This is a genomic window from Gordonia amicalis NBRC 100051 = JCM 11271 (genome assembly GCF_000332995.1).
In the GTDB taxonomy this organism is placed as follows: domain Bacteria; phylum Actinomycetota; class Actinomycetes; order Mycobacteriales; family Mycobacteriaceae; genus Gordonia; species Gordonia amicalis.
The window spans coordinates 1-57,671 of the sequence record NZ_BANS01000038.1 but is presented as its reverse complement, the minus strand read 5'-3'; the positions used below and the strand labels follow the sequence as shown (position 1 = coordinate 57,671).

Genomic DNA, 57,671 nt, shown 5'->3' with positions numbered 1-57,671 from the left:
CGACTTCCGCCATGGCGGAACGTATCTGGAGGTCCAGCGGCGCGAAGGCGGGACCTGGAAGACGGTCGCCGACGACAACGACTGGTCCACCGAGTTCCGCTGGGCACGTCCGGCCGGCAGCACCGACACCTCGCGCATCACCATCACGTGGCGACCGGCCGCCGGGACATCGGGAACGTACCGGATCAAGTACAACGGCAACAGCCGTGACGGGGGCGGACGCGTCCGGGAGATCAGCGGTACATCGCGGACGTTCGACGTCGGCTGAGCATCGGTCAGCGGATGCGCGCCCGCATCAGTGCGACGTTGTAGTCGGTCCAGGTCGACATGGTGAAGTACAGATCCTCACCGCTCGACCACGGGTGCATGAAGCCGCCGTAGAGCTGGTCGTACTTCGACGAGTGGACCAGTTCTGAAGGCTCGGACCAGAGTCCTTGTGGCTCACGGGCCTTGCGCAACACGATCGCCCCGCGGAAGGCATCGAGGTAGGTCAGCTGCCAGCGCCGCGACTTCTCGTCGTACCGGGCCGAACCTCGCCCGCAGGGCCGGCGAAGATCACCGAGGCGACATTGCCGTCCCGGGCCGGAACCCATCTTCCGTCGCGCCAGTACTGGTAGGCGGTCTTGTTCAGCACGTGATCGCGGTGGACCCGCGCCAGGCCCACGGAGCCGATCCGCGAGTTGGGCGTACCGAACATGTACACGTACTCGCCCTGCGGAACCATCGACGAGACCTGGAACTCGCTGACGCCGAAGATGTTGTCCCATCGGGCGTACGGGTCCTTCGTCCACGTCGACCCGCCGTCGTCGGAGTAGGCGAGCCCACCGTGGTTGGTGAGCCACATCCCCGGGATCTCGCCCCACGTCCGCACCGACATGTAAGTCATGAACTGCCGGTCACCGACCGCGAAACCGGACGTCGGGATGACGGTCATCTCGTAGCGGTCGATGCGCCGTGCGCTGAGGAGTTCCGCGGCGTGGCATCGGCTGTCCTGGATCATCGTGTCGATGCTCATCCCGTCGGACAGCTTCTTGTCGCTCGAGAACCCGAGCACGTTGGAGCGCCAGTCCCGACCGTTGGCTCCCGGCGGACGGAATCCCTTGCCGAAGGTGTCACCGAAGACGACGGCGACCTTGCCCGGCGTCGACTCCCACATGATCCCGAGGTCGGTGCCGTGGATCTGCCAGCGCTTGTCGGTGCGGCTCGTCGAACCCTTGCCGGTGAGCGTGCTGACGAGATCGACGTCGGACACGCGCGGACGCGTCGGTCTGGGTGCCACTGTCCCGGCGTCGACGCCAGGATCGACGGCCGCGGGTGGCGGCGGAACCGGCGGCGGAGTCGGATTGGGCACCGGGACCGGGATGTTCTTGGGTGCCGGATCGAAGGTGACCTTGGGGAATTCGATGCTGAGGGCCGGCCCGCCCGCGTCGGGCTTCGGACGAGGTGGGTCGGTGATGTCCGGGCACGGATCCGAGCACGGGTCCTTCGGCGGCTTCTCCGACGGGATGCGCACCACCGGCTTCTCCGGCGCCGGTTCGGGGACCGGCAGAATCCGCGGATACGGCAGCGGGATGCTGAACCGGTCGGGCAGACGCGGGATGAGGTCCCGCGGGTTCAGCGGGCCCTTCTCGGGTTTCGGTGGCAGGTCCGCCTCACACCCCGAGCTCGGCAACACGATCGACGGTGCTGCGTGAACCACCGCAACCGAACCCCCGAGCGCGGTGCCGGCAACCACCACCGCACAGGCCGGGACGATCCACCGGAGCCCTCCGCTCCTCAGCAAGCCCATGCGAGATCCCGGCCAGCGGGCCCCGGACAGACGAGTCATGGATCAGGAGTCGTCCGCGTTGCCCTTGCGCCACTCCGACCACGGGATGTTCCAGTCACCGAGCCCGTCGGTGCCCGAGAGGGTGCCGCCCGTGGTGTTCTTGACGACCACCGGGTCGCCGCGCAGCGTGTTGTTCATGACCCACAGCGCGTTCTCCGGGCTGAGGTTGAGGCAGCCGTGGCTGGTGTTGGTGTTGCCCTGGGCCCACACCGACCACGGGGCCGAGTGGAAGAAGATACCGCTGTAGGACATCCGCGTCGCGTAGTCGACCGGCGTGCGATAGCCGTTGGAGGAGTTGATCGGGACACCGTAGGTCGACGAGTCCATGATGATGTGATCGTGCTTGTCGGCGATCAGGTAGACGCCGTTGTCGGTCTCGTCACCCGGCTTGCCCATCGACGTCGGCATGCTCTTGATGACCTTGCCGTCACGCTCGAAGACGACCTGCTTGGTGTTGTCGTCGGCGGTGATCACCATCCTGCGGCCCACCGTGAAGTTGGTGCGCACGTTCTCCTGGCCGTACAGGCCGTCGCCGAGGTCGATACCGTAGGTGTTGACGGCGACCCGCACCTTGGTACCGGGCTTCCAGTACTCCTTGGGACGCCACCGGACCTCGCTGTCGCTGATCCAGTAGAACGCGCCCTCGACCGGCGGATCGGTGGTGACCCTGATGGCTTTCTGCGCGGCGCGACGGTTCGGGATCGGCTCGTCGAACTTCACCGCGATCGGCTGACCGACGCCGACGGTCTCCCCCGGGTTGGGGGTCAGGTAGGCCTGCGTCAGGTTGTTGGGGCTGCTGGTCGTGAAGGTGACCTTCTTGGTGACCGCGCCGCCGATGCCGACCGCGTCGGTCTCCAGCGTGTAGGTGCGGTTGTAGCCGAGCGCCTCGTTGCTGACCCAGACGGTGTCGTTGTCGCTGAAGGTGCCCTTGAGCGGGGTCCCGTCCGACTTGGTGATGAGAACGCGACTGAGAGTGCCCTCGCTCGTGGTGACCTTGATCGGGGCACCCGGCTGCACGCCGACCGTGTTGTCACTCAGCGGCTGATTGTTCAGTTCGGTGATGTCGACAGCAGGCTTGAGCATGTCGTCGAAGAGGCTCGAGCTGGTCACGTTGTCGGAGTAGGACGCCTCCTGTGAGCACGACGTCACGAGCGCGATGATCGCGAGCAGCACACCACTGATGATCAGCGGCATCCGTCGAGAAGAACGACCGATCCCCATCTCTCTCCCAACTGTCTCGACCGACTCGGATGACTGGTCGGCCGAATGCCTCCCCGAATCTCGCACCAGTGTACGAGAACCCGGCCTGCAGAGCTTCGTCTGTGTCGTCCGTTCGGCGGCGTGTCCTACACGGTCCGGGCGACGATGCCCGGGAAATCCTCGGCACGCCAGAGACCCCGACGTCCCGAGATACCACAAAACGCCCCGCAGTTTCTGCGAGGCGTCTTGTGAGACTGTGCGCCATCAGGGACTCGAACCCCGAACCCGCTGATTAAGAGTCAGCTGCTCTGCCAATTGAGCTAATGGCGCTTGCCGGTTTCGCCTCCGGTTTGCCTCCCGGCGGCGAGAAGGAACATTACATGACACCGTCGCCAGTTGTGAAATCGCCTGGTCGGAACGGGTTTGTGCGAGTCGGCGAGACTATGTTCCCGGCGGGCCGGCAGCGGCGTGGATCAGCTCGCGATCCTGCGGACCACGAGAACGAGCACGAGCGCGCCCACACCGGCGATCGAGTACATGACCGCGGGCTTCTGCAGCGTCGCCAGCGCTTTGGATTTGGCGTCGTCGGCGAGGCGCTGCGGGTTGGCACGTTCGGCGAGCGCGTCGAGCGTGTTGGCAAGGTCCTCACGGGCCCTGGCGATGTCCTGCTCGATACGTTCGGTGTCTCCGGCCACGTTGCATCCTTCCGGCGCTTCTCGCTCTGTCACGCGTCGTCACTGCTCGCGCGTTGTCATTGACTTCCAGATCGCCGCCAGACGGCGGCGATTCGATGCTACGACATCCCCACCTCGCGACATGTGACCATGCACTAGCCTGGCTCTCATGGCAGAGGTCACTCCCCCCGCGGAGGCACAGCGTTTGTCCGTCGGTGATCGCGCTCCCGCGTTCACCCTGCCCGATGCGAACGGGAATCCGGTGTCGTTGTCCGATTACGCCGGCCAGAAGGTCATCGTCTACTTCTACCCGGCGGCGTCGACGCCCGGTTGCACCAAGCAGGCGTGCGATTTTCGCGACAACCTCGCCGAGCTCGACGATGCGGGCCTCACGGTGCTCGGCATCTCCCCCGACAAGCCGGCCAAGCTGGCCAAGTTCGTCGAGGCGGAGGGACTCACCTTCCCGCTGCTGAGCGACCCCGAGAAAAAGGTGCTGACCGAGTGGGGCGCCTTCGGCGAGAAGAAGATGTACGGCAAGACCGTCACCGGTGTCATCCGTTCCACGTTCCTCGTCGACACCGACGGGACCATCGCCCTCGCTCAGTACAACGTCCGGGCCACCGGGCACGTCGCCAAGCTGCGCCGCGACCTGTCCGTGTGAGACACCGCGATGACCGAGTCCGCCCAGCCTCTGGTGCCGCGTAAGCGGCCCACCCAGGAACGCAGCAAGCGCAAGTTCCAGGCGATGCTCGAGGCGGCCCGCGAACTGCTGATCGACGTCGGATTCGAATCCCTGACCTGCGAGGAGATCGCGACCCGCGCCGAGGTCCCGATCGGCACGCTGTACCAGTACTTCGCGAACAAATACGTCATCGTCTGCGAGCTCGACCGGCAGGACACCGGCGACGTGCGCGAGGAGCTGACCGCGTTCGCCAGCGAGGTGCCCTCTCTCGAGTGGCCCAGTCTTCTCGAGAAGTTCCTCGACCACCTCGCGGCGCTGTGGCGCACCGATCCGTCGCGGCGTGCGGTGTGGCTGGCGGTCCAGTCGACCCCGGCCACCCGCGCGACGGCGTCGGAGAACGAACGCGTCCTCGCCGAGCAGGTCGCACGAATAATCGCGCCGCTCACGCCTTCTCAGCGTGAACGGCGCGAGATGATGTCGCAGGTGCTGGTGCACACGGCGTACTCGTTGCTCAGTTTCTCGGTGCAGGACGGCCACGACCACGCCGAGACCGTCGCCGAGCTCAAGCGCATGCTCGCCGGCTATCTACTGCTCGAGGAGTCGACGGCGGTCTGAACGCCCGGTCGTCGCGACCTGCCGGGCGCTATCGGCCCTCGAGGATCGCAACCGCCGCAGCCGTGTCCCCGTCGTGGGTCAACGACACGTGGACGACGGTGTCGCGCAGATGATTACCGATCTCACCGGACAACCGGATCGCCGGCCGGCCCCAGGTGTCGGTGACCACCTCGATGTCGCTGTGCCGGATCAGCGGCAACAGCGGGGAACGCGAGAACCGGCTCACCGACCATGCCTTCACCACGGCCTCCTTGGCCGCCCAGCGCGCGGCGAGATGCCGTGCATCGTCGCCGGTTCCGGCAGCCGAGTCCCGACGCTCGCCGACCGTGAACCGGTCGGCGAACGTCGTACCCGGCTGCCGGAGCTGCTCGGCGAACTCCGGGATCGACACGATGTCGATGCCCACTCCGAGAACGCTCATCTCCCCCGGCTTCGCCTCACTTCCCGAATCCGCTGCGGTCAACGGTTTTCCGGCACCCGACCGGAACCGTACACATCCGCCTCGTCGAGACGCACCGACGGATCGAGCAGCATGCCCGCCTCGGCGTCGTGCTCGTCGACCGACTCGTCGAAACGGCGGTTCGGCGGACGCTGGTAGGCAGGCTCGCCCCCGCAGATCGACTGCAGGAAGCGCTGGCTGCCCAGACGTGCACGCTCGTCGGCGCGCTGCCGGTAGGTCTCCCGCTCCTCGGGTGCCAGGGAGGCGATGAACGCCTCCGGATGGACGACCGCGATGAGCCCGGACACGTGCCCGAAGCCGAGGCTGGTCAGGAGACCGGCCTTGAGCGGGAACCGCTCGCCCAGCTGCAGGGTCTCGCGCGGCCAGACCAGGTGCGGGTACTCCTTCATCTTCTCGTCGACGCAGTCCAGGCTGCGGTTCGGCGGGATGATGCCGTCACGGAGCATCTGGCACAGACCGATCAGCTGGAAGGCGGCGGCGCCACCCTTGGCGTGACCGGTGAGCGACTTCTGGGACACCACGAACAGCGGGGCGCCCGTACCGCGTCCGATCGCCTCGGCGAGCCGTTCGTGCAGCTCGGACTCGTTGGGATCGTTGGCCTTCGTCGACGTGTCGTGCTTGGAGACCAGCGCGACGTCATCGGCGCTGACCCCGAGCACGCTCAGGGCGTTGGCCAGCGGCGAGGACAGTGCGCCGCGGGCGGCGCCCAGCGCACCGAGTCCCGGAGCCGGGATCGAGGTGTGCACGCCGTCGCCGAAGCTCTGCGCCCACGCCACCACACCGAGGACCGGCAGACCCATCTGCGCCGCGACATCGCCGCGGGCGAGCAGGATCGTGCCGCCACCGGCCGACTCGACGAACCCGCCGCGTCGACGGTCGTTGGCTCGCGAGAACCGGCGGTCGTCGATGCCGCGTGCGGTCATCTTCGCCGAATCGGCGGTCGCCGACATCGCGCCGAAGCCGACGATGCCCTCGATGCCGAGATCGTCGAATCCGCCGGCCACCGCGAAGAGCGCCTTGCCGAGGCGGATCTTGTCGACGCCCTCCTCGACCGACACCGCCGCCGTGGCGCACGCCGCGACCGGGTGGATCATCGCGCCGTAGCTGCCCACGTAGGACTGGACGACGTGTGCCGCAACGATGTTCGGCAGCGCCTCCTGCAGGATGTCGTTGGCGTTCGCCTCACCGAGCAGGGTGTTGACGTACAGGTCTCGCATCGACGCCATGCCGCCCATACCGGTGCCCTGGGTGTTGGCCACGAGGCCGGGGTGCACCCACCGCATCAGTTCACTCGGGGTGAAGCCGGACGACAGGAACGCGTCGACGGTGGCGACCAGGTTCCACAACGCGACCCGGTCGATCGCCTCGACCATGTCGGGGCTGACACCCCAGCGGGTCGGGTCGAAACCGGTCGGGATCTGTCCGCCGACGGTACGGGTCAGCGAGAACTTGCGCGGCACACGGATCTCCGTGCCGGCCAGGCGGGTGACCTGCCAGTCGCCGTCGGGGTTCTGCGTCACCCGGGTCTTCTCGGGGTCGGCACTGGCGAACGCACGGGCCTCGGCCTCCGAGTTGACGGTGAAGGTCAGGTCCTCGTCGAGGAACACCGAGGTCAGCAGCGGCGAGGTGTTGTCGACCATCGCGCCGTCGTCGGCGTAGCGGCGGATGCCGCACCGCGAGACGACTTCGTCGTGGTAGCGCTCGGCGATCTCGCTCTCCGGCACCGGATCACCGGACTCGGTGTCGTACCAGCCCGGCTTCGGAGCCGAATCCCAGTGGATCAGACCGGTGTTCCAGGCCAGCTCGAGAACACCTGCCGCCGAGAGCTTCTCGTCGACCTCCATCTCGAAGCGGGTACGTGCCGAACCGTACGGTCCGAGCTCGCCGGCACCCACGATGACCACCAGGTCCTCGGGGCGCGCGTCGATCGACGGCCATTCCGGACGCATGCCGCGCGGGGCGCGGGCAGGCGCCGGGAGCGCGGCGACGGTGGTCGACGCCGGTGCCTCGTCGGCGTCATCGGCAGCCTCGGCAGCGGCTGCAGCGGTGGCCGCGAGCGCCTTGAGGTCGGTCGAGGCGTCGAGCCCGCCGGTGAAGTCGGCCAGGACGGGCGCGTCGACCGCGGACGCACGCTGCTCGGGCGTGCACAACGTCAGCAGGTTGGCGGCCATCTCCTCGGTGCTCCAGGTGCGGACACCGGCGACCTCGACCGCGTCGACCATGCCGTCGTTGTGGCCCATCAGCCCGGTGCCGCGCACCCAGCCGATGAGAGCGTGGGCCAGGGTGGTCTTCGACCCCCACGACTCCTCCGCCGACCAGCGCGTCACGAGCGCGTCGAGGGCGGCCTTGCTCTCGCCGTAGGCGCCGTCGCCGCCGAACATGCCGCGGTTCGGGGAACCGGGCAGGACCACGTGGAGGCGGGCCGCGATGTCGTGGTCGGAGTGGACCTCCGCCAGACCGGCGATGAGCCGCTCGACCGACCAGAGCAGGACCTTCATCTCGAGCTCGGCGCGAGCACCGGCGTCGGTGAGATCTCCGGCCACCCGCGGGGCGGCGAACGGGAACAGCATCGTCGGCTTCATGGCCGGCTTCACCACCGCGGTCGTGCCGCCGAGGTTCTCGGTCTGTTCCGTTGCGACCCACTCGACCAGGTCGTCGACGTCGTTGTACGACGCCATGTTCGCCGGGGCGATCCACAGCGCGGCACCGGTGCGGGCGTTCTCGCGGTAGAGCTTCTTGTAGAAGGCCAGACGCTCGGAGTTCAGTCGCGAGGTCGTCGCGATGACGGTCGCGCCACCGGCGAGGAGGCCGGCCACCACACCCGCGGCGATCGATCCCTTGCTGGCGCCGGTGACGACGGCGATCTCGCGGCTGTAGATGCCCTTCTCCGGGTTCTCGGCAGCGTGCGCGATCGCCCCGAAGACGCGGCCGTGCACGGCGTTTCCGTTCGCGAGGGCCTTGCCCTGCCACCAGGTGGCGTGTTCGGCGACGGTGTCCCCGGCTCCGACGAACCCGCCGACGACCTTCTCGAAGTCGGCGTCGAGCTCGTGCTCGTCGGTGAGCCAGAGACGGACGAGATCCTCACGGGCGGTCGCCCATCGGTCGTCGATCAAGACGATCTTGGCGTCGTCGAACGCCGGTGCGACGGTGCGCGCCCAGTCCGATCCGAGTTCGGCACTGACGAGTTCGGCGAGCTCGGCGTTGGGGTCGGCCGCGGCCTCGGCGAGGTCGGCGATCTCGGCGAGGTCGGCGATCTCGGCGAGTCCCAGCTTCTCCAGCACCGTGTAGGCCGCCGAGGCGAGCGCTCCCGAGCGACCGGTGATCTGCTCGGTGAACTCACCGAGAGCGGCCGCGTCGACCGTTGCGCCGCCGCCGGATTCGCCGGCGGGCTTGCTCACCGCGATGCCCTTTTCGGCACCCACGGCGGTGACCGCCTTGTCGATCAGCACGTCGAGCGCGTCGGCGTTCGCGACCGGGCCGTCGAGCAGGTTACCCAGTGCCTCGCCGCGGACCGAGGCACCGTCCCGGGTACCCAGGGCGAGCGCCACGGTCGTGTGCAGGCCCCAGCCGGGTCCGAGCTGCCACACGTTGGCGACCCGGTCGGTGATGTAGTTCTGGCGCTTGCCCACTGGGCCGAGGACCTTGCGGATCTGGTCGCTGACGGCGTCGGTCAGGACCGGACCCAGCGGCCGGTAGCCGCGCGCCAGGGTCTCCACGGTCGATGCCAGTGCGACCATGTCGGCCTCGGCCGCTCCGTCGATCGCGCCGAGTCCGAGCTCGCCGCCGATGTCGAGCAGGAGCTGGTTGCGACGTGAGGACACACCGTCACACAGCGCCTCGATGGTGTCGGCCGCACCGATCTGGTCGACGCGCATCTTGGTCCACAGCGCGATCACGGACTTCACCGCATCCGTTGGGGTGAAGGCGATGTCGTCGGGACGCGGGCCGCCGGCGGGGGCAGCCGGAGCTGCCGCCGGAGCCGGTGCCGCCGCGGCGGGAGCCGCCTCCGCCGGAGCGTCGGCCGACGCCGCGGGAGCGTCGATCTCGTCCTCGTCCGGCTCGTGGCCGGCGTCCTTGGCCAGGATCACGTCGGAGTCGCGTTCGACGTTCACGACCTCGGTGGCCGAGGTGTAGTCGTCGAGCTTGAGGGTGTTGTTCGCCAGACCGGTCAGGGTGGGGGCACCCTTCAAACCGATCTCGACGAAGCGCTGCACGCCGAGACCGTTGCGCTCCGGACCGCTGAACAGCAGGTCCTGGGTCTCGATCCAGCGCACCGGGCTCGCGAACTGCCAGGCGAGCAGCTCGATCAGGAGCACACGGGCCAGCTCGGCGGGCTTCGCGGTCCAGGAGTCCCAGTCGGCGAGAACGGCGTTCAACGGATCGGACGGCACGAGTGCCGCGATCTCCTCGACGAAGTCGCGTCCGAGGTTGAACAGGCGCGGCACCAGGTTCGGGATGTAGCGACCGATCAGGATGTCGATGTCGATGTCGGTGGGCAGCAGTTCCTCGAGCTTGCCGCGGAACTCCGGCACACCCGCGCGCAGCACGCTGGAGTGGAACGGGACGTCGATACCCGGGATGACGATGAAGGCCCGCTTGCCGCCGAACTCCGCACGGCGACGGTCGATCTCGGCCTCGAGGTGTTCCAGGCCGCGGACCGTTCCGGCGATCGCGTACTGCGAACCGAGCAGGTTGAGGTTGACGACCTCGAGGAACTCCCCGATCTCCTCGCCGAGGCCGGCCACGAAGCCGGTCACGTCGGCGTCGGCGAGTCCGAACTGGCTCGGCCGGATCGCGGCCATGCGGTAGTCGCTGCGACCCTGCTCATCTCGGGGAACGAGATGGTGCATGGCCTCGCCGCGCTGGAACACGACCTCGAGGACGGCCTCGAGCGGCAGGACACCGGCGCAGGCCGCGAGTGCGTTGTACTCACCGACCGAGTGACCACAGGTGATGGCGCCCTCGACGAACCCGCCGGCTTCCTTGAGCTCGGCGATCTGCGCGACACCGAGGGTCGCCATGGCGACCTGGGTGAACTGCGTCAGGTACAGCACGCCGTCGGGGTGGTTGTAGGTGGTGCCGTTGGCGACCAGGGTCGTCGGGTTGTCCCGCACGACGGCCAGGATCGAGAAGCCGAGTGCCTGGCGGGTGTGCTTGTCGGCGCGGTCCCAGATCTTGCGGGCGGCCTTCGAGCGCGACCGTGCGTCGAGGCCCATGCCCTTGCTCTGGATGCCCTGGCCCGGGAACGCGTAGACGGTGCGCGGGGCGGCCAGCAGGCCGGTGGCGCTCATGACCAGGTTGTCGCCGACCTTGGCGCTGACCTCGACGACCTCGCGGCCGTTGTCGAGGCCGACGCGGTCGACGCGCACGGTGATGGTGTCGCCGAGGCGCACCATGCCCAGATAACGTGCCGTCCAGCCGATCAGCGGACGCGGCGACGGCGTCGGGTTCTTCGAGTCGGTGGCGGTGACGACCTGCTGAGCGGCGGCCGACAGCCACATGCCGTGCACGATCGGCTCACCGAGTCCGGCCAGCCTGGCGGCCGAGGCGTCGGTGTGGATCGGGTTGCGGTCACCGGAGACGACGGCGAAACCGTGCATCCTGTTCGGCGCGGTGATGGTGGCCGAGCGGAGCAGTTTGCGGGTGGCCGACTGCTCGGCCGTCGGTGCACCGCCCGCCCGGAGGGGGTCGGTGAGCTCGGCCGCACCGAGGCGTCCGCGGATCGCGAACCGCTCCTCGAGGGTGGCGATCGGTCCGGCCGGTCCGGCGATCTCGACCGAGACCTCGACGACACGGCCCACCTCGGAGTCGCGCACCGCCCCGGTACGCGCGGTGATCGTCAGTTCGGCGGTCTCCGTGGGGATCTCACCTGTGAGGGCGATCGCATGGTCGAGATGGACCAGGTCGAGGAGTCCCTCGACGACCGGTGCGCCGGTCTCCGTGCGGGCCGCACCGATGACGCTGAACACGCTCGGCCAGCAGGCGCCGACCAGGGTGTCGGGGACGGCGAAGCCGAAGGGTTCCGTCGGCGTGGTCGGGCGCCTGTTCGCGGGCAGGGAGAAGCCGGTCACCGACGCGTGGTCGGCCACCGAGTCCGGCTGCCAGGTGATGGAGGTGGTCGCGGTGCCGTCGGTCACCTCGGCGAGGTCGCCGCCCGCGGCGACGGTGAGGATCTCGGTCATCGCGCCGGCCGCCTCGTCGAGTCCGATGACGGGCGAGCCGCCGTCCCGCACACCGAGGCCGGCGAGCAGCGGGATACGCACGGCCGCACCGGCGATCGGGACCACGAGATCGAAGCGGGTCACGCCGCTCTCCGAACCGACCTGCTCGATCACGGCACCGGTGGGCTCGTGCTCGGCACGTTCGGGGGCGACCACCGACCAGGCGTCGCGGTCACCGAGGAGCGCGACCGGACTCGGGACGATCCGCCCCGCCCAGCTCACGTCATCGGACTCCAGGACCGCGGTCAGGACACCGGCGTCGGGGACCAGTCCCGCGCGATGTCGCGAGGCGACCTGCGCCGAACGCACCCCTGCGGTCAGCAGATCGGTGACGACCCGGGCCTCGAAGCGGTCCAGCAGTTCGCCGACCGGCTCGTCGACGCGGGTGATGCCGGCGACGGCGACCGGACCCGGGATGACGCAGACGGCGTCGGCGCCGTAGCGCGCGTCGTGGGCCTGCCACAACGAGTCGCTACGCCACCAGCGGCGCACGTCCTTGTCGATGACCGGCACGAAGTTGACCGGCTTGCCCGGGGTGCGGCAGAGCTCCAGGAAGAACGCGACGTCGGCGGGATGCAGGATGTCGGTGTCGATCTCGCGGTAGACGCTGCCCAGCGCGTCGATCGCGGCGTGCGGATCGTCGGTGGCGGACAGGTCGGCGAACATCGTCGGGATCGGACCCGAGTCCTGCGGGTGCATGCGGGCCTCGGTGCGCTGCAGCATCTCGACGAAACGCTGCTGCCAGGTGATGTCGGCCCACGGATGCTGATCGCCGTGCGCATCGCCGACCGCGAGAGTGGCGTAGCGGTCGAGCCATTCGCGGTAGGTCATCGTGGCGACGTCGCCGAAGTACGGCTTGGCGGTGTCCGCCATCGCCGCGATGATCTCGTCGCGGCGGGCGGCGACGGCCTCGGCGTCACCGGCGACCTCGTCGAGCAGACGGCCGCAACGCGAGGCGGTGTTGTCGACCTCGTGGATGTCGGCGCCGAGCTGCGAACGGCCGGAGGCCATTCCGGCGGTGGCGTGGCCCGCACCGATCCACTCGTCGATACCGGCGGTCTCGACCAGCAGCTGCTTGACCTCGGGCGTGGTGGTGGCCTCCTTGGTGGCCATCGCCGCGGTGCCGACGAGGATGCCGTCGAGCGGCATCAACGGGTAGCCGTAACCGGTCGACCAGACGCCGGTCAGGTATTCGCTGGCCCGCTCCGGGGTGCCGATGCCACCGCCGACGCAGATGACGACGTTGGGCCGGGCGCGGAGTTCGCCGTAGGTGGCCAGCAGCAGGTCGTCGAGGTCCTCCCACGAGTGGTGGCCACCGGCGCGGCCGCCCTCGATCTGGACGATGATCGGGTGGTGCGGGACCTCCGCGGCGATCCGGACGACCGAGCGGATCTGCTCCACGGTGCCCGGCTTGAAGGCGACGAAGCGGAGTCCGGCCTCGACGAATTCATCGACCAGGGCGACCGCATCCTCGAGCTCGGGGATGCCGGCCGAGACGATGACGCCGTCGAGCGGTGCGCCCTGGGCGCGGGCCTTCTGCACCAGGCGCTTGCCGCCGAGCTGCAGCTTCCACAGGTAGGGGTCGAGGAACAGCGCGTTGAACTGTGCCTCCCGGCCCGGCTCGAGCAGATCGGTGAGGGTGGCGATGTTGCGGGCGAAGATGTCCTCGGTGACCTGCCCACCGCCGGCGAGCTCGGCCCAGTGGCCGGCGTTGGCGGCGGCGGCGACGATCGCCGGGTCGACGGTGGTCGGGGTCATGCCCGCGAGCAGCATCGGCGAACGCCCGGTGAGACGCGTGAACGCGGTCTCGACGACGGTGCGACCGTCGGGCAGCTCGACGAGGGTGGGGGTGAACTGCGACCACGGTGCGGCGACCTCGGGAACGCCGCCCGGGCTGAAGAGGTTGCGCTGCCCGACGCGCAACGCCGCGGGGACGAGGCCGACCCCCTGACCGCGGACGAGCGAGGACGTGAGTCGGGTCGCGATGTCGGCGGGACCGAAGTCGAGGATCCACTTGGCGCCACCGGCGACGACCTCGTCGACGGACGAGACCCAGTCGACGTGCGCGACGAGGATGTCGTGGGCGTGGCGGGTGGCGAGCTCGCGGTCGATGCCGCAGCGGTCGGCCCACTCACCGACGAGTTCGACGGCCTCGGCCATGTTGGGGTGATGGAAGGCGACCGACACCTGCAGGTGGTCGAACTTCGGGGCGAACGGCGCGCCGCCGGTCAGCTTGCGCTTGCGCTCGTCTGCCTCGGCGGCGGCGATGCGCTCGCAGAGGGCGACGAAGCCGGCGAGGTGACGGGGGGCACCGGAGAGCACGAGTGCGTTGCGGCTGTTCTTGATCGACACCACGGGCGCCGTGGCCAGGTCGCTCTCGGCCAGACCGGCGCGGTACTGGTCGAGGATCTCGTCGACGCGCACCGGGGTGACGTTGGTGACCGCGAGCATCGGCGCGCCGTCGGTGGTGACACCGAGTCCGCGGCGGCGCGCGATCAGTGAACCTGCGGCGCCGATGAGGTGGGCGACGGCGAGCAGCAGGCCCTGGCCGGCCTCCGCGGCGCTTCCCTCGGCTCCGACCGCGTCGGTGGCCAGGGAGCCTTGCGAGTGTCCGATGACGGCGTTGGGCGGGAGGGCGGCGGTGTCGAGCCCCTGCTTGCGCAGCGCCTCGATGGCGGCGAGCTGGGTCAGCAGCACTCCCGGACCCGAGAGCGTGAAGTCGGCGAGTGCGGCCTCGGTCGGCACCTCTTCGCCTGCGTCGTGTGCGTGAACCCACGCGAGCGGGTGGAAGCCCTCGGCGCGGGCGACGACGAGGTCGTCGGCGACCGGCGCGACGAGCTGTTCCGCGGCCTCCACGATGGCGGCGATCCGGTGTTCGAGGTCGGCGTCGACGACCAGCTCGGCCAGCGTCGGCAGCCACGCGCCGCCCTGACCGCCGAAACTGATCGCGTAGGGCTCACCCTGGGCGAGCCGGTCGATGAGGGTGGTGGTGGGGCGCTCGGCGTTGGCGGCGCCCTGCGAGCCGGTACGGAACTGGTCGACGGTCACGAGTACTCCTCTGTGGTGGTCGGTCTCGGTGGTCGGCGGAGTGTTTTGGTGCAGGCGGGAGCGCCGGCGAATCCTCGTCGATGAGAGGCGAATCCTCGTCGATGAGAACGGGGTCGTCCACGACACCCCGGGGGCATCGCAGGCGAAAACGACCTCGGCAGCCCTGCCTGATCGGAACTAACAGGTACAACGGATGAACACGCCTGCCACACATGGACATTGACAATCCCCGGCTCGTTGAGGAGTCGTCTGGGACGTGAACGTGGCACCCATGATGACACACGAAAGTGAGGGATTCGTCATGTTTCCGGGTGACCTACCGGTATACCCTTCAGTAACCCCGCGGGTAACTTGAAACACCATGTCAACGACCATTCGAAGGGTTGCGAAACCGCCAGGCCAGGCAACGTACCCGGGCGCGGGTCGGCGGCCGAGCGCGCGCTCGGTCAACCGTTATGAAACCGTGATGTGATCCGGGCCACCCCGGCGTTTCGACGGTGAGCATGCGTCCGTCGCGAGGTGCCCCGGCGCACACCGCCCGTGCCCTACAGTCGGGCGCATGAGCAGTTGCATCTTCTGCGCCATCGTCGCGGGCACGGCTCCGGGCCGGATCGTCTACTCCGACGACGATGTCGTCGGTTTCCTCGACATCCGGCCGGTCACACGCGGGCACACCCTGCTGGTCCCCCGCGTCCACTCGTCCGGCCTCGACGACCTCGACCCGTCCCTCGGGGCGGCCCTCTTCGCCGCCGGCCAGCGGGTCGGGTCGGCCATGAGGTCCGGACCGATGGCCGCGGACGGGGTCAACCTGGCCCTCAACGACGGCCGGGCCGCCTTCCAGACCGTCTTCCACACCCATCTCCACGTCGTGCCCCGCCGCGACGGCGACAAGCTCAGCTTCGCCAAGGGGCTCGTCGTGCGCCGCGATCCGAATCCCGACAAGACCGCCGACCTCGTCCGCGCATCCCTCGAGGCCGCGGGATGACCGGCCTGATCATCCCCGAGGCGGTGATCGATCTCGTTCGGGGCGCCGAGTGGATCACCGTCTTCAGCGGGGCCGGCATGTCCGCCGAGAGCGGGATCGCGACCTTCCGCGACGCGCAGACCGGACTGTGGGAGACCTTCGATCCGGCCGAACTCGCCACCCCGGAGGCGTGGGAACGAGACCCCGCCCTCGTCTGGGGCTGGTACCGCTGGCGCGCCCGCGAGGTCCTTGCCGCCGAACCGAACGCCGGACACCGCGCACTCGCCGAACTCGGCGCCTCCCGCACCGTCATGGTCGTCACCCAGAACGTCGACGACCTGCACGAGCGCGCCGGAAGCGACGTGGTCAGCCACCTCCACGGCAGCCTCTTCGCGCCGCGCTGCTCGGTGTGTCACACCCCCTACGACGGCCCGGACGCACGGCCCTCACCGACCGATCCCGACACCGAACACCTGCAACCCCGGGTGACGCCGCCGACCTGCCCGCGCTGCGGCGGCGACGTCCGCCCCGGTGTCGTCTGGTTCGGCGAGGCACTGCCGACCGACGACTGGCAGCGCGCCGATCAGGCGTTCCGCGCGGGTGAGGTGGTGATCGTCGTCGGCACGAGCGGCATCGTCTATCCGGCCGCGTCACTACCCGAACGTGCTGTACGCGAAGGCATCCCGGTCATCGAGTTCAATCCCGCCGAATCGTCGGTGTCCGAATTGGTCACCCACAGTCTGCGGGTCCCGGCCGCCGAGGGGCTGCCGGCCCTGCTCCGCGCGCTGGACTGACGACCCGCGTCACTTCCCCGCGGTCAATCACCCACGGTCAGGTCGATCGGGGTCCACGTCGGCGCGTCCTCCGCGGCCGGCCGCTGGGTGAGCGAACCGGGCTTGCAGCCGCGCGCTTCGAGGGCCACGGCCACCGCGTCGATCACCCGGTCCGGATCGAGTTCGAACTCCGACTCGCGGACCCGCGCGAATTCCCATCCGCAGCGCCGCAATTCACGCTCGCGCTCCAGATCCGAACGGGCCTGACGCCCGGTTCCCGGGAACGCGTCGGGATCGCATTCGACGGCCATCCGCGCGTCGGCGCCGAGTACCACCAGGTCGATGATGCGGTTGTTGACGGTCACCTTCGGGGTGACGTGATAGCCGAGTGCCGCGAGACGGTTGAACACCCGCTGTTCGAGCAGGTTGTCGAAGGGTTCGACACGACGGTCGTCGGGGACGTCGGTCGGCATCGGGCTGATCGCGAGACCCTCATGGGCGGTGAAATACGACAGCAATGAGTACCGGAGATCGTTGTGCCGCAGGTCGTCCAGACCGATCGAGTGGAACAGCCAGACCTGGTCCATGGCCCGGGTGGCCGCGACGTTGATCCGTCGCTGCGACTCGGCGCGGGTCAATGCCGAGATCGCCGATGGGTCGGAGACCACCATCGACAGGAAGACGACGTGGCGCTCGTCGCCCTGGAAGTCCGGCGGGGTGCCCACCCGGATGCGCCGGGCGCGCCACGCCTGCGCGTCGAGTCCCTCACGCAGGGCCCGCTCGAGGGCCTCGGCCTGCTTGGTGCCCTGTAGTGCGATCACGCCGAAATCCCGGCCATCGTAGGCAGGATCGCCCAGACACCGCCGGAGGGCCTCGACGATCGCCTCCACCTCGGCGTCGTTGACCAGTCCGGAGCCGCTTCCGGTGGCCTGACCGTCGACGGCGACCGTCCTCAACGGCTCGAGCCGGTCCGAACCGTACTGCCGCACCGGGATCAACGGCGCGTTGCCGTAGAACTGCTGCGACGAGAACTCGATGATCTCCGGCATCGACCGGAAATGCTCGCGCAGCCCGACCACGTTGCCGAACCGGCTGCGGAGCAACGAGAACAGACTCGACCGCGGGGTGAGTCCGTCGCGGAGGTAGGTCGGCAGATCCGGGAGCGCCGCGTCGAGTTCGGCGAAGGCGTCGTCGAGCGTGGTGCCCGCGAGTCCCACCGGCGCACACTGCTTGTCGTCGCCGACGACGATGATCCGAGGCGCCAGCCACAGCAGGAAGGAACTCGTGATGTCGGCCTGCGACGCCTCGTCGACGATGACGACGTCGAAGGAGTGCCGCCGCGGCGGAAGCGTCTCCGCCACCTGGCTGATCGACATGATCCAGGCCGGGATCGCGTTCTGCGCCACCGACATCGCCTCGCGCGCCGCACGTCGGAAACGGTTCGCGTGCTTACCCGATCCCTTGCCGAGGTTGATCATGTGGTCGCGGTAGGACTGCAGCGCCTGGATCTCGCCGGTCGTGGTGCGCACCAGCAACTCCCGCCAGGCACGTGCCGAGGCGAGCCGGGTGGTCAACTGGGCGATGTCGACCTCGATGGCATCCAGGTCGGCCTGTATCCGGGCTTCGGAATGCGGATCGCTGCGCTCGGACACCCAGGTGTGGGCGTACCTCCACGCCCAGGCGGCGGCCATCTCCCGCGCACGATCCGACCAGACCGGATCGGAGGGCGTCGCCCACATCGTCCGGGCCAGTTCCGGGGCGCGACTCTTCAGACGCAGTTCGAGCAGATCGAGGGCGGTCTCCGCGTTCGCCTGCTCCCGGGCCCGGAGGAATGCCCTGCGCGCCGAACGGATCGCGTCGGCATCGGCGGTACCGAGCGCGGCGAGCAGCGCGTCCCCCTCGGGCGAGGGACCTTTCTCCAGCTCGGCGGCGAGCCCGTAGGCGCAGTCGGCGAGCTCACGTTCGGCCAGGGCGGCGTCGTTGGCGGCCGCGATCGACCCGGCCTGCTCGGCCACCTCGGCGATCTCGCCGACGCTGCGGGGTCGCGGGCCGCCGGGGCTGATGGCCTCGAGTTCGTGGACGAGGCGGTCGCGGCCGGTGACCAGCCGCGAGATCCACGCCAGCTGGAAGTCGAGTCGGACGAGCTGATCGACCTGCGCGGACCGGGACCCGGAGGCGTCGACGGGTACATGGAGATCGGCCAGGATGCGATGAACCTGGTGGACGGCGTCGACGACCGTCAGGTGGTCGGCGACGCGCCGCAACGATGCCTCGTCGGTCGGGACACGACCGTCGACCGTCGCCCGCACCGGCGATTCCTCGACCGCTCGCTGCTGCGGAGATCGACGTAGCCGGCCCCGCCACTGGCCGCCGTCCGCCAGATGGTCGGCCGCCGCGTCGAACAACGCCGCATCGCCCGGTCGGTCTCCGTCGACGAGGACCGTGTGGGCGCCCAGCTCGCGGTCGCGCCGAGCGGCCTCGGCGATCACCGGGGACAGCGTCGTCACCCGCGACCACAGGTGGGCTGCGCGGCCGGCCAGCAGACGGTCGGCCATGTCGACCATCGGGGCGGGGAACGACGACACCTCACCGGCGGCCACGCCCAGCTCCTCGCAGAGCTGCTTGATGGAGAGCAGTCGTTCGCTGTCGACGCCGTCGAGAGACGGCAGCAACGATTCTGCGCCGTGATGGGGCTCGTGGGGGCGGGCGGCGATCCGCGCGCAGATGGTGTCCATCTCGGCGGGCTCCGGCAGACGGCCGGCGAGGTCGGGGAACCGCTGGGTCAGCCGGCCGGTGTCGCCGCCGGTCACCTTCAGCAGTTCGACGAGCCGGGAGAACTCGCCGGAGTCGAGCGGCGGGACCGCACCGTCGAGTCCCGGTGGCATCCAGTCATAGCGCTCGGCGTCGCGCTTGACCTGGCGCACGATCTCGGCCGGGGTGCCGCGGTAGTCCCCCGCCACCCACTCGTGGACCTCGGTCTCTCCCGCCCGGAGATCCCAGAGCGCACGCATGATCTGGTCGCGCTGGTGCAGGGCGTGGTCGCGGCGGGCCTCGAGGTCGGCGATCTCGGCGTCGGCGACGGACATCGAGAACGCCGACTTGCGTGCCGCGAGGTTCTCGACCACCGACACGATGGTCTCGGCACGGTCCTGGGAGATGTCGGCGATCGACACCGTGAGTTCCCGCAGCGCGGGCGGGAGCATGTCCCGCAGCACGTGGAGCGCGTGCGCCTTCTCACTGACGACCAGCACGCGCTGACCCTTCGCCAGCAGCGCCGACGTCAGGTTGGCGATGGTGTGCGTCTTGCCCGTCCCGGGCGGTCCCTCGACCACCACCCCGCTGTCGTTGCCCAGCCGGACCAGCACGTCCCGCTGCTCGACGTTCGACGGTAGCGGGAAGAGCGCGTCGGCGATGAGACGTCGGGGCGAGAGCACATCGGGGTCGTCCAGGGCGGCGAGCCGGTCCTCGGCGTCGATCGGCCTGACGAGCTGGGCCAGACCGACGGGCACGCTCGAGCCCTCGTCGCGCAGGTCGTCGATGATCGCGTCGTAGAAGGCGAGCGAGTTCTCGACGCCGCGGCGCCGCAGGACGATCGCCGGCCGCATGTCGAGCGCGAGGGTGGCGCGGTCCGCGTCGATCTCGATCTCGCCCAGCCACTCACCCACGAGGTCGGTGACCTTCTTCACGACCACGGACGGCTGCTCGGCGAGTCTGGTCCGGGTCTTCACCGCTCCCGCGAGTTCCAGTCCGTCGACCGCGGCGAGGAGATGGGTGTCGTGCATCGTCGGCGCGGATCCCGCGCCGAGTGACAGCCGGATGGCGCCGGACCCGTCGCGGTCGGCGACCACGGCCTGGGTGAGCAGATGCTCGCGGACCAGGGGTTCGGCGCCGGCATCGTCGTGAACCGTGACCAGAGCGTTGGCCAGGACGAGTTCGAGCGTGTCGGGACTCGCGGACAGTTCGTCAACGAGGCGTGCGACATCGGCGTGGACCGCGTCGGCGGAACCGATCTCGACGACGACCTGCCCCGGCGCGGCCGCGGGCCGTACCGGGACCGGCGTCGAGGCGCCGACCCAGACGTGGCCGGCGTGGTCGTCGATGTCCCGGACATCCCCGGAGCGCGAGCGGACGACGTCCCGCAGGAACGCCATCAGCCGGGCGACCTGGTCTCGCAGCGTCTCGCGAGTGTCATCCTGCATCCGATGGGTTCCTCTCGTAGCCGGCGTTCCTACGCTACCAAGCCGCTGGTCAGAGGAACGGTGGTGGAACCTCTCAGGTGGTCGAGCGGAGCGCGCGGTACCCGCCGTCGACGTAGCGGACGTTGGTGTACCCCAGGTCGGCGATCTGCTCGGCGATGCGCGGCGCCTCCGAACTCACCGACACCACGGCGATCTCCGTGTCGCGCGCGATCTTTTTGCGTCGCGCCTCACCGGCGTCCCGGATGACCGGGAAGGTTCCGGTCGGGGTGGGACTCAGGAGGTCGGGAAGCTCGCTGGGTTCGACCACGAAGGCACCGGGAAGACTGCCCTGGTGGCGCACCACCTGCGGGCGGGCATCCACCATGACCGCGTTCCCTGCGCGGCTGTGGTCAATTGCTTCGGCTGCTGAAATTGCACTCACCACTGACACTGGTGACTCACCAATCCTGTGCTCACTCGTAATCGTCTGTCACATCCACCGGCGTATCCGCCGATCGGGATGGACACCTTGAAGACCCCCGCTTCAAGGTTACGGAATGATCTCGGTTTGACAAGTTCCGTCACTGCCATTGCGGCACGCCGAGCGAAAACCCCCGCTCGGCTCAGTGCGGTATCAGGACCGGCGACTGCGACCCGCGACCCGCGGAGACGGCCGCTTGCCCCAGTTGTCACGCCCACCCTGCGGTCCGCCGCGCTTGCCGCCGCGGGTGCGCGGGGAGCCGAGGTCCTTCCGGATGTCGATCGGGTTCTTACCGATCTTGGTGTGGCGGAGCGACGACAGGGTCTCGTTGTCGAGGTCGTCGGGCAGCTCGACGAGACTGAAGTCGTCGCGGATGCTGATGTTGCCGAAGTCCGCGCGGGTCAGGCCGCCCTCGTTCGCGATCGCGCCGACGATCGCACCCGGGGACACCTTGTGCTTGCGGCCGACCGCGATGCGGTAGGTGGCGAAGCTCGCACCGGGCCGGCGCGGGGTGCGCTCCCGTTCACGGTTCGCCCGCTTCTCCGACTCCGGCGGATCGGGCGACAGGAGGAACCCGCCGTCGCGTGTCTCGAGGGCCAGCGCGGCAGCGATGTCGGCCATCGCCACGTCGTTGTCGCGGGCGTAGTTCTCGATGAGACCGCGGAACAGGTCCAGGTTGTCCGAGGACAGGTTCTGGGTGATCGACTCGCCGAACTTCGCGACACGCTGCGCGTTCACGTCGTCGACGCTGGGCAGGCCGATCTCGGTCAGTTCCTGACGCGTCGCCCGTTCGATCGCACGCAGCAGGTGGCGCTCACGCGGCGAGACGAAGAGCAGCGCGTTGCCCGAACGTCCGGCGCGGCCGGTGCGTCCGATCCGGTGCACATACGACTCGGTGTCGTGCGGGATGTCGTAGTTCACGACGTGGGAGATCCGGTCGACGTCGAGACCGCGAGCGGCCACGTCGGTGGCCACGAGGATGTCGATCGAGCCGTTCTTGAGCTGGTTGATGGTCCGCTCGCGCTGCGCCTGAGCGAGGTCGCCGTTGATCGCGACCGCGGACAGTCCGCGCGAACGGAGCTTCTCCGCGAGCTCCTCGGTCGCCTGCTTGGTGCGGACGAACACGATCATCGCATCGAATTCCTCGACCTCGAGGAATCGGGTCAGCGCGTCGAGTTTGCGCTGGTGGGACACCTGCAGATAGCGCTGCGTGATGTTCTGCGCGGTCGCCGTCTTGGACTTGACGGTGATCTCCTGCGGCGACTTCAGGTAGCGCTGGGCGAGCCGGCGGATCGAGCTGGGCATGGTCGCGGAGAACAGCGCGACCTGCTTGGTGTCCGGAGTCTCGGCGAGGATGCGCTCGACGTCCTCGGCGAAGCCCATCGTGAGCATCTCGTCGGCCTCGTCGAGCACGAGGAACTCGAGTCCGGAGATGTCGAGGGTCTTCTTGTCGAGGTGGTCGATGACACGACCGGGCGTGCCGACGATCACCTGCGCGCCGCGCCGCAGGCCCGCGAGCTGCACACCGTAGGACTGCCCGCCGTAGATCGGCAGGACCTTGACCTCGGGCATGTGCGCGGAGTAGCGGCCGAAGGCCTCCGACACCTGCAGGGCGAGCTCACGGGTCGGCGCGAGGATCAGCGCCTGGGGCGTGCGGGCCGAGGTGTCGAGCCGCGAGAGGATCGGGATCGCGAAGGCGGCGGTCTTGCCGGTGCCGGTCTGCGCCAGGCCGACGACGTCGCGGCCGTCCATCAGCGGCGGGATCGTCGCCGCCTGGATCGGCGAGGGGGTCTCGTAGCCGACGTCGGTGATCGCGGCGCGGACTCGCGGCTCGATGCCGAGATCGTCGAACGAACCACCAGGGGCGTCTTGTGCGGAGGTGTCAGCCGGCGCGCCGTGCTCGCCTTGTTCGGAAGTGCTCATGCGCGGGTCTCATTCATCGGACTCAACTGTAATCGCACCACCCCGGAATGTCGGCATCGTGCCACGATCGCGTCACATAGCGCAGCTGAACAGCGAGTAAGGCACTGTTGGCGGCACGTGTGATGCATCACACCGATACTGGTACTGTCAGTGCCACTCAAAGGCGTAGTGCCCGGTCACCGCGGACCTGACGCCGGAAATGTCCAGATATAGTTGCCGTCACAGGAGTGCCATGCAGCAGCAGTACGCCACCCCGTCCGATCTCACGATCGACGAGAAGGCGAACCTCGTCGACTCGATCCTTCGTTATCGGACCGAGCGGCCCACGATGCCCCTCTTCCGCAAGCGCTCCCACAATCAGTGGATCAACGTCACCGCGAAGCATTTCGCCGACGAGGTCGACGCGGTCGCCAAGGGACTCGTCGCGTCGGGCATCGAGCCCGGCGACCGCGTGGCGATCCTGTCGTCGACGCGGTACGAGTGGACCGTTCTCGACTACGCCATCTGGCGCGCGGGCGCATGCACCGTCGCCATCTACGAGACCTCGGCCCCCGATCAGGTGCAGTGGATCCTCGAGGATTCCGGAGCCAAGCTCCTCTTCGTCGAGGACCAAGGCCATTACACCAAGCACATCCGGGTGATCGACGAGACGCCGACACTCAAGGAAACCCTGGTCATCGACGAGCACGCGCTGCCGACGATCACCAAGCGCGGCGCGAAGACGGCCGACGACGAACTCGACCGCCGCTACGCGAATTCGCTGTCGTCCGATGCCGCGACCCTCATCTACACCTCGGGCACCACCGGTCGCCCGAAGGGTGTCCTGCTCACCCATGCCAACTTCATGGCCGAGTGCGCCGCCACCCGCGACGCCGTCGGCGCCGGTCTGGCGGAGGGCAAGACCACTCTGCTGTTCCTGCCCCTCGCCCACGTCTTAGCCCGCGTCATCGCGGTGGCGAGCGTGGAGAACGGCGTGATCCTGGGCCACACCAACGACATCACGAATCTCGTCAACGACTTCGCGGCCTTCAAGCCGCACTACGTGCTGTCGGTCCCGCGCGTCTTCGAGAAGGTCTACAACTCGGCGAAGCAGAAGGCCTACGACGGCGGCAAGGGTTCCATCTTCGAGAAGGCCACCGACACCGCCATCGAGTACAGCACGGCGATGGAGGCCGGCAAGATCGGCCTCGGCCTGAAGCTCCGCCACGCGTTGTTCGACAAACTCGTCTACGGCAAGCTCCGTGCAGCACTCGGCGGTCAGTGCGAGGGTGCGATCTCCGGCGGTGCACCGCTCGGCGCCCGCCTCGGTCACTTCTTCCGCGGTGTCGGCATCCCTGTCTACGAGGGCTACGGATTGTCGGAGACCACCGCCGCCGTCACCGCGAACAACGAGGAGAACCAGAAGGTCGGTTCGGTCGGCCGCCCGGTCCCCGGTGTGACGATCGCGATCGCCGACGACGGCGAGATCCTGCTCAAGGGACCGGTCGTCTTCGGCGGCTACTGGCGCAACGAGGCCGCGACCGCCGACGCGATCCGCGACGGCTGGTTCCACACCGGTGACATCGGCACCCTCGATGACGGCTACCTCTTCATCACCGGCCGCAAGAAGGAACTGATCGTCACCGCGGGCGGCAAGAACGTCTCCCCGGCCCAGCTCGAGGACTCGATCCGCGCCCACCCGATGGTCAGCCAGTGCCTGGTGGTCGGCGACAACAAGCCGTTCATCGCCGCACTGATCACCATCGACCCGGAGGCCGTGCCGGGCTGGCTCGAGCGCCACCACCTGCCCGCCGACACCCCGCTGTCGACGCTGATCGAGAACGCGGACCTGAAGGCCGAGATCGACGCCGCGGTGAAGGACGCCAACAGCAAGGTCTCCAACGCCGAGGCGATCAAGAAGTTCACCATCCTCGACACCGACTTCTCGATCGAGACCGGTGAGCTGACGCCGACGCTGAAGCTCAAGCGCAACGTCGTCCACGACGCGCACAAGCAGGCGATCGCCGACCTCTACACGTAGGCGCCCGCGTCAGATACACACAGGCGTCCACGCGTAGGCGATTTCCGTCACGACTCACCGCGGCCCGGGATGACTCCGGGCCGCGGTGAGTTCTATCTTCAGATCAATGTCTCAAAAACGAGGGTCTGGGAACCGAGATCTCGCCATCGACGCCACCCGCGGGGTGGCGATCTGGAGCATGGTCACCGCACACTTCGCCACCGACGCTCCGCTGGCGTCGCCCACGCACGCGTTTCCCTACGTCGACGGCATGTCGGCGTTCGTCATGCTCTCGGGCATCGTGCTGGGCCTCGTGTACCAGCGCTGGGCGACGCGTCACGGGCTGCGGTACGCCTACGTCCGGCTGGCCAAACGGATCGCGGTTCTCTATGTGTGTCAGCTGGTCATCGCGCTGGTCGCCGTCGCGGCAGCACTCGCGGGGCACCGCTGGCTGACGCTCCTGCTCCCGGTCGACGGCTGGATCGACGGCATCTGGCTCTCGGTCACGATGCAGTACCTGCCGAGCGGCGGGAACATTCTGCTCCTCTACATGGTGCTGATGGTCTCGGCGTTCGCCCTGTTCCCTCTCCTCCAGCGTGGCTGGTGGGCGTGGACCGTCGCCGCTTCCCTGGCGTTGTACGCACTCTCGCTCGTCTGGTCCCCGGACTGGTTCTACGTCAGCGCCTACCAGGCGGCCCCCCACATCCAGAACGTGGCGGGATGGCAGATCATGTTCATCCCGTCGGTGGTCATCGGCTGGAACTGGTCCCGCTGGCGTGTCCCGGAGTTCATCGACCGCTGGCTCGTCGTCATCGTCGCGGTCGCGGCGACGGTCGCGCTGTTCTTCCACTACGGAGTCGACGTCGGGCCATGGGCGCACCTCGAGCCCGCCATCGCCGACAAGCTGGACTTCCGGCCCGCACGCGCCATCGGCGCCTATCTGGCGATCCCGGCCATCTACGGAGTGTTCCGGCTGCTGCTCCGGTGGTGGCATCACGACTGGCTGCGTCCGCTGGTGATGACGGGAACCCGGAGCCTCGACTCGTACGTCATCCAGGCGATCGCGCTGGTCGTCGTCCCCATTCACATCGCTCACCGCCCGTGGGACACGATCACGATGCAGGCCGTCGCGCTACTGGTCTTCGGCATCTGCTGGGCGTGGGCGGAGTTCCGGTATTTCACCCACATCGACAAACTGCACAAGGTCCCCGGGCGAGTCGTGCGTGGCGTCCTGCCACACCGTGACGCAGCCGAGCCGGGTCCCGTCGCCGACGACGCCCCTGGTGTCGAGACCTATCTCGAACCCGGAGTGCCGGCCGACGATCAGCCGCAACCGACAGGAGCACATGCATGACCAGCGAGACCATCCCCGGTGACATGACACGCAGCGTGCATGCCGGGAACGACTCGTCGGGTCCGTCGGTCCGCACGCCCATCACGATGGCGAACTCGTATCACCTGCCGCCCGAACCGGAACAGATGAGCTGGTCGGGTACCGAGCAGCTGTTCTACACGCGCAACACCGGTGCGAACCAGGTCGCGCTTCAGGAGAAGCTCGCCGCGCTCGAGGAGGCCGAGGACGCCGTGGTCCTGGCGTCCGGCGTCGCGGCGCTGCATGCGGTGTTCTTCACCTTCCTCTCGACCGGCGACCACGTCGTCGTCTCGGACACGACCTACGAGGCGACGTGGAAGCTGTGGGCGGAGCTGTTGCCGGACAAGTACGGGATCGAGGCGACCTTCGTCGACATCACCGATCCCGAAAACGTCCGGGCGGCACTGCGTCCCACCACGCGGCTGGTGGCGGTCGAGACGATCGCGAATCCGACGACGAAGGTCGGGGACATCGCGGCGCTCGCCGACATCGCGCACTCCGCCGACGCCCTGCTCCTCGTCGACTCGACCTTCACCCCACCTCCCCTGTACCGGCCGCTCGCCGACGACGCCGACCTCGTCGTGCATTCGCTGACCAAGTACATCAACGGTCACGGTGACGCGATGGGTGGCGCGGTGCTCGGTCGGTCCGAACTGATCGGACGGATCAGAGAGCAGGCGATGGTCGACGTCGGCGGCGTGATCTCTCCGTTCAACGCGTGGCTGATCGCCCGAGGTGCCATCACCCTGCCGCTTCGACTGGCCCAACATCAGCGCAACGCCGAACGCGTCGCCGCCTTCCTCGACGCCGACCCGCGCATCGCCTTCGTGCGCTATCCCGGTCTCACCTCCCATCCCGAACACGAGCTTGCGGCACGCCAGTTCGGCGGACGTGGGTTCGGCGCGATGATGGCCTTCGCCGTCCGCGGGGACTCGGCGACCCAGAACCGTTTCGTCGGAGCCCTGAAGGTGATCACGTCGGCGGTGTCGCTCGGCCACGACGAGTCGCTCATCGTCCACGTCGGACCCGAAGGGCCTCGCGTCGCCGCCTATCCCGAGCCGTTCCGGAGATGGGGGCACCTGAGATTCTCCGTCGGCCTGGAAGACGCCGACGATCTGATCGCCGACCTCGCCCAGGCTCTCGACGCAACCTTCCCGAGCGCCGGCTGAGCGCGCGTATCGTTCGAGGCGCCGGCCTTTCGTTCACCCCCCGGCGAAAGGCGGCGGCAATGTCAGGCAACCCGGTCACCGGCGCGGTCGATCGCGCCACCGAGAGCCCGTGGTTCGAGCATGTGGCGCGTGCCGGCCACGCCGTCAGCGGGCTCCTCCACCTGCTCATCGCCTACATCATCGTGCGACTCGCATTCGGTGACACCGGGACGGCCGACCAGTCCGGGGCGCTGGGGATCTTCGCCGGCAACCCCGGGGGCCGGCTCGCGCTGTGGGTGGCCGCCGCGGCTTTCGCCGGCCTTGCCCTGTGGCGGATCGCGGAGGCGATCCTCGGGCCGCACCCGACGGAGCCCGGCAAGGAGAACGACGGTGCCCAGGACTGGCTGGACCGCGGGAAAGCACTGTCGCTGGCCGTCGTCTACGTCGGATTCGCCTGGACGGCCGTGCAATTCGCTCTGGGTAGCGGCCAGTCGAGCGGAAAGCAGAACGCCGGACTCACCGCACGCCTGATGGAATCCGGTGGTGGGAAGTTCGTGGTGGTGGTGGCCGGTCTGATCATCATCGGCGTCGGCGTCTACCACGTGTACAAGGGCGCGAGCCGCTCGTTCCTCGATGACCTCAAACCCCCCATCGGTCGCTCGACCTCCGATGACGTCACGACATCCCGGGCCGGGGCGGCGTCCGGCGACCGGGCCGCGACCATCGCCGGGGTGGTCGGCTACTGCGGCAAGGGACTCGTGCTGATCGGTACCGGCATCCTGGTGATCGTCGCGGTGGCGACCGCCGACCCGTCGAAGGCGAGCGGGATCGACGGCACGGTCAAATCACTGGCCGAGCTGCCCGCCGGACAGGTGCTGATGATCCTCGCTGCGATCGGGATCGCCGCCTACGGCGTGTACTGCTACTGGCTCACCCGTTACGCACGGATGTGACCGACCCCGACAGTTCTCCGTCGGCCTCGTAGAGAATCCCGCGTCCGATCGCCTCGCGGACCACTGGCAGTGCCGCGGCGGCCAACGCATCGGCGTCGACACCGTGGAAGCCGGCGAGCAACTCGATCAGGGCCTGGAGCGGAACCTGCCCGCGACATCCGGCGAGCAGTGCGCGTGACACCTCGTCGACGCCGAGAACCGCGGCGGGACCGCCGGGGCGGCGGACGGCGGCCCCGACCTGTTGCCAGCCGTCCGCGCCGGGCAGCGAGTGTTCCTCGAGCATCACCGGCGCGACCGAGAGTCGCTTGTCCAACAGTTCCGCGTCGGAGGTCTCGCGCAGGTATCGCCTGCGGGCCAGGAACGCCTGGGCCTCCGGGCCGGTGACCTCTTCACCGGCACCGGTGATCTCCTCGATCACGACGTCGGGTTCCCGGTCCTCCCCCGCCTCCGGCGCGCGGACGGTGATGGAACCCATGCCGATGGCCACGATGTCGTTGTCGTCGAACCACTCGAGCCACTGCTCCCCGCGGCGGGCCGCGGCCTGTTCGTCCTCCCCGGCGTCGGAGAGCCACAGGGACACGTAGCTGATCGGATCGGCGGCCTCCCGCTGGACGACCCAGGCATCGAGGCCGGTTCCGTCGAGCCATCCGCGGACCCGGTCACGCCAGTCCGCACCGTCGCGGATGATCCAGTTGGCCAGGATCTGGGCGGTGCCGCCCGGGTTGAGGTGCGCCGGCAGCTCGCGGATGAGCTGCTCGCACAGCGCATCTCCGACGACGCCGGAGTCCCGGTAGATGTAGTCCTGAGTGCCGGTCCCGACGACGAACGGAGGGTTGGAGACGATGAGGTCGAAGCGCTCTCCGGCCACGGGTTGGAACATGCTTCCGGCGCGCAGATCCCACGACATCCCGTTGAGGCGGGCGGTCGCCCGCGCCAGCGCGAGCGCCCGTTCGTTGGTGTCGGTCGCGACGATCTCCGCGCAGTGCGAGTTCAGGTGCAGCGCCTGGATGCCGCACCCGGTGCCGATGTCGAGGGCCCGTCGCACCGGTTCGCGAATGATCGCGCGCGCCAGGGACATCGAGGCCCCACCGATGCCGAGCACGTGGTCGCGGGCCACGGGACCGGGCCGCATGGCGGCGTCCTGATCCGCGACGACGAGGAAGTCGTGGGTCTCGTCGGCGTGCGGGCGGATGTCGAGGCTCGCGCGTATCGCTCCGCCGTCGAGCCGGGTGAGGACGCCCTGGGCGACGAGTGCGTCGACGCCGACGGACGGGAACGCATGGGCGACGACGTCTTCCGGTTCGTCCGAGCCGAGCAGGAAGAGCCGGATGACGGTCGCGAGGCGCGACTCACCGGCACCGCCGTCACGCTGTTCCGCCGCGGTCGCGGCCACCGCGGGCCACCACACCCCGCGCAGCAGTGCGGCGTGGACATCCTCCCCGAGGAGTTCGGTGACGCCGTCGGTTGTGTAACCCGCAGCGCGGAGGTCGGCACCCAGGGCGTCGACGACCGTGTCGTCGGTGAGCGGATGAGAGGAGGGATGACGCGCTGTCACCTCGTTGAGGCTACTCATCGTGCGACGCGCGACGATCGTGGAGACCCTTGTCGTCAGCAGGCAACAATTCCGGCGCGGCAACGATTCGGTTCCATTCGGGATGACAACGCCTGTATTCAGTATGATCACCCCTACGGCCTGGTCAAACGTGCCACTTCGGTGCGTTCGGCCATCCGGAGAGCACATTCCCTGACCGGAAGGACGGCAACGCGATGAGCGCACCGGAGAACAGCGGCGATCTCGCGAGCGACGCGGTGGACACGGAGAAGGACGTCATCGACGCCGACCTGCCGGCCGATGACGAGGACGCAACGGTGGAGATCGCCCCGGAGGTGCTCCTCGCCGAAGACAGCAGCACCGACGACGCGGCCCCGGTCGAGGAGGCCCCGGTCGAGGAGGCCACTGCCGAGGACACCCCGGTCGACGCTCCGGTTGACGAAGCGACCACCGAGCAGTCCGAGGAGTCCGACGCGGACGACCTCGCCGACGCCGCGGATCTGGAGGGTGTGCACGTGTCGTCGCGGGTGCGGGTGACACTGGAGGACGGCACGACGCGCGAGGGTGAGATCGTCGACGACTTCGCCGACCTCGCTCCCGGCGACCAGACCGTGGAGGCGCGCATTGACGAGGATCACACCGCCCGGCTGCGGCGCTGGGCGATCTCGACCGACGACCACGACATCGTCTTCGCCGACGACGACGCCGTCGAACTCCTGAACGTCTCGTAGCAGCAATGCGCGCCACGGGGCGCGCATCCTCTACGAAATCCGGTGCGCGAGGGGGGACTTGAACCCCCACGTCCGTAGACACTGGAACCTAAATCCAGCGCGTCTGCCAATTCCGCCACTCGCGCTCGGTGCGTTCCCGGTGTGGAACCGGGCTCTGCACTGTAACGGCGACCACCCTACCGGCCGCGTTCTGATCATCGCAGGCCAGGTACCTTGAAAGGTATGTCCTCGTCCCCCCGTCGCACGCACCGGCCTGCTCTCGTGGTGCTGACCGTGGTCGCCGCGGCGGCGTGTCTGATCCTCGCCTGGTGGCAGTGGTCGCGCTTCGAGTCGTCATCCGGCAGCGGCCAGAACCTCGGTTACGCCTTGCAGTGGCCCGCCTTCGCGATCGCCGTGATCTACGCCTACCGACGCTTCGTCGTCCTCGAGAGCGACCCGGAGGAAGCACGTAAGGCCGCGGCGGACGCGCGTGCCGCGGCCGAGATCCCCGAGGGCATCCTCCCCGAGCGCCCGACCACGCCGAGCGCGTCGTCTCTGGCGACCGACCACGATCCGGTCAAGGACGCAGCGCTCATCGAATACAACCGCTATCTGGCCGAGCTCAGATCGGCCGACACCACCGACGCCCCGTCATCGAAAGGCCCGCAGTGACCGAGACCGCATCCACCGCTTCTGCCCGCACCGCCCCGGTGGAGAAGGTCCGTGGGGCCCTGTTGAGGTACCGCGTCCTGGCCTGGATCACCGGCGTCTGGCTGCTGCTGCTCGTCGCCGAACTGATCCTGGCGTACGGCTTCGACAACAAGGCGCTCGACTTCGTGCCGATCGTCCACGGATGGGTCTACTTCGTCTACCTGATCATGGCGGTCGACCTGGCGATCAAGGTGCGTTGGCCCGCGGGCAAGACGATCATCACCGCGATCGCCGGCACCATCCCGTTCCTGTCGTTCTGGTTCGAGCACAAGCGCACCCGGGAAGTGAAGGCGCAGTTCAACCTCTAGCGGCCAGCTCCCGCAGGGCGGGCACCAGCTGTGCCAGTGCTTTGCCGCGGTGACTCAGCGAGTCCTTCTCCTCCGGGGTGAGTTCGGCCGACGACCGGCCCGCCGCCGGCTCGTCATCGGGCGCGAACAGCGGGTCGTAGCCGAAACCGTTCGGTCCGCGCTCGGCCCGCAGCACCCGCCCGCGCCACTCCCCGCGCACGACCGTCTCGGTCCCGTCCGGCAGCACCAGCGCGCATGCCGACACGAACGCCGCACCGCGTCGTTCGTCCGGGGTGTCCGACAGCTGGGCCAGTAGCAGGGCATTGTTGGCATGGTCGTCGCCGTGCCTGCCCGACCAGCGCGCCGACAGCACCCCGGGCATACCGTTCAGCGCGTCCACCGAGATCCCGGAATCGTCCGCGAGACAGGGCAACCCGGTGGCGCGCACGCCCGAGCGTGCTTTGATCAGCGCGTTCTCCTCGAAGGTCGCACCGTCCTCGGGTTCCTCGGGGTACTCGGGCACATCGTCGAGACCGAGGATCTGCAGTCCGGTGATCCCCGCGGCGTCGACGACGCGCTGCAGTTCGGCGAGCTTCTTGCGGTTACGGCTCGCGAGCAGGACCTTCGACATCAGGCGTTGCCCGGAAGCTGACCCGGGTACGGCTCGGCGAGCACCGCACGCTGCGCCTCGAAGAGCTTCTGTGTGCCGACCGCGGCGACGTCGAGGAGCGCATCGAGCGTCGACCGTGCGAAGGTCGCCCCCTCTCCGGTGCCCTGCACCTCGACGAGGGTACCGGCGTCGGTGGCGACGACGTTCATGTCGACCTCGGCCCGCGAGTCTTCTTCGTAGGGCAGGTCCAGGCGGACACGGCCGTCGACGACACCCACGCTCACCGCGGCGATGGCACACGAAAGCGGTTGGGGGTCAGACAGTTTGCCGGCTGCCCGGAGGTAGGTGACGGCGTCGGCGAGAGCCACGTAGGCACCGGTGATCGCGGCGGTGCGGGTGCCGCCGTCGGCCTGCAGGACGTCGCAGTCGAGGGCGATGGTGTTCTCCCCCAGGGCGGCGAGATCGATGCAGGCCCGCAGGGACCGCCCGACGAGTCGGCTGATCTCGTGGGTCCGGCCGCCGATCGAGCCCTTGACCGATTCGCGCTTGTTCCGCTCGTGCGTCGCCGCCGGGAGCATCGAGTACTCGGCGGTCAGCCAGCCCAGTCCCGATCCGCGGCGCCACGGCGGCACGCCCTCGGTCACGCTCGCGGTGCACATCACGCGGGTCTGCCCGAACTCCACCAGCACCGATCCCGCGGGATGGCTGGTGAAGCCGCGGGTGAAGGAGATGGGACGCAGTTCGTCGTCGGCTCGGCCGTCAGCTCGTGTGGTCACGGGTCCAACTGTAACGACCACGGTCGGACGCCTCATGACCCACTCGACTGTGACCCACTGACGCAGGGCGCCCTAGAGCAGGTCGATGACCTGTCCCTGCCGGACCAGATCGACCGGCCCGGAGAACGTACGGCGCGCCTCGGCGAGGATCTCCGCCGAATCCGTCCACGGCGCCACGTGAGTGATCGCCAGCGCCCGCACATTCGCCTTCGTCGCGGCCTCCCCCGCCTCGATCCCCGACAGATGGAGATCCGGTGGGCGTTCCGATGGCGAGTGCGTCCACGACGCCTCGCACAGGAACAGGTCGGCGTCGGCGGCGAGGTCGATGAGTTCGTCGCAGGGAGCGGTGTCACCGCTGTAGGCGATGACCTGACCCTCCGGCCCGGTGATGCGCAGCCCGAATGTGGACGGGGGGTGGTTGACGTTCATCGCCTTGATCCGCATGCCCCCGAGGGTCACCTCGAGACCGTCGTGCCACTCCTGGACGTCGAAGGTGTCGGTGATGTCGTCGACCTGGCCGGGATACTCCGACGAGCCGTAACCGATCCGTAGCGCGGTGCCCGGTGGGCCGTAGAGAGGCGCACGTTCCTTCGCCGGCGACGGTGCATAGCGTCGCCAGACGAGCATCGCCGGCAGGTCCAGACAATGGTCGGCGTGCAGGTGGCTGAGCACCACCGCGACGCTGTTCGGATCGGTGACCCGCTGCAGCTCGCCGAACACCCCCGGTCCGCAGTCCAGCAGCACCGGCTGCTCGCCGGGGACGGAGAGCAGGTAGCCCGAGCACGCCGCCCCCGGACCGCCCACACTGCCCGAACATCCGAGGACCGTGAGACGCATACGCCCTACTGTGCCATGCCCGCGCCTTCTGCTGTCGGGTTACCGGGTCACAAGTGAGCCGCGAAGATTGCCCGAGTCGGCTAAAGGTGCTGCACGGCACCGACGACCGGCCCGAGGAACCGTCGCGACAATCTCGCGAACATCTCCGGGTCGCCGGTCGCCTGGAATACGCGCGACGCCTCCCGGCCGGTGTGCGGATGCAGCAGGTCTTTCTCGGTGAGGACGCGGAAGAGGTCCTTGGCCGTCTCCTCGGCGCTGGACACCAGCGTCACCTCGTCGCCCATCGCGAGCTGCAGGACCCCGGTCAGCAGCGGGTAGTGGGTGCAGCCGAGTACGACCGTGTCGACGCCGGCCTGCTGGAGGGGTTCGAGGTAGCCCTGCGCCAGACCCAGGATCTGCCGCCCGCTGGTGATCCCGCGTTCGACGAAGTCGACGAAGCGCGGGCAGGGTACGGCGGTGATCACCGCGTCACGGGCGGCGGCGAACGAATCCTCGTATGCGCGTGAGGCGATCGTCGCCTCGGTGCCGAGCACACCGATCCGGCCGTTCTTGGTGGCGACCACCGCACGACGCACCGCGGGGAGCACGACCTCGATCACCGGGATCGGCGCGTATCGCTCACGCGCGTCGCGTAGGCATGCGGCCGATGCGGTGTTGCAGGCGATGACGATCGCCTTGACACCCCGCTCGGCCAGATCGTCGCCGATCGCGAGGGCGTGCTTGCGGATCTCGGGGATCGTCAGCGGCCCGTATGGGCCGTTCGCGGTGTCGCCGATGTAGACGATGTCCTCGTCGGGCAGCAGGTCCATGATGGCGCGGGCGACGGTCAGACCGCCTACGCCGGAGTCGAAGATCCCGATGGGTGCCTCGGGATCGGCGGCCCAGACGGGCGCCGTGGGTTGTGCGGCTATGACGCCACCCCCGGGGTCACGGTGCGCTGCCGCTTCTTGCGGTCACGCGCGGCGAGGAACCAGGCGGCGAGCACGCCGGCGATCGCGCCGAACAGATGCGCCTGCCACGAGACGAGCGGATTCGTCGGCAGCACGCCCCAGAGGATCGAGCCGTAGATCAGGAAAAGCACCACGCCGCCGAGGATCTGCCACAGGTCGCGGTTGAACAGTCCGCGCACGACGAGGAAGGTGAGCCAGCCGAAGATGATGCCCGACGCGCCCACGGTGATCGAGTAGGGCGCGGCGAAGAGCCACACTCCCAGACCGGAGATCACCCAGATGATGCCGGTGACGACGAGGAACCGCTGGGTCATCAGCACCAGGAAACAGAGCACCGCCCCGGGCATGAGGTTGGCGAACAGGTGCTCCCAGTCGGCGTGCAGCATCGGCGCCCAGAGGATGCCGTCGAGTCCGTCGACCTGGCGGGGCTCGATCCCGTTGGAGTCGAGGTCGTACCGGGTGGCCGCGTCGATCAGCTCGATGACGAACAGCGCCGCGATGATGCACACGGTGGTGATCAACGAACGCAACCAGAGCGGGCGGGAGCGCCGCTGCGGCTCCTGCCCGACCGGTGAGGTGTACGACGTCATGGCCATTTTCTCTTCGGGTCTCGACTCTTGTGGATGGCGTCCCGGGGGCCGGTCACGCCCAGAGCTGACCTTCGAGTGCCTGCTCCGCGTCGTCCAGGCTACCTTCGTAGACCCCGGTCGACAGATACTTCCACCCCGCGTCGGGCACCACGAAGCCGATGTCGGCGCGCGAGCCCTCCTTCATGGCCCGCCGGCCGATACCGCGCGCGGCCTGCAGGATCGCGCCGGTGGAGATGCCCGCGAAGATTCCCTCGAGGTCGATCAGTTCACGCACCCGGGCGACCGCGTCGACGCCGGTGACCGAGAACCGGCGCGTCAACACCGATTCGTCGTAGAGCTCCGGGATGAATCCCTCGTCGATGTTGCGCAGGCCGTACACCTCGTCGCCGTAGCGGGGTTCGGCCGCGACGATCTCGATCTCCGGATTGCGTTCACGCAGAAAGCGTCCGACGCCCATCAGCGTCCCGGTGGTGCCCAGTCCCGCGACGAAGTGGGTGATCTCCGGGAGGTCGGCGAAGAGCTCCGGGCCGGTCCCCTCGTAGTGGGCGGCGATGTTCGCGACGTTGCCGTACTGGTACAGCATCACCCAGTCGGGGTTCTCCGATGCCAGCTTCTTGGCCACGGCCACCGCGGTGTTCGATCCGCCCGCGGCCGGCGAGGAGATCACCTTCGCGCCGAACATGCGCAACAGCGACCGACGCTCCTCGGAGGTGTTCTCGGGCATCACGCAGATCAGTTGGTAGCCCTTGAGTTTCGCGGCCATCGCCAGCGAGATCCCGGTGTTGCCACTGGTGGGTTCGAGGATCGTCGAACCCTCGTGCAGCAGCCCGTCGCGTTCGGCCTGCTCGATCATGCGCAGCGCGGGGCGGTCCTTGATGGAGCCGGTCGGGTTGCGGTCCTCGAGTTTGGCCCAGAGTCGCACGTGGGGCCCGTCGGCCGAGTCGTCCCAGCGCGGGGACAGCCGCGGGAGGCCGATCAGCGGGGTGTTGCCGACCGAGTCGATGAGCGAGTCGTAGCGGGTCACGCTCAGCAGCCGCCGGCGACCGCGGGCAGGATGGTCACCTCGTCACCGTCGTCGATGGAGGTGTCGAGACCACCGGAGAACCGGACGTCCTCGTCGTTGACGTAGATGTTGACGAAGCGGTGCAGTTTCGCGGTGCCGTTCTCAGCCGGGGCGACGAGTCGCTCCTTGAGCCCGGGGTTGCCCGACTCCAGGTCGTCGATCAGCGTGGCGAGCGTCGTCCCGGACCCCTCGACGCGCTTGGCGCCGTTGGTGTGGGTCCGCAGGATCGTCGGGATGGACACGGTGACGGGCATATTCAGCTCCTGATCTCGATCTCTTCTTCGGTGACCGTGCCGTCGACGATGCGATAGCTACGGATCTCGGCGGTCTCCGGGTCCCGGGTGGACACCAGCACATAGTGCGCGCCGGGCTCGCCGGCGTAGGAGATGTCGGTGCGGCTCGGGTAGGCCTCGGTCGCGGTGTGCGAGTGGTAGATCACCACCGGTTCCTCGTCGCGACGGTCCATCTCGCGCCACACGGACAGCTGCTCGGCCGAATCGAACCGGTAGAACGTGGGCGACCGTTCCGCGTTGATCATCGGGATGAATCGCTGCGGGTCCTCGGAACCCTCCGGCCCCGCGATCACCCCGCACGCCTCGTCCGGATGATCGGCGCGCGCATGCGCGACCATCGCGTCGACGAGTTCCTGATCGATCTTGAGCATCGGTGTCCCGTTCTCCTTCGCAGACGCGGGCCCCGGTGGGCAGGGCACGGAGGGGTCGGCGACAGGTCGTCGCACATGTCCCGAGAGGGAACGCCGCGGCGCGAACGCCTATTCCGCATTCACCTATGACCGGTGTCACCGTCGGTGAGTCCGGGGCGGGCCGTTCAGACGAACGCCGACGGCGCAGCCTGCGCGTAGGTGGGGATGGACGCCACCGTCTCGGCGGCGAGTACGGCGTCGACGATGGCTCGCTGAACGACGCCGGCCGCGCATCGGCAGATCTCGGCGATGACCGCCGCGTCCGGATGCATGCCGGGCGGTGAGGCGAACGCCGGGTCGATCGACTCCGGCCGCACCGCACCGGTGGAGACGGCGAAGATGGTGTCGCCGTCGAGCGGTGAGTGGGCCGGGCGGATGGCGCGGCCGAGACCGTCGTGGCCGGCCATGGCGATTCGCTGGGTCATCGCGGCATCGAGTGCGGCATCGGTGGCGACGACTCCGATCGTCGTGTTGAGCACGGTGTGTTTCTCCGCGAGGTCGGCCAGCCGTGCGATGTCGCCGGCCTCCGGACGCCTCAGGCCCAGGCGGTCGAGGTCATCCTCACCGAGATCCCACGGCAGGCCGCTCTGCGGGTCGATGACGGCGCCGACCGGGTTGGCGACCATCAGCGCGCCGACGGTGACACCTGCGGCCGGACCCGTCGGGATCGTCACCGATGCGCTGCCCACACCACCTTTCAGCGCGCCGGCACGTGCACCGGCGCCGGCCCCCACACTGCCGACCGCGAAATCGGCACCGGCGGCGCGGACCGCCTCGGCGCCGAAGTCGGCGTCGGGCCGGTGATCCCACGCGCCGACCGGGAGATCGAAGATGACCGCGGCCGGCACGATGGGCACCACATGTCCCCGGGTGTCCATCGGCAGCCCGACCCCCTCGGCCTCGAGGGCGCGCATCGCGCCGTCGGCGGTTGCGAGACCGTAGGCGCTGCCGCCGCTGAGCACGATGGCGTGCGCGGTCTGCACGGTGTTCGACGGATCGAGGAGGTCGGTCTCACGGGTGCCCGGACCACCGCCCCGCACGTCGACGGCGGCGATCGCAGCGGATCCCGAGATCCGCACGACCGTCGTCCCGGTCGCCCAGCCGTGGCCGTCGGGTGTGTCGGCGGTACCGGAGACCTGCGCGTCGGCGTCGACACGATGACGGTGCCCGACGGTGATCCCGGCGACGTCGGTGATGCGGTCGCCCGGGCGGGCGGGTCGTCCGATGGTGGTCACGTACACCTCTGCTCTCATCTGTCCCGACCCGCAGCACGGAGAACTCGGACAAAGCTCCCGAATGGAGCGGTGTCACCGTGGATCGTAGGTCACATCACCGCTTCGACGAGCAGATCCTGCATCACCGTCAGCCAGTGATAGACGCCGAGATGCGCGGCGTGCGGATGATCGGGCGGCAACCGGTCGGGGGTGTCCTCGGAGATCCCGAGCATCGCCCCGAGGGCGAGGCGGACGTCGTTGAGGGCGGTCAGCCAGGCGGTCGCCTGCTCGACGGTGAGTGCGAGGTCGCCGCCCCCGTCGGGCAGGGTGTCGAGAAGAACCTGCGCCGCAGCGAGTTTGGCGTCGATGATCTTCGGCTCGTTGACGCTGCGCAGCGCCGAGTTGAGGCGACCGTTCACCACCTCGGCGGAGAGTTCCCGGTCCTGATCGGGGCGATGGAAGTCCGGCAGGAGACGCCCGAGCGTGGCGTCGTCGGGTGTGTCGGCATGGCCGACCCGGATACCGGTGACGTCCGACAGCGCATCGCGCGGTGCGGTGTCGGCGCGTTCGGTGAGCAGCTCGCACATCGAGGAGACCAGCGACGCGAGCAGCTCGACCTCGTGCGCGTCGAGCTGGGAGGTGATCCGAATCGACGCGCCGCGGCCCTTGCGTTTCCAGGTGCGCACGCTTCAGTGTCTCCCCACCGTCGACCCCGTCAGCACCGTCGAACCCGGTCCGCGCTCGGGCGGCAGAAATGCGAACCCGGTCATGAATCGCGCTGCATGGTGGCCCACAGGCCGGCCGCGTGCAGTTTGCGCACGTCACCCTCGACCTTGTCGCGGTCGCCGCTGGAGACCACGGCCTTGCCCTCGGTGTGCACCTGCATCATCAACTGATTGGCACGTGACTCCGAGTAGCCGAAGATCTTCTGGAAGACGAAGGTCACATACCGCATCAGATTGACGGGATCGTCCCACACGACGGTCATCCAGGGTTTGTCGAGATCCGCCGCGCCGTCCGCCACCGCGGGTTCGGCAACCGCGGTACCGCCGGGGGTAGCCTCGTGCGCACGAGTTTCGTCAGGCGCCATGGAGACAAGGGTAACGCGACAGTGAGCATCGACAACACCGCGCTGCTGACCGATCAGTACGAACTGACCATGGTCGCAGCGGCTCTCCGCCACCCGGTCGCACACCGGTCGTGCGTGTTCGAGGTGTTCGCCCGACGACTCCCCGACGGCCGCCGGTACGGCGTCGTCGCGGGCACCGGACGCGTCCTCGCCGAGCTCGCCGAGTTCCGTTTCGGCGACGAGGAGATCGCCGTCGTGGAGAAGTTCCTCGACGCCGAGACCGTCGCGTGGCTGCGCGACTACCGGTTCTCCGGGGACATCGACGGCTACCGCGAGGGCGAGCTCTACTTCCCCGGCTCTCCGATCCTCACCGTCCGTGCGCCCTTCGCCGAGGCCGTACTGCTCGAGACGCTGATCCTGTCGATCCTCAACCACGACAGCGCGATCGCCTCGGCCGCCGCCCGGATGGTCAGCGCCGCCGGGTCCCGGCCGATCATCGAGATGGGTTCCCGACGCACCCACGAGCGCGCCGCGGTCGCGAGCGCCCGTGCCGCGTACCTGGCCGGCGTCGCCGCGACGTCGAATCTCGAGGCGAACCGCCGTTTCGGCGTCCCCAGCGCGGGAACCGCCGCGCACGCCTTCACCCTCGGCTTCTCCGGACCGGACGGTCCCGACGAGAAGGCCGCGTTCACCGCACAGATCGAGGCGCTCGGCGTCGGCACCACCTTGCTGGTGGACACCTACGACATCACCCAGGGCGTGCGCAACGCCATCGAGGTCGCCGGCCCCGGACTCGGTGCGGTTCGCATCGACTCCGGAGATCTCGGCGTGCTCGCCCGGCAGGTACGCACGCAACTCGACGACCTCGGCGCCACCGACACCAAGATCGTGGTGTCCGGCGACCTCGACGAGTACGCGATAGCCTCGCTGCGCGCCGAACCGGTCGACACCTACGGCGTCGGGACCTCGCTGGTCACCGGCAGCGGTGCACCGACCGCGGGCATGGTCTACAAGCTCGTCGAGGTCGACGGGCTTGCCGTCGCGAAGCGGTCGAGCCACAAGGAGTCGCGTGGCGGAGCGAAGGCGGCGGTGCGAGCCGCACGTGCCAGTGGGACGATCGTGGAAGAGATCGTCTACCGTGCCGAGGGACCACGCCCCGACGCCGAGGGCGGTCTCCAACTGCGGAACCTGCAGATTCCGCTGGTTCGCGGCGGGGAGCCGGTGGCATCGCTGCCTTCGCTGACCGACGCGCGCGCCCATCTCGCCGCAGGGCTGGTGAGCCTGCCGTGGGAGGGCCTCGGCCTCTCGCACGGGGACCCGGCGGTGCCGACCCGATACCAGCTCCGCTGACGAGCAACACGATTCGATCCGCCAGGGGGTAGCAGATGAACAGCGAACGCAGCGACGGCACCAAACCGGCCGACGCCTTGGTCGTCGTCGACGTCCAGAACGACTTCTGTGAGGGCGGTTCCCTCGCGGTCAACGGTGGTGCGGCGGTGGCCCGGGCGATCACCAAGATCCTCGACGAGTACCGGACGGTCGTCGCGACACGCGATCACCACATCGATCCGGGTGATCACTTCTCCGACGAACCCGACTACGTCGACACCTGGCCGCCGCATTGCGTGGTCGGCACCGACGGCGTTGCCTTCCACCCCGAATTCGATTCCACCGCAGCGCGAGAGACATTCTCGAAAGGTGAGTACGCCGCTGCGTACTCCGGCTTCGAGGGTGTCACGGACGACGGCACGAGCCTCGAACAGTGGCTGCGCGACCACAAGATCTCCAGCATCGACATCGCGGGACTGACCACCGATCACTGTGTCCGCGCGACGGCACTCGATGCGGTGGCGGCCGGATTCACGACGCGGGTGCTGCTCAATTTCACCGCGGGCGTCGGGGCGGCGACCACCTCCGACGCACTGAAGAGCATGCGCGAGGCGGGGGTCGAGCTGGTGGGCGACCTGCTCTACGACGGCTCGAGCGGCACGGGTTAGTCCCGAGGGAACCGTCGAGCCCGCGGATCCGTCTGAAACTCACACACCCCATCTCGCACCATCTCGAACGAGGACCCCGGAACACCACATGCCGAACACTCCCCCGGTGACCGAACTGCTCGACACCGCGGTCTCCGCGCTCGGCGGTCGTCGCCGTGACGGTCAGGTAGCCATGGCCTCGGCCGTCGCACACGCCATCGACACCGGCGAACATCTCGCCGTACAGGCCGGGACCGGCACCGGAAAGTCGCTGGCGTACCTCGTGCCGGCCATCCGCCATGCGGTCGAGACCGGACGGACCGTGGTGGTGTCGACGGCGACGATCGCCCTGCAGCGGCAGCTGATCGAGCGTGACCTCCCCCGTCTCGCCGGCGCCCTCGCGAAGCCCGTCGGCCGCAAACCCACCTTCGCGATCCTCAAAGGTCGCGGAAACTACTTGTGCCTCAACAAGATCCATTCGGGGGCCGCCGACGAGCCGGACACCGAGCTGTTCGATCCGTTCGAGTTGTCCCGCACCGGACGCGAGGTCACCCGGCTGCGCGAGTGGAGCAGCGACACCGAGACCGGTGACCGCGACGACCTCGTGCCCGGTGTCGCCGACCGCGCCTGGCGACAGGTCAGTGTGTCCGCGCGTGAATGCCTCGGTGCCGCCAACTGTTCCTACGGCGAGGACTGCTTCGCCGAACAGGCCCGCCGCCAGTCCGGCAAGGTCGACGTGGTGGTCACCAACCACGCCCTGCTGGCGATCGACGCGACGAGCCCGGCCAACGTTCTGCCCGAGCACGACGTCGTGATCATCGACGAGGCCCACGAACTCGTCGACCGGATGACCTCGGTGGCGACCGACGAACTGTCGGCGGCCTCGATCACCCTCGTCTCCCGGCGCGTCGGCAAACTCGTCGACGAGGAGACCGCCGACGCCCTCCTCGGTGCCGGTGAGCAACTCGGGGAACTCCTGGAGACGGCGCCGAAGACACAGTGGACGCAGCTGCCGCCCGACGCCACGTCCGTTCTGGTGATGCTGCGTGACCGGTTGTGGCAGACCCGGACCGCGATCGGCCCGGTGCGCGCGCCCGGTGCCGGCGACGACGGCGCGGCCGCCGCACGGTCGGCGGCCCTCACCTCGCTCGACGACATGCACGACACGGTCGTCCGCGTCCTCGGCGCCTTCGACGAACCCGACGAGTCCAAACGCCGCGACGTGGTGTGGGTCGGCCTCGACACCTCCCGACGCGGCGCCGAACCCCGTCCGGTGCTGCACATCGCGCCGCTGTCGGTCGGCGGGCTGCTCCGCGCGTCGCTGTTCGCCAAATCGACGGTCGTCCTGACCTCCGCGACCCTGACCATCGGCGGTTCCTTCGACGCCCTTGCCGCGACCTGGGGTCTACCCGCCTCCGGGCGGGGCACCGACCGTCCCGCCGCCGACGAGCCGGGCGACGAACCGGGCCCCGACCCGACGGCCGCCCGCAACGTCACGGCCAGTGGCAAGGCGGTTCCCTCCGATTCGGGTTCGGCGCGCTGGACGGGTCTCGACGCGGGCTCCCCGTTCGACTATCCGAAGTCGGCGATCCTCTACGTGGCCCGGCACCTGCCCCGGCCCGATCGCTCGGGTATCGCTCCGCGGACGATGGACGAGATCGCCCAGCTCGTGGATGCCGCCGGCGGGCGCACGCTGGGGCTGTTCTCGTCGATGCGCGCTGCCCGCGAGGCGGCCGAGGCGATCCGGGAGCGCTGCGAGTACCCGGTGCTGTGTCAGGGCGACGACACCACCTCGACCCTCGTCAGACGCTTCGCCGAGGATCCCGAGACCTGCCTGTTCGGCACACTGTCGCTCTGGCAGGGCGTCGACGTGCCGGGGCCGTCGCTGAGCCTCGTGCTCATCGACCGTATTCCGTTCCCCCGCCCTGACGATCCGCTGCTGACCGCGCGGCAGCGCGCGGTCGACGCCCGGGGCGGCAACGGCTTCTTGTCCGTGGCGGCGAATCATGCCGCGCTGCTGCTCGCGCAGGGCGCCGGCCGACTGCTGCGTTCGGTCGACGACCGTGGCGTCGTCGCGGTGCTCGACTCCCGGCTGGCGACGGCCGGATACGGGGGCTACCTACTCGCCTCGCTGCCTCCGATGTGGCGGACCACCGATCCCGCCGTCGTCCGGTCCGCCCTCAGCCGGCTCACCGCCGCACCGCGTCCGGTGGGCTGAGCACGCCCGACGCGAGACGACCGGCACGGCGACCGTGTACGACGAGACAATCGCCCACGCGGGGCACTAGGTTGGGTAGCGGTGATTCCAACGCAGGCGAGACCGACAACGCACCCTGACCAATCGCGGGAGCTGACGAGAGGAGGCTTCGAGTGATCGGGCGCATGGGTATCGATGACATCGCACCCCTGGTCTCGGCCGGGCAGCAGCCCGCGAAAGCCGTTGTGGGAGAGTTCTTCCCGATCAGCACCACGGCGTGGCGCGAAGGGCACGACGCGATCGGCGTCACGCTCCATGTCGAGGCACCGCGTCGCGGCGTCCTCGACATCCGGATGACCCCGTCACCCGAACCGGACACCTTCAACGCGGCGTTCGTCCCCGACGCGGTCGGATTCTGGTCGTATCGCATCGAGGCCTGGAGCGATCCGTACACCACCTGGCGTTCGGCGGTCACCAAGAAGCTCGACGCCGGTCAGGGCGCCGCCGACCTCGCCAACGACCTGGAGACCGGCGCCCGCATCCTCACCCGCGCCGCCGAGGACATCGCCGACGAGTACCGCGAACTCCTGCTCGACGCCGCGCGTCTGCTCCGCGCACGACGCCGCCGGGTCGAGAACCGGGTGAGTCTGGCGATCTCCGAGGAGGTCGTCGAACTGCTCCACGACAATCCCGTCCGGGAACTGGTCACCAAGAGTCGCACCTACCGCGTGTGGGTGGACCGAACCCGCGCCCTCTTCGGGTCCTGGTACGAGTTCTTCCCCCGCTCCACCGGCGGTTGGGACGGCGAGGGCAACCCGGTGCACGGCACCTTCCTCACCGCCGCCGAGGACCTCCCGCGGATCGCCGGGATGGGCTTCGACGTCGTCTACCTCCCGCCGATCCACCCGATCGGCGAGGTCAATCGCAAGGGGCGCAACAACACCCTGGTCGCCGGTCCCGACGACGTCGGCTCGCCGTGGGCCATCGGGTCGAAGGACGGCGGCCACGACGCGATCCACCCGCAGCTGGGCTCCGAGGAGGACTTCGAGTACTTCGTCGGGCGGGCGCGTGAGCTGGGACTGGAGGTCGCCCTCGACCTCGCACTGCAGTGCGCACCCGACCATCCCTGGGCGACCGAACACCCCGACTGGTTCATCATCCAGCCCGACGGCACGATCGCCTACGCGGAGAACCCGCCGAAGAAGTACCAGGACATCTACCCGCTGAACTTCGACGAGGACCGCAACGGCATCTATCGGGCCGTGCTGCAGGTGGTCCTGCACTGGGTCGGCCTCGGCGTGAACATCTTCCGCGTCGACAACCCGCACACCAAGCCGCCGAACTTCTGGGAGTGGCTGATCGTCGAGGTCAAGAAGCGGAACCCGGACGTGCTGTTCCTGTCCGAGTCGTTCACCCGCCCGGCTCGTCTGTACGGTCTCGCCCGCCTCGGATTCACCCAGTCCTACACGTACTTCACGTGGAAGACGGCCAAGTGGGAACTCGAGCAGTTCGGCCGCGAACTGGCCGATCATGCCGATGAGGCGCGTCCCAACCTGTTCGTCAACACCCCCGACATCCTGCACGCCAGCCTGCAGCACGGCGGCCCGGGCATGTTCGCACTCCGCGCTGCCCTGGCCGCGACCCTGGCCCCGACCTGGGGCGTCTACAGCGGCTACGAACTCTACGAACACGTCGCGGTCGCCGAGGGCAGCGAGGAATACCAGGACTCCGAGAAGTACGAGCTGCGTCCCCGCGACTACAAGGCGGCGACGAGCCGCGGTGAGTCGCTGGAACCGTGGATCACCTCGCTCAACGAGATCCGCCGTCGGCATCCGGCGCTGCAGCAACTGCGGAACATCCACTTCCACCACGTCGAGAACCCATCGCTGATCGCCTATTCGAAGATCGATCCGGTCTCGGGCGACCGCGTCGTGGTGGTGGTCAACCTCAACCCGTTCGCCGCCGAGGACTCCACCGTCTGGCTCGACCTGCCCACACTCGGATTCGAGTGGTACGACCACTTCCCGGTCCGCGACGAGGTCACCGGGGAGGAGTACTGGTGGGGACAGGACAACTACGTCCGGCTGGAGCCGTGGCGCGCGGTCGCCCACATCCTGGCCCTCCCGCCGCTCGACCCCGCCACCGCAGCGCGACTCGCCTACCGAATCCAGTGAGGTGCCCGTGACCGATCGTCGAGATCCCGAGTCCCCCACGACCCCCGGCACCGCCGCCCCGGGAACACCCCTCGCCGCCGGGTCCCTCCCCGCCCCCGAGGCGTCCGATCACGACCTGCGCCGGCTCGACGCGCTGACCCATCCCGACCCGCATGCGTTCCTCGGGGCGCACGACGCCCCGGGCGGCAGCACGATCCTGCGCACACTACGACCCGACGCCCTGTCGGTGTCGGCGGTCATCGGCGGCGTCGACCATCCCATGACCCGCCAGACCGACGACCTGTGGGTCGTCACGGTGCCGATCGCCGACCTGATGGACTACCGCTACCGGATCGTCTACCCCGACGGTGCGGGCGGCACCGCCGAGTTCGTCGTCGCCGACGGCTATCGATTCCTGCCGAGCCTCGGCGACATCGACATCCACCTGTTCAGCGAGGGCCGGCACGAGACGCTGTGGGAGGCCCTCGGGGCCCGCGTCGTCTCGTACACGACCGCCGACGGCGAGGTCTCCGGCACCGCGTTCTCGGTCTGGGCGCCCAACGCCCACGGCGTGGCCGTCATCGGGGATTTCGACCGGTGGACCGGCCGCGTGGCCCCCATGCGCAAGGTCGGGGTCAGCGGTGTCTGGGAAGTGTTCATCCCCGACGTCGGCGACGGCGCGCACTACAAGTTCCGGGTGCACGGCGCCGACGGCGTGATCCGTGACAAGGCCGATCCGATGGCTTACCGGACCACACCCCCACCGTCGACGGCGTCGGTCGTCACGCGATCGCAGCACGTCTGGTCCGACGACGCCTGGATCGCGCGCCGGGAGCGCTCCGCGCCCGAGCGCGAACCGATGAGCATCTACGAGGTGCACCTGGCGTCGTGGCGTCAGGGCCTGGGCTACCGCGAACTCGCCCACCAGCTCGCCGATTACGTCGTGGAGAAGGGCTTCACGCACGTCGAGTTCCTCCCGGTGGCCGAGCATCCCTTCGGCGGTTCGTGGGGCTACCAGGTGACGTCGTACTACGCGCCGACCGCCCGGTTCGGTACCCCCGACGACTTCCGGTACCTCGTCGACCATCTGCATTCGCGCGGGATCGCGGTGATCGTCGACTGGGTGCCCGCGCACTTCCCGAAGGACGAGTGGGCTCTCGCCCGCTTCGACGGCACCCCGCTCTACGAGCACGCCGACCCGATGCGCGGCGAGCAACTCGACTGGGGCACCTACGTCTTCGATTTCGGACGCCACGAGGTACGCAATTTCCTCGTCGCCAACGCATTGTTCTGGTTCGGCGAGTTCCACATCGACGGACTGCGCGTCGACGCCGTCGCCTCGATGCTGTATCTGGACTACTCACGTCCCGACGGGCAGTGGCGGCCCAACATCCACGGTGGCCGCGAGAACCTCGAAGCGGTGCAGTTCCTGCAGGAGACCAACGCGACGGTGCACAAACACTTCCCCGGCGTCATCACCGTCGCCGAGGAATCCACCGCGTGGCCGGGCGTCACCCGGATGACCGATCTCGGCGGCCTCGGTTTCAGCTTCAAATGGAACATGGGCTGGATGCACGACAGCCTCGACTACCTGTCGCGGGATCAGGTGCACCGAAGCTTCCATCACCACGAGATCACCTTCTCGCTGATGTACGCATGGAGCGAGAACTTCGTGCTGCCGCTGTCGCACGACGAGGTGGTCCACGGCAAGGGCACGCTCTGGACGCGTATGCCGGGCGATTCGTTCACCAAGGCGGCCGGCGCCCGCGTGTACCTCGCGTACATGTGGTCGCATCCCGGCAAACAGCTGCTGTTCATGGGCCAGGAGTTCGGTCAGACCGGCGAATGGGCCGACAACCGGAGCCTCGACTGGCACCAGCTCGAGGGCTGGGAGGGCGAACTGCACTCCGGCATATCGGCGCTGGTCACCGACCTCAACCGGATCTACCGGTCATCCCCCGCGCTCTACACGCAGGACATCACCCCCCTCGGCTACGAGTGGATCGACGCCAACGACACCGCGAACAACGTGATCAGCTTCCTGCGGTTCGGGGAGGACGGATCGGTTGTCGCCTGCATCTTCAACTTCTCCGGGTCGGACCGGGTCGACTACCATATCGGGCTGCCGCAGGGCGGGGTGTGGGAGGAGATCCTCAACACCGACGCCGACGCCTACAGCGGCGCGGGCAAGGGGAACCTGGGAGCGGTGACCGCCGACGGGCCGTCGTATCACGGACGCCCCGCCTCGGCGCGGGTCATGTTGCCGGCCAATTCCGCCATCTGGCTCGCTCCCCGCTAACGCGCACACCCACCCTTTTTCGGCAAAGTCACCACCCCGGAGGGTGCTGGATTTGCCGAAAAAGGGTGGGTGTGCGGATCAGTAGAGCGCGCTCGCCAGCTTCCGTCGAGCAGTCACGACGAAGGGCTCCGCCGGGTCGAAGAGCTCGAACAGTTCCAGCAGCCGTGTCCGGGCCCGGGTGCGTTCCTCGCCGTTGGTGACCCGGACGACGTCGATGATCCGGTCGAAGGCCGCCTCGGGCTGCTGGGACAGCAGCAGGACGTCTGCGGCCGCGAGCTGTGCGTCGACGTCGCGCGGGGACGCGGTCTCGACGATGTTCGGGTCGTGGGCCTGCGCGCGCAGGATGAACTCGAGGTTCCGTGCCGCCGACGCCGCCTCGACGTTCTCGGGTTCGGCTTCGGCGACGGCGCGATATGCGGCAAGTGCCCCGTCGAAGTCGCCGTCGTTGAGCTTCTCCTCGGCGGCGATCATGCGCGGATCGGACTGCTCCGGCTCGGGGGCCGCAGCACCCGCGGGTGCGTCCGGGAGCGCGTTGCCGACCTGGGCGAAGATCTCGTCGATCCAGCTGGTGATCTCGGCCTCGGAACGGACGCCGTTGAACGCGGTGACCGGCTGCCCCTGCACGATCGCGACGACCATCGGGATCGACTGCACCCGGAACGCCTGCGCGATACGGGGATTCGCGTCGACGTCGACCTTGGCGAGCACCCAGCGACCGCCGGACTGCGCGGCGAGGCGTTCGAGGACCGGCGACAGCTGCTTGCACGGCCCGCACCATTCGGCCCAGAGGTCGACGACGACGAGCTGCTGCATCGACCGGTTGAGGACCTCGGCCTCGAAGGTCTCCTCGGTGACGTCGATGACGCTCGCACCGGATGCCACGGGCGGCGCACCGGGAGGCGGTGTCCCGGGTTGGGCACCGTCGGATCGATCGGACTGGGCCGGGTCTCGCTGTGCCTGCGCGCGCTGGGCTTGGGCGCGTTGAGCTTCGGCCCGGTCCTTGATCCCGCCGAGATCGACGGCACCGGTCATGGCCATGGCGGCAGCAGCCTGCTGACGGGCCGCCGCGGCGGCCTGCTGACGATTGGTTGGTCGCGTCACCCCTCTAGTGTGGCACGACCACCCGGGTGCGACGACCGAGGTTCGCCCAGCGCGGACACCGGTCGTTGCGGCGGACGGACGACCCCGGCGAGGCACACGGCGAGCAGCAGCGCGGCCAGTGCCGCGTGCAGGCCGGTGTTCAGAGATGTTCGGCTGCTGATGAACCCGACGACGGCGGGTCCGGCGAGCATTCCCAGGTATCCGCAACCGACCACGATCGAGATCGTCCGGCCACCCGCGGAGTCGGTGAGATTTCCCGCAGCGGTGAAGATCTGCGGGATGAGCCCGGCGAGTCCGACACCGAAGACCGCCCAGCCGACCACGGCGAGCGCAGGCACCGGCGAGACGATCGCGATCGCCATGCCGACGATGCCGACGAGTGCGCCGACCCGCACCACGCGGACCGCACCCACCGAGGCGACCACCGGATCGATGACGAATCGCGAGACCGTCATGGTCGCGCTGAAGGCGCCGAAGGCGATCGCTCCGATCGCCTCACCGGTCCCGTAGCTCTCGACGACGTGCAGGGCGCTCCAGTCGTAGGCGGTGCCCTCGGCGAGCATGAGCCCGAAGGCGACGATCGCGAGCAGGACGAGCCGTCGCCGGTCGATGCCGTCCCACCACGTCGATCCCGACGACGAACCAGACGAGTTGTTCGTCGACGTCGTCGGCCTCTCGTCGCGCCCGGCGAGACCGCGCGCGACCGCGGCGACGACCACCAATCCGGCGACGGCGGCACACGCGACGGTCGGCACGACCCCGACGTCGGCCCACAGCGTCGCCGCCACCACCCCGGAGCCGACGAGGCTCCCCGAGGAGAACCATCCGTGGAACGACGACATGATCGGCCGGCGGTAGGCACGCTCGACGGCCACCGCCTGGGCGTTCATCGACACGTCCAGGCACCCGTTGGCGAAACCGAAGGCCGCGAGGGCGGCGCCGAGAGTGAGCGTGTCGACGGCCAGCACCGGGGTGACGATGACGGCCGCGAGCACAACCGCAGCGGCGACGGTGAGCGGCCGGGAACCCCAGCGGTCGATCAGCGGACCGCACACCTGCATGCCGACGAAAGCGGAGCCGCCCAGGAGCAGCAACAGGCCGCCCAGTTCGTCGTGGCCGACGCCGGTGCGGTCGCTGATGACCGGGATGTGCGCCACCCACATGGCGGCGAGAAAGCCGTTGAGGGCGAAGATCGAGGCGACCGCCCGCCGGGATCGGCGAGGTTCGGTCGTCTGGGGCACCTGCACTCAGGCGCCCGAACCCAGGTGGCGTTCCACCCGTTCGACCTTGCCGGTCAGTTCGTCGGTGTGGCCGGGACGGATGTCGGCCTTGAGCACGAGGCCGACGCGCGGCGCATGGGCGGCGACGGCCTCGGCAGCGGCCTTGACCACCGCCATCACCTCGTCCCAGTCGCCCTCGAGATAGGTGAACATCGAGGTGGTCTGGTGCGAGAGTCCAGAGGCCCGCACCACCTCGACGGCGGCCGCGACCGCCGCACTCATCCCGCCGTCGGCGTCGACGGCGGTTCCGCCCGAGGGCGTGAGGCTGAATGCGACGATCAATGGATCACGTCCGGATCAGGCGGTCGCCTGCTGGGGTGACCGGCCGGCCGAGAGTTCGGCGAGGTGGCCGTTGCGCTTGGCCCACCACTCGAAGACGATCGTGCCGAAGGGCGGGACGCTCGATGCGAGCGCCAGCAGCGTCACGATGGGGATCCCGATGCGGCGTCCGCCCAGGGGCAGTTCCCACTTCACGGCATTCCACTTGAGCTGGAACGCCGTGATCAAGGCGACGATCACGAAGATCACGAAGACGGCGCCGTGGGTGGCGCCGGGCAGCGCGATGGCCTCGGGGTCGTCGTTGACACGTTTGAGGATCATCCCGACGATCAGCCACGCCCAGGTGATGGCTTCCGCCACGGCGACGAAGCGGAAGCGCTTGGCGGGTGTGGTCAGGTCGAAGAAAGACAGCATGTTCCCCATTGTGCCTGCCGGCGGAGACTTCTACGACAATGTGTCGTAGAAGTCTCCTTCAGCGGATCTCTCAGGCCTTCGGGACGCGGATGATCAGCGCATCGCCCTGGCCGCCGGCACCACACAGCGCGGCTGCGCCGACGCCGCCACCGCGACGCTGCAGCTCGAGCGCGAGGTGCAGGGTGATACGGGCGCCGGAGGTGCCGATCGGGTGGCCGACGGCGATGGCGCCACCGTTGACGTTGACCTTGTCCGCGTCGACGCCGAGCTGCTGGGTCGAGGCCAGGCCGACCGCGGCGAACGCCTCGTTGATCTCGATGAGGTCGAGGTCGGTGGGGGCGATGCCCTCGCGGTCGCAGGCCTTGGCGATCGCATTGCCCGGCTGCGCCTGCAGGCTGGAGTCCGGTCCGGCGACGACGCCGTGGGCACCGATCTCGGCGAGCCAGGTCACGCCCAGCTCCTCGGCCTTGGCCTTGCTCATCACCACGACAGCGGCAGCGCCGTCGGAGATCTGCGACGAGTTGCCCGCGGTGATGGTGCCGTCCTTGCGGAACGCCGGTCGCAGGCCCGAGAGCGACTCGGCGGTGGTGTTGGCGCGGATGCCCTCGTCCTCGGCGAACTGGATCGGGTCACCCTTGCGCTGCGGGATGGAGACCGGCACGACCTCGTCGTCGAACACGCCGTTCTTCCAGGCGGCGGCGGCGAGCTGGTGGCTGCGGGCGGCGAATTCGTCCTGCTGCTCGCGGGTGAAGCCGTCCTTGTCGTTGCCCTGCTCGGTCAGCGCCCCCATCGGCTGATCGGTGAAGGCGTCGTGCAGGCCGTCGAAGGCCAGGTGGTCGACGAGTTCGGTGTTGCCGTACTTGAAGCCGCCGCGGCTGCCCGCCAGCAGGTGCGGGGCCTGGGTCATCGACTCCTGGCCACCGGCGACGACGACGTCGAACTCCCCGGCGCGGATCAACTGGTCGGCGAGCGCGATGGCGTCGATACCCGACAGGCACATCTTGTTGATGGTCAGGGTCGGGACGTCCCAGCCGATGCCGGCCTTGATGGCAGCCTGACGAGCCGGCATCTGACCCGCCCCCGCGGTCAGCACCTGGCCCATGATGACGTACTGGACCTCCGAGGCCGGGACCCCGGACTTCTCGAGTGCACCCTGGATCGCCACCGCACCGAGGTCGACGCCGCTGAAGTCCTTCAGCGAGCCCAGGAGGCGGCCGAAGGGGGTGCGTGCGCCGGCGACGATGACCGTGGTGTTGTCGGCATTCGGGGACATGAAACGAACCTCCGGGGGGTGTGTTGCGGGGGAGCTACCGAGCGCCCGCTCTGTGCGCTCTTGGGCTCAACGCTACCGTTGTCTCATGTCTTCCCCAGCAACTGACCCCAGCACTCCCGCCGCCGCTCCCCAGGGCGCGACCGCACTGATCTCCGATCTGGTCGTGGCCATCGACCACGTGGGCATCGCGGTTCCCGACCTCGACGCCGCGAAGAAGTGGTACGCGACGCATCTCGGCTTCGAGACGCTCCACCAGGAGACCAACGAGGAGCAGGGTGTCGAGGAGGCCATGGTCGGCCCGGCGGACGGCGGCACGCTCATCCAGCTGCTCGCCCCGCTGAACGAGTCGTCGACCATCGCGAAGTTCATCGACCGCAGCGGCCCCGGCCTGCAGCAGCTGGCGGTGCGCGTGACCGACGTGGACGCCGTCATGGCCCGCCTCACCGAGGCCGGTGTCCGCGTCCTCTACCCCGCCGCCAAGCGGGGCACCGCGAACTCCCGGATCAACTTCGTCCATCCCAAGGATGCGGGCGGCGTCCTGCTCGAGCTCGTCGAGCCGGCCGCCGACGCCGCGCACTGAGAACCGACCGCCCGGCCCGAACCGAAAGCCGTTCGGGCGCTTACTGAATCCCTCCTCGTTCGCTCGCGGCCGGCACGCCGGGACGAACGCCGGCGCCGGCGCGTGGACGCCCTGGTGGATGTCCACGCGCCGCCGCCGGAGGCCGTGTCGCCGAGAACGCCGGCACCGGCACCGGCACCGGCACCGAGCCTGAGTCCGACCGCGCTTCAGGGTCCGGCCGTCTCCGATACACTGGCCCGCATGCCAGGTCCCGCACGGCAATTGCCCTTCGCGATCGTGATGCGCGGTTATGACCGTGAGCAGGTCGCCGACCATCTCCAGCGACTCGACGCCGAGCTGCGGGTTCTCGCCGCGGATCGCGACGCCGCCACCGCCAACGCACACGAACTCGCCGCCCATCTGGAAGAGGCGCGCGAGGAGATCGCCGAACTCCGGCGCGAGATCGACAAACTCTCGGTACCGCCGACCACCGCACAGGGTATGAGCGAACGTCTCTCGCGCATGCTGCAACTCGCATCCGACGAGGCCTCGGAGATGCGTGCCGAGGCCTCGGCCGAAGCCGCCGAGACGCTGTCGATCGCCCGTCAGGAGGCCGCCGACATGCGATCGGAGGCGGCCGCCGAGGCCGAGCGGATCCGCAGCGAGGCGCAGGCTGCGGCGAAGAAGCTCGTCGACGAGGCCTCTGCGCGCGCCCGACAGGTCAAGGAGACCGCCGCGGCCAACGAGTCCGAGTCGGCGCGTCTCATCGCTGAACGCACCGCGGCGATGGAGGCCGAGCACACCAAGACGATGAAGGCGGCCGCCGACGAGGCCCGCCGCATCGTGGAGAAGGCGAAGTCCGAGGTCGCCGAGCTGGAGGCGATCAGCTCCCGCGAACGCGCCGACGAACGTGAACGCCACGACGCCGAGCTCGCCGACCAGCGCGAACGGGCCCTCGACGAGGCCAATCACATCCGTCAGACGGCGCTCGACATCGCCGGCGAACGCCTGAGCCGATCCCGCGAGATGGCCCACGCGGCCGACCGTGCCCGTCAGGAGATCGCGGCCAACCTGGGTCAGCTCCGCGACAAGCTCGACGAACTGCCCGAGTTGCTGGCGCAGCCGGAGGACTCCGAGTACACCGTGCTCTCCGACACCGACGACCTCGAACTGCTCAATCGCAAGCTGTCGCCGGAAGCCCGCGCCAACGCCTGACCGGAGCTCAGATCGGCACTGCTCCGAGCGGAGCTCAGAAGAGTCGGAACTCCGTGCTCTCCGCACCGCGCAGGGCTTCGTAATCCAGCACGACGCAACGGATTCCACGATCCTCGGCGAGCGTCCGCGCCTGCGGCTTGATCTGCTGTGCGGCGAAGACGCCGGCCACCGGGGCCAGAGTGGTGTCGCGGTTGAGTAGTTCCAGGTAGCGCGTCAGCTGCTCGACGCCGTCGATCTCGCCGCGGCGTTTGATCTCGACGGCAACGGTTCCGCCCGCGGCGTCGCGACACAGCAGATCGACCGGCCCGATCGCCGTCATGTACTCGCGGCGAATGAGGGTGTGGCCGGCTCCCAGCGTCTCCACGTGTTCGGCGAGCAGTTCCTGCAGATGTGCCTCGACGCCGTCCTTGACCAGACCCGGGTCGATGCCGAGTTCATGGTTCGAGTCGTGCTCGATCGATGCGATGGTGATCCGGAGTTCCTCACCGGCCTTGTTGGTGACGACCCAGTACGCCTCCGCCGCGGTGCCGTCGGGCACGGCGGCCTCGGTGAGCCAGCACGGCGGGCTCATCCAGTTCAGCGGTTTGTAGGCGCGGTCGTCGGCGTGCACGCTCACCGAACCGTCCGACTTGATCAGCAGCAGGCGCTTGGCCAGGGGCAGATGGGCGGTCAACCGCCCGACGTAGTCGACCTGACACTCCGCGATGACGAGACGCACGAGCCCACCCTAGGGCATCGGCCGCGGCGAACTCACGCGCCCGCGCCGCTCACTGATCGCAGTAGTGCTTCAGCCTCAACGTCTCCGCGTCGATGACGGCATCTTCCCCCGGCATCGACGTGGAACTCACTGATCGTAGTAGTGCTTCAGCATGAACGTCTCCGCGTCGATGACGGCATCTTCCATCGTCGCGTGCACGTGTGGCAGTGCCGGATCGAAGCCCTTCAGGTCCGCCGGGGCGTCGAGGTCGGGCGCGGTGCCGTCCGCGCGGTGGCGGATCACGCTGGCGCGCACCACGCCGTCGGGATCGACGAGTGCGGCTCGGCGTCCACTGTCGTCGAGTAGCCGCTTGATGCTGAGGACCATCGTCCGCGCGACCGCATCGATGACACCGATACGCGAGATCTCCACGATGACCACCGTGTAGCGGTCGATGTCGGCCTCGAGGCGGCGCTGCACGCTCTCGGCTCCGGCGAACGTCAGGTCGCCCTGGAGTTCGTAGACACGGATCTTGTCGCGGCAGGTCCGGAGGTAGCTGCGCTCGCGTTCACTCCATTCGGCACTCACCGGGGTGTCGGCCAGGTCGTAGACCGAGCGGATCGTCACCCGGCTCTCGCGGGTCACGTTGAACATGTGCAGACCGAGGTCCTTCGATAGGTGCCGGCACGTCTCGACGCCGCGGACGCTGTTGCCATGCTCGTCGAGTCGCGGCGAGTACACGCCGATGCCCAGCTGTCCGGGGAGGACTGCGAGGATCCCGCCGCCGACGCCGCTCTTGGCCGGCAGTCCTACCGAGGTGACCCAGTCCCCCGCCCCGTCGTACATGCCGCAGGTGGTCATCACGCTGAGCAGACGCTGCGCGATCTCGGAGGAGAAGACCATGCGGCCGGTGCGTGGGTTCAGGCCACCGTTGGCGATGGTTGCGCCGATACCGGCCAGATCCTCGGTGGTCACGCGGATCGAGCACTGCCGGTAGTAGAGGTCGATCGCGGCGTCCGGATCGGTCTCGAGCGCACCGAAGCTGTCGAGCATGTAGGCGATCGCGCGGTTGCGTGAACCCGTGGCCGACTCGGAGGTGTACACCTCTTCGTCCATCGTGAGCTGCCTGCCCGCACAGCCCGAGTAGAAGTCGAGGATCTCGGCGAACGCCGCCTCGACGTCTACGCGACCCACGTCGCGGGAGGCCGGGAGCAGCATCGACGCCGCGAAGATGGCACCGGCATTGATCATCGGGTTCTTCGGACGGCGGCGATCGTCGACGCTGATCTCGTTGAAGGCCTCACCGGACGGTTCGACGCCGATCTTGGCGTCCACCGCGGTCACGCCGTGCTTCCGCAGTGCCATCGCATAGGTCAGCGGCTTCGACACCGACTGGATGGTGAAGGTCGCGGAGGAGTCCCCGTGCGAGTACGTGTATCCGTCATGGACGCACAGAGACAATCCGTATCCCTCGGGGTCGACCACGGCCAGTTCGGGGATGTAGTCGGCGACGTTGCCGGACCGGTCGTCGCGGACTTCGTCCATGATGTGACGGAGATAGCCGTCGACGAGGGATTCCATGGCCCAATCTAAGCGTGTCCTGCGGTGATCGGGTAGCCGACGCGATGGGGAACGCCACGAGGAACACAACAACCGTGAATCGGGCACGGACGTGACTAGGCTGGGCCCAGTGAGATCGCCCCGAGACAGTTGGGAGCACCGATGAAGCTGCTCGTCGCATACATCGCCACCTCCGGGGGCGAGGACGCGGTGTCGTTGGGTGCGTGCCTGGCACGCACATTCGACGCCGACCTCGAGATCTGCATCGTCATCCCGCCGGAACCGGCCGGTGCCGACGACGCGGTGGAGAGACTCTCCGACGCCCTGGACAGCGCGGCACGCCGCTGGCTCGACGAGGCGGCCGCACGTCTCCCCGATGACATCGAGACCACGACGACGATCGCCGAGCACGCCAATCCCGCCGAGGGACTCATCATCGAGGCACGACGCACCGCCGCCGACATTCTCGTGATCGGCGGAGCCGGCGGAGGGATCCGGGGCCGCCACACGCTGGGGACGGTCGTCAACGACATCCTGCATGCGTCGCCGATCCCGGTGGCGGTCGCGCCGCCCGGGTTCGCGCATCTGGGCGCCGACGAGGTTCGGGAGATCACCGTGACGATCGGAGACCGGCCGGGAGCTCCGCTGTTGTTCGAGACCGCGATCCGCAGCGGTATCCGGGCGCACCGGCCCATCCGGCTGGTCTCGATTCTCGCGATCGACGACATGCAGCCCTGGCGGAACGTCCCCGAGGACGCCGCGATCGAATCTGCCCGACGACATGCTCAGCGCACTCTCGATGAAGCGAGAAAGCAATTGCCGGAGCATTTCCCGGTGACCTCGACCGTCGCCCAAGGCGCCACGATCGAAGAGGCGATCGGGACGCTCGAATGGCACGACGGTGATCTGGTGATGGTCGGGTCGAGCCGGCTGGCCGCCCCGAACACGTTGTTCCTGGGCACCACCGCCGCGAAGATCTTCCGAGCGGTCTCGGTCCCGATGATCGTCGTGCCCAAGGGCTCTGACTGACACCGCTGCCCGAGCTGACTCTTCTGCTGCGCGAGTTCGTGGCATGTC

The 57,671-nt window shown here is 68.8% G+C and carries 46 protein-coding genes, 2 tRNA genes and 1 pseudogene (1 of these 49 running past the window's edge); 20 read left to right on the top strand and 29 right to left on the bottom strand.

Annotation, left to right across the window (positions count from 1 at the left end; translation table 11 throughout):
• Nucleotides 1-268 carry the 3' portion of a neutral/alkaline ceramidase gene (locus tag GOAMI_RS17580; RefSeq protein ID WP_006437923.1) on the top strand. It extends 1,772 nt beyond the left edge of the window, so 268 of the gene's 2,040 nt are visible here — the last part of the coding sequence; its start codon lies beyond the left edge, outside the window; it ends in the stop codon at nt 266-268.
• A gap of 7 nt (nt 269-275) precedes the next feature.
• Here the strand turns inward: GOAMI_RS17580 and GOAMI_RS17575 are convergent.
• The 4 genes and pseudogenes from GOAMI_RS17575 to GOAMI_RS17560 form a co-directional block, all read right to left on the bottom strand.
• A pseudogene (locus tag GOAMI_RS17575) lies at nt 276-1,789 on the bottom strand (glycoside hydrolase family 183 protein).
• A 42-nt stretch (nt 1,790-1,831) separates the two neighbouring features.
• Nucleotides 1,832-3,022 (bottom strand): L,D-transpeptidase, encoded by a 1,191-nt coding sequence (locus GOAMI_RS17570; RefSeq protein WP_006437920.1) that lies wholly within the window; start codon nt 3,020-3,022, stop codon nt 1,832-1,834.
• Nucleotides 3,023-3,285: 263 nt separating this feature from the next.
• Nucleotides 3,286-3,358: transfer RNA gene (locus tag GOAMI_RS17565), tRNA-Lys, on the bottom strand.
• Nucleotides 3,359-3,501: 143 nt separating this feature from the next.
• Nucleotides 3,502-3,723, bottom strand: a complete 222-nt coding sequence (locus GOAMI_RS17560) for a DUF3618 domain-containing protein (RefSeq protein ID WP_006437919.1) — start codon at nt 3,721-3,723, stop codon at nt 3,502-3,504.
• A gap of 148 nt (nt 3,724-3,871) precedes the next feature.
• Between GOAMI_RS17560 and bcp the strand changes: the two genes are divergently transcribed.
• Both bcp and GOAMI_RS17550 read left to right on the top strand, forming a co-directional pair.
• Nucleotides 3,872-4,363, top strand: a complete 492-nt coding sequence (gene bcp / locus GOAMI_RS17555) for a thioredoxin-dependent thiol peroxidase (protein WP_006437918.1) — start codon at nt 3,872-3,874, stop codon at nt 4,361-4,363.
• A 9-nt stretch (nt 4,364-4,372) separates the two neighbouring features.
• Entirely contained in the window at nt 4,373-4,999 is a 627-nt protein-coding gene (locus tag GOAMI_RS17550) for a TetR/AcrR family transcriptional regulator (RefSeq protein WP_006437917.1), read from the top strand.
• 28 nt (nt 5,000-5,027) lie between these two features.
• Here GOAMI_RS17550 and acpS read toward each other — a convergent pair whose 3' ends face one another.
• Complete coding sequence (acpS, locus tag GOAMI_RS17545; RefSeq protein ID WP_006437916.1) at nt 5,028-5,420, bottom strand: holo-ACP synthase AcpS; 393 nt, start codon at nt 5,418-5,420, stop codon at nt 5,028-5,030.
• Between the two features lie 38 nt (nt 5,421-5,458).
• Nucleotides 5,459-14,728, bottom strand: a complete 9,270-nt coding sequence (locus GOAMI_RS17540) for a type I polyketide synthase (protein WP_006437915.1) — start codon at nt 14,726-14,728, stop codon at nt 5,459-5,461.
• Between the two features lie 559 nt (nt 14,729-15,287).
• Here GOAMI_RS17540 and GOAMI_RS17535 point away from each other — a divergent pair.
• Nucleotides 15,288-15,713 carry an HIT family protein gene (locus GOAMI_RS17535; RefSeq protein ID WP_006437913.1) on the top strand — a complete coding sequence of 142 codons (426 nt, stop codon included), beginning with the start codon at nt 15,288-15,290 and terminating at the stop codon, nt 15,711-15,713.
• On the top strand, nt 15,710-16,486 hold the full coding sequence (locus tag GOAMI_RS17530) for an SIR2 family NAD-dependent protein deacylase (protein ID WP_006437911.1): 777 nt from the start codon (nt 15,710-15,712) through the stop codon (nt 16,484-16,486). Before GOAMI_RS17535 ends, GOAMI_RS17530 begins: the two co-directional genes overlap by 4 nt.
• Before the next feature lie 23 nt (nt 16,487-16,509).
• Here GOAMI_RS17530 and GOAMI_RS17525 read toward each other — a convergent pair whose 3' ends face one another.
• The 3 genes from GOAMI_RS17525 to GOAMI_RS17515 form a co-directional block, all read right to left on the bottom strand.
• Nucleotides 16,510-20,664, bottom strand: a complete 4,155-nt coding sequence (locus GOAMI_RS17525) for a PDDEXK-like endonuclease domain-containing protein (protein ID WP_006437909.1) — start codon at nt 20,662-20,664, stop codon at nt 16,510-16,512.
• 73 nt (nt 20,665-20,737) lie between these two features.
• Nucleotides 20,738-21,028, bottom strand: a complete 291-nt coding sequence (locus GOAMI_RS17520; RefSeq protein WP_006437908.1) for a rhodanese-like domain-containing protein — start codon at nt 21,026-21,028, stop codon at nt 20,738-20,740.
• A 249-nt stretch (nt 21,029-21,277) separates the two neighbouring features.
• Nucleotides 21,278-23,047 (bottom strand): DEAD/DEAH box helicase, encoded by a 1,770-nt coding sequence (locus GOAMI_RS17515; protein ID WP_006437906.1) that lies wholly within the window; start codon nt 23,045-23,047, stop codon nt 21,278-21,280.
• 232 nt (nt 23,048-23,279) lie between these two features.
• Here GOAMI_RS17515 and GOAMI_RS17510 point away from each other — a divergent pair, with 232 nt between their 5' ends.
• The 4 genes from GOAMI_RS17510 (at nt 23,280) to GOAMI_RS17495 (ending at nt 28,519) form a co-directional block, all read left to right on the top strand.
• Nucleotides 23,280-25,067: an AMP-dependent synthetase/ligase gene (locus GOAMI_RS17510; protein WP_006437904.1), complete on the top strand. Its 1,788-nt coding sequence runs from the start codon at nt 23,280-23,282 to the stop codon at nt 25,065-25,067.
• Between the two features lie 106 nt (nt 25,068-25,173).
• Nucleotides 25,174-26,400, top strand: a complete 1,227-nt coding sequence (gene opgC / locus GOAMI_RS17505; RefSeq protein WP_006437903.1) for an OpgC domain-containing protein — start codon at nt 25,174-25,176, stop codon at nt 26,398-26,400.
• The gene (locus tag GOAMI_RS17500) at nt 26,397-27,587 is read left to right on the top strand and encodes a trans-sulfuration enzyme family protein (RefSeq protein ID WP_006437902.1); all 1,191 of its coding nucleotides are present in this window, start codon (nt 26,397-26,399) and stop codon (nt 27,585-27,587) included. Before opgC ends, GOAMI_RS17500 begins: the two co-directional genes overlap by 4 nt.
• 59 nt (nt 27,588-27,646) lie before the next feature.
• On the top strand, nt 27,647-28,519 hold the full coding sequence (locus GOAMI_RS17495) for a DUF1206 domain-containing protein (protein ID WP_006437901.1): 873 nt from the start codon (nt 27,647-27,649) through the stop codon (nt 28,517-28,519).
• Here the strand turns inward: GOAMI_RS17495 and GOAMI_RS17490 are convergent.
• Nucleotides 28,497-30,092 (bottom strand): DUF7782 domain-containing protein, encoded by a 1,596-nt coding sequence (locus GOAMI_RS17490; protein WP_006437900.1) that lies wholly within the window; start codon nt 30,090-30,092, stop codon nt 28,497-28,499. The genes GOAMI_RS17495 and GOAMI_RS17490 overlap by 23 nt on opposite strands.
• Nucleotides 30,093-30,286: 194 nt before the next feature.
• Here GOAMI_RS17490 and GOAMI_RS23075 point away from each other — a divergent pair, with 194 nt between their 5' ends.
• Complete coding sequence (locus GOAMI_RS23075; protein ID WP_006437899.1) at nt 30,287-30,802, top strand: hypothetical protein; 516 nt, start codon at nt 30,287-30,289, stop codon at nt 30,800-30,802.
• A gap of 43 nt (nt 30,803-30,845) precedes the next feature.
• Here the strand turns inward: GOAMI_RS23075 and GOAMI_RS17480 are convergent.
• Nucleotides 30,846-30,927: transfer RNA gene (locus GOAMI_RS17480), tRNA-Leu, on the bottom strand.
• A gap of 97 nt (nt 30,928-31,024) precedes the next feature.
• Between GOAMI_RS17480 and GOAMI_RS17475 the strand changes: the two genes are divergently transcribed.
• Together GOAMI_RS17475 and GOAMI_RS17470 are read left to right on the top strand one after the other, a co-directional pair.
• Nucleotides 31,025-31,453, top strand: a complete 429-nt coding sequence (locus tag GOAMI_RS17475; protein WP_006437898.1) for a hypothetical protein — start codon at nt 31,025-31,027, stop codon at nt 31,451-31,453.
• Nucleotides 31,450-31,800 (top strand): DUF3817 domain-containing protein, encoded by a 351-nt coding sequence (locus GOAMI_RS17470; protein WP_006437897.1) that lies wholly within the window; start codon nt 31,450-31,452, stop codon nt 31,798-31,800. Before GOAMI_RS17475 ends, GOAMI_RS17470 begins: the two co-directional genes overlap by 4 nt.
• Here the strand turns inward: GOAMI_RS17470 and rdgB are convergent.
• The 11 genes from rdgB to clpS all read right to left on the bottom strand — a co-directional run bounded on the left by rdgB (nt 31,790) and on the right by clpS (nt 39,612).
• Nucleotides 31,790-32,410: an RdgB/HAM1 family non-canonical purine NTP pyrophosphatase gene (gene rdgB / locus GOAMI_RS17465; protein ID WP_006437896.1), complete on the bottom strand. Its 621-nt coding sequence runs from the start codon at nt 32,408-32,410 to the stop codon at nt 31,790-31,792. The genes GOAMI_RS17470 and rdgB overlap by 11 nt on opposite strands.
• Nucleotides 32,410-33,165, bottom strand: a complete 756-nt coding sequence (rph, locus tag GOAMI_RS17460) for a ribonuclease PH (RefSeq protein ID WP_006437895.1) — start codon at nt 33,163-33,165, stop codon at nt 32,410-32,412. The genes rdgB and rph overlap by 1 nt, the downstream gene beginning before the upstream one ends.
• A gap of 72 nt (nt 33,166-33,237) precedes the next feature.
• Nucleotides 33,238-34,002: a cyclic nucleotide-degrading phosphodiesterase gene (locus GOAMI_RS17455; protein WP_006437894.1), complete on the bottom strand. Its 765-nt coding sequence runs from the start codon at nt 34,000-34,002 to the stop codon at nt 33,238-33,240.
• An 80-nt stretch (nt 34,003-34,082) separates the two neighbouring features.
• A complete protein-coding gene (murI, locus tag GOAMI_RS17450; protein ID WP_035760327.1) occupies nt 34,083-34,913 on the bottom strand; it encodes a glutamate racemase in 831 nt (276 codons plus the stop codon).
• Nucleotides 34,910-35,542, bottom strand: a complete 633-nt coding sequence (locus tag GOAMI_RS17445; RefSeq protein ID WP_024498172.1) for a rhomboid family intramembrane serine protease — start codon at nt 35,540-35,542, stop codon at nt 34,910-34,912. The genes murI and GOAMI_RS17445 overlap by 4 nt, the downstream gene beginning before the upstream one ends.
• 52 nt (nt 35,543-35,594) lie before the next feature.
• The gene (locus tag GOAMI_RS17440; protein WP_006437891.1) at nt 35,595-36,566 is read right to left on the bottom strand and encodes a PLP-dependent cysteine synthase family protein; all 972 of its coding nucleotides are present in this window, start codon (nt 36,564-36,566) and stop codon (nt 35,595-35,597) included.
• 2 nt (nt 36,567-36,568) lie between these two features.
• Nucleotides 36,569-36,859 (bottom strand): MoaD/ThiS family protein, encoded by a 291-nt coding sequence (locus GOAMI_RS17435; RefSeq protein WP_006437890.1) that lies wholly within the window; start codon nt 36,857-36,859, stop codon nt 36,569-36,571.
• A gap of 2 nt (nt 36,860-36,861) precedes the next feature.
• A complete protein-coding gene (locus GOAMI_RS17430; RefSeq protein WP_006437889.1) occupies nt 36,862-37,269 on the bottom strand; it encodes a M67 family metallopeptidase in 408 nt (135 codons plus the stop codon).
• A gap of 164 nt (nt 37,270-37,433) precedes the next feature.
• Entirely contained in the window at nt 37,434-38,543 is a 1,110-nt protein-coding gene (locus GOAMI_RS17425) for a P1 family peptidase (protein WP_040004950.1), read from the bottom strand.
• An 89-nt stretch (nt 38,544-38,632) separates the two neighbouring features.
• Nucleotides 38,633-39,208, bottom strand: coding sequence for an oxidative stress transcriptional regulator AosR (gene aosR / locus GOAMI_RS17420; RefSeq protein ID WP_006437887.1), 576 nt, complete (start codon nt 39,206-39,208; stop codon nt 38,633-38,635).
• 80 nt (nt 39,209-39,288) lie between these two features.
• Nucleotides 39,289-39,612 (bottom strand): ATP-dependent Clp protease adapter ClpS, encoded by a 324-nt coding sequence (gene clpS, locus GOAMI_RS17415; RefSeq protein WP_006437886.1) that lies wholly within the window; start codon nt 39,610-39,612, stop codon nt 39,289-39,291.
• Between the two features lie 21 nt (nt 39,613-39,633).
• Here clpS and GOAMI_RS17410 point away from each other — a divergent pair, with 21 nt between their 5' ends.
• The 5 genes from GOAMI_RS17410 (at nt 39,634) to glgB (ending at nt 48,216) form a co-directional block, all read left to right on the top strand.
• Nucleotides 39,634-40,941 carry a nicotinate phosphoribosyltransferase gene (locus GOAMI_RS17410; RefSeq protein WP_006437885.1) on the top strand — a complete coding sequence of 436 codons (1,308 nt, stop codon included), beginning with the start codon at nt 39,634-39,636 and terminating at the stop codon, nt 40,939-40,941.
• 35 nt (nt 40,942-40,976) lie between these two features.
• Complete coding sequence (locus GOAMI_RS17405) at nt 40,977-41,588, top strand: isochorismatase family protein (protein ID WP_006437884.1); 612 nt, start codon at nt 40,977-40,979, stop codon at nt 41,586-41,588.
• Between the two features lie 88 nt (nt 41,589-41,676).
• The gene (locus tag GOAMI_RS17400; RefSeq protein ID WP_006437883.1) at nt 41,677-43,785 is read left to right on the top strand and encodes an ATP-dependent DNA helicase; all 2,109 of its coding nucleotides are present in this window, start codon (nt 41,677-41,679) and stop codon (nt 43,783-43,785) included.
• A gap of 152 nt (nt 43,786-43,937) precedes the next feature.
• The gene (locus GOAMI_RS17395; protein WP_006437882.1) at nt 43,938-45,938 is read left to right on the top strand and encodes a maltotransferase domain-containing protein; all 2,001 of its coding nucleotides are present in this window, start codon (nt 43,938-43,940) and stop codon (nt 45,936-45,938) included.
• A gap of 7 nt (nt 45,939-45,945) precedes the next feature.
• Complete coding sequence (gene glgB / locus GOAMI_RS17390) at nt 45,946-48,216, top strand: 1,4-alpha-glucan branching protein GlgB (RefSeq protein WP_374978468.1); 2,271 nt, start codon at nt 45,946-45,948, stop codon at nt 48,214-48,216.
• Nucleotides 48,217-48,294: 78 nt separating this feature from the next.
• On the opposite strand, the gene GOAMI_RS17385 is transcribed toward glgB, so the two are convergent.
• The 5 genes from GOAMI_RS17385 to GOAMI_RS17365 all read right to left on the bottom strand — a co-directional run bounded on the left by GOAMI_RS17385 (nt 48,295) and on the right by GOAMI_RS17365 (nt 52,563).
• On the bottom strand, nt 48,295-49,254 hold the full coding sequence (locus tag GOAMI_RS17385) for a tetratricopeptide repeat protein (RefSeq protein WP_006437880.1): 960 nt from the start codon (nt 49,252-49,254) through the stop codon (nt 48,295-48,297).
• Between the two features lie 59 nt (nt 49,255-49,313).
• Nucleotides 49,314-50,564 (bottom strand): MFS transporter, encoded by a 1,251-nt coding sequence (locus tag GOAMI_RS17380; RefSeq protein WP_006437879.1) that lies wholly within the window; start codon nt 50,562-50,564, stop codon nt 49,314-49,316.
• Nucleotides 50,565-50,879 (bottom strand): thiamine-binding protein, encoded by a 315-nt coding sequence (locus GOAMI_RS17375; RefSeq protein WP_006437878.1) that lies wholly within the window; start codon nt 50,877-50,879, stop codon nt 50,565-50,567. It lies immediately after the preceding gene.
• 15 nt (nt 50,880-50,894) lie between these two features.
• Nucleotides 50,895-51,290 (bottom strand): DUF3817 domain-containing protein, encoded by a 396-nt coding sequence (locus tag GOAMI_RS17370; protein ID WP_024499500.1) that lies wholly within the window; start codon nt 51,288-51,290, stop codon nt 50,895-50,897.
• A 70-nt stretch (nt 51,291-51,360) separates the two neighbouring features.
• Nucleotides 51,361-52,563, bottom strand: coding sequence for an acetyl-CoA C-acetyltransferase (locus GOAMI_RS17365; RefSeq protein WP_006437876.1), 1,203 nt, complete (start codon nt 52,561-52,563; stop codon nt 51,361-51,363).
• Nucleotides 52,564-52,648: 85 nt separating this feature from the next.
• Between GOAMI_RS17365 and mce the strand changes: the two genes are divergently transcribed.
• Nucleotides 52,649-53,143 carry a methylmalonyl-CoA epimerase gene (gene mce, locus GOAMI_RS17360; RefSeq protein ID WP_006437875.1) on the top strand — a complete coding sequence of 165 codons (495 nt, stop codon included), beginning with the start codon at nt 52,649-52,651 and terminating at the stop codon, nt 53,141-53,143.
• Between the two features lie 240 nt (nt 53,144-53,383).
• Complete coding sequence (locus GOAMI_RS17355) at nt 53,384-54,337, top strand: coiled-coil domain-containing protein (protein ID WP_040004948.1); 954 nt, start codon at nt 53,384-53,386, stop codon at nt 54,335-54,337.
• A gap of 34 nt (nt 54,338-54,371) precedes the next feature.
• Here GOAMI_RS17355 and nucS read toward each other — a convergent pair whose 3' ends face one another.
• Together nucS and glsA are read right to left on the bottom strand one after the other, a co-directional pair.
• Nucleotides 54,372-55,055, bottom strand: coding sequence for an endonuclease NucS (gene nucS / locus GOAMI_RS17350; protein WP_006437873.1), 684 nt, complete (start codon nt 55,053-55,055; stop codon nt 54,372-54,374).
• Nucleotides 55,056-55,181: 126 nt separating this feature from the next.
• Nucleotides 55,182-56,615, bottom strand: a complete 1,434-nt coding sequence (glsA, locus tag GOAMI_RS17345; RefSeq protein ID WP_006437872.1) for a glutaminase A — start codon at nt 56,613-56,615, stop codon at nt 55,182-55,184.
• 141 nt (nt 56,616-56,756) lie between these two features.
• Between glsA and GOAMI_RS17340 the strand changes: the two genes are divergently transcribed.
• Nucleotides 56,757-57,623 carry a universal stress protein gene (locus GOAMI_RS17340; RefSeq protein WP_006437871.1) on the top strand — a complete coding sequence of 289 codons (867 nt, stop codon included), beginning with the start codon at nt 56,757-56,759 and terminating at the stop codon, nt 57,621-57,623.
• Nucleotides 57,624-57,671: the final 48 nt, after the last annotated feature.

Bases quoted from the DNA above. Each gene is read 5' to 3' on its own strand.
- GOAMI_RS17570 (WP_006437920.1), bottom strand. From the start codon at position 3,022: ATGCCGCTGATCATCAGTGGTGTGCTGCTCGCGATCATCGCGCTCGTG.
- bcp (WP_006437918.1), top strand. From the start codon at position 3,872: ATGGCAGAGGTCACTCCCCCCGCGGAGGCACAGCGTTTGTCCGTCGGT.
- GOAMI_RS17550 (WP_006437917.1), top strand. From the start codon at position 4,373: ATGACCGAGTCCGCCCAGCCTCTGGTGCCGCGTAAGCGGCCCACCCAG.
- acpS (WP_006437916.1), bottom strand. From the start codon at position 5,420: ATGAGCGTTCTCGGAGTGGGCATCGACATCGTGTCGATCCCGGAGTTC.
- GOAMI_RS17535 (WP_006437913.1), top strand. From the start codon at position 15,288: ATGAGCAGTTGCATCTTCTGCGCCATCGTCGCGGGCACGGCTCCGGGC.
- GOAMI_RS17530 (WP_006437911.1), top strand. From the start codon at position 15,710: ATGACCGGCCTGATCATCCCCGAGGCGGTGATCGATCTCGTTCGGGGC.
- GOAMI_RS17525 (WP_006437909.1), bottom strand. From the start codon at position 20,664: ATGCAGGATGACACTCGCGAGACGCTGCGAGACCAGGTCGCCCGGCTG.
- GOAMI_RS17520 (WP_006437908.1), bottom strand. From the start codon at position 21,028: ATGGTGGATGCCCGCCCGCAGGTGGTGCGCCACCAGGGCAGTCTTCCC.
- GOAMI_RS17515 (WP_006437906.1), bottom strand. From the start codon at position 23,047: ATGAGCACTTCCGAACAAGGCGAGCACGGCGCGCCGGCTGACACCTCC.
- GOAMI_RS17510 (WP_006437904.1), top strand. From the start codon at position 23,280: ATGCAGCAGCAGTACGCCACCCCGTCCGATCTCACGATCGACGAGAAG.
- opgC (WP_006437903.1), top strand. From the start codon at position 25,174: ATGTCTCAAAAACGAGGGTCTGGGAACCGAGATCTCGCCATCGACGCC.
- GOAMI_RS17500 (WP_006437902.1), top strand. From the start codon at position 26,397: ATGACCAGCGAGACCATCCCCGGTGACATGACACGCAGCGTGCATGCC.
- GOAMI_RS17495 (WP_006437901.1), top strand. From the start codon at position 27,647: ATGTCAGGCAACCCGGTCACCGGCGCGGTCGATCGCGCCACCGAGAGC.
- GOAMI_RS17490 (WP_006437900.1), bottom strand. From the start codon at position 30,092: ATGAGTAGCCTCAACGAGGTGACAGCGCGTCATCCCTCCTCTCATCCG.
- GOAMI_RS23075 (WP_006437899.1), top strand. From the start codon at position 30,287: ATGAGCGCACCGGAGAACAGCGGCGATCTCGCGAGCGACGCGGTGGAC.
- GOAMI_RS17475 (WP_006437898.1), top strand. From the start codon at position 31,025: ATGTCCTCGTCCCCCCGTCGCACGCACCGGCCTGCTCTCGTGGTGCTG.
- rdgB (WP_006437896.1), bottom strand. From the start codon at position 32,410: ATGTCGAAGGTCCTGCTCGCGAGCCGTAACCGCAAGAAGCTCGCCGAA.
- GOAMI_RS17455 (WP_006437894.1), bottom strand. From the start codon at position 34,002: ATGCGTCTCACGGTCCTCGGATGTTCGGGCAGTGTGGGCGGTCCGGGG.
- GOAMI_RS17445 (WP_024498172.1), bottom strand. From the start codon at position 35,542: ATGACGTCGTACACCTCACCGGTCGGGCAGGAGCCGCAGCGGCGCTCC.
- GOAMI_RS17435 (WP_006437890.1), bottom strand. From the start codon at position 36,859: ATGCCCGTCACCGTGTCCATCCCGACGATCCTGCGGACCCACACCAAC.
- GOAMI_RS17430 (WP_006437889.1), bottom strand. From the start codon at position 37,269: ATGCTCAAGATCGATCAGGAACTCGTCGACGCGATGGTCGCGCATGCG.
- clpS (WP_006437886.1), bottom strand. From the start codon at position 39,612: ATGGCGCCTGACGAAACTCGTGCGCACGAGGCTACCCCCGGCGGTACC.
- GOAMI_RS17405 (WP_006437884.1), top strand. From the start codon at position 40,977: ATGAACAGCGAACGCAGCGACGGCACCAAACCGGCCGACGCCTTGGTC.
- GOAMI_RS17400 (WP_006437883.1), top strand. From the start codon at position 41,677: ATGCCGAACACTCCCCCGGTGACCGAACTGCTCGACACCGCGGTCTCC.
- GOAMI_RS17385 (WP_006437880.1), bottom strand. From the start codon at position 49,254: ATGGCCATGACCGGTGCCGTCGATCTCGGCGGGATCAAGGACCGGGCC.
- GOAMI_RS17370 (WP_024499500.1), bottom strand. From the start codon at position 51,290: ATGCTGTCTTTCTTCGACCTGACCACACCCGCCAAGCGCTTCCGCTTC.
- GOAMI_RS17365 (WP_006437876.1), bottom strand. From the start codon at position 52,563: ATGTCCCCGAATGCCGACAACACCACGGTCATCGTCGCCGGCGCACGC.
- mce (WP_006437875.1), top strand. From the start codon at position 52,649: ATGTCTTCCCCAGCAACTGACCCCAGCACTCCCGCCGCCGCTCCCCAG.
- GOAMI_RS17355 (WP_040004948.1), top strand. From the start codon at position 53,384: ATGCCAGGTCCCGCACGGCAATTGCCCTTCGCGATCGTGATGCGCGGT.
- glsA (WP_006437872.1), bottom strand. From the start codon at position 56,615: ATGGAATCCCTCGTCGACGGCTATCTCCGTCACATCATGGACGAAGTC.
- GOAMI_RS17340 (WP_006437871.1), top strand. From the start codon at position 56,757: ATGAAGCTGCTCGTCGCATACATCGCCACCTCCGGGGGCGAGGACGCG.